We start from the raw sequence: 57,671 nt of genomic DNA on the forward strand, positions 1-57,671 counted from the left end.
TACAAAGCTGTCATTTCTTCCTATTTCTTCATATTTCTCGTCTATTATGTAATCTAAATCATTATCTGTTCCATCATTTTCATTATAAATATTATTTTCTCCATTTTCGACTATGTATTTTGCCTGCCCTGATTCAATATATTCCTTGAATTCTTCCTGCATTTCGTCATTTACACTGCACATCCAATCCTGTAGCATAAAATATTTATAGCATGGGACTATATCCGTCACAATATAATACTCTGATTTGACGTTATATGCCAACACGCTGTTTCTTGATTTTTCAGGAATTAATTTCGTTATTTCTTTTGCATCTTTTTCTATACCTGTTAACTTATTTACGTCATAACTAATCATGGATTTTGTAGAAATAAAAGCACATGATAAATTTAAACTGATTAAAATCAATGTAAATATTCCAAACACTTTATTAATAATCTTATTATTCTGCACCAAATCTGCTGTCATACCACAAGCTACTATATAAACAGGAAACCATATATACATATAATTTAAATTTGGCCTCATTCCTAATTGAACTACAATACCAACAATTGCAGATATCATAAGAGAAAGAGAAACAATTCTCTCTTTCTTATTTGTCACAAAATTTGAAATTGCTATCAACAATGACATTAGTAAATTTAAATTTACAATTAAAATTGTAAACACTCCTGCATTTAATAAAATTCCGTTTGTGTTTAGTGTATATTTTATATTATGTATAATCGTTCCATAAAACATTTCATATATCGCATTCTTTTTTATGTAATAAATTACAAAAGGCACTAGTACCAAAACTGCACCTATTATAAAAGCCACAATATTTTTCAGTATATTGCTCCACTTTTTATTAACAGCTAATAAAACCGTCCCCGTTATAATCATCACACTTATTGGTAAAAAATTAGTCATTCTTATCAATACACAAACCATAAATGTAATTCCATAAAAAAAAGCATATTTAACATTATGTTCTATATCATTATCTATGTCGCATTTAAAATATTTGACTACAAAATACATACTCCATACCAAAAATGGTATACAGTAATCCTCTGTCATATTTCCTGCAAAATATATTCGATTTAATAGTAATGCAATTATTGTAATTATTATTGATTTTCTTTGGTCATTATAGAAAAGGTCAATAATCTTATAACTACCATATAATGTTACTGTAAGAAAAGGTATTTCAATTAAAAGAAATCCTATTTTATTACCAGTCAACATCGCTCCCATCCATTGTATTACAAACATCAATGGTCCCTTATGTTCAAAAAAGTCAATATATGGAACTAATCCCTTTTCAACTAATATTCCCTCTAGCATATAATTAGCTGTATCACTATGACACCATTTATATAAAGGTGATGTATCATATGAAAACAATAGTAAAAAAACAAATGCTACAAAACTAAAAACAATTATTCTATTTACTATATGCATAGTTATATCTTTTTTTTGCTCTCTCATCCCTTCTCACTTTCCCTTTTACATTTATATTCATTAATACAAAATCTCCCGACTCATATCTCTATCCGCAATAGAAAAATATTTGTCGGGAGATTATTATTTTTTATTTACTGAGCATCTTTAATTGAGAAGCTTATTCTTCCCATCTTATCCTTGCCCAAGCATTTACATTTTACATGATCTCCAAGTGTAAGATAATCTTCAACATGTTCAACTCTTTCTTTTGAAATCTTTGAAATGTGAACCATTCCTTCTTTTCCCGGAGCGAACTCGATAAACGCACCAAATTCCTTAATGCTTACAACTGTTCCTTCAAGAATCATTCCTTCTTCGAAATCTGTTGTAATGATCTGTATATATTCAATTGCCTTATCAATCTGTTCTTTGTCAACTCCGCATACAGATACAGCTCCATCATCTGTTATATCAATCTTAACGCCTGTTTCTTCGATTATAGCATTAATTGTTTTACCCTTCTGTCCTACAACATCACCAATCTTAGCCGGATCAATATGAATCTGAACAATCTTAGGAGCGTATGCACCTACTTCTTTTCTAGGTTCTGCAATTGCAGGTTTCATACAATTATCCATAATGAAAAGTCTTGCTTCTCTTGTTCTCTGGATTGCACCTTCTACGATTTCTCTTGTAAGTCCATGAATCTTAATATCCATCTGAATAGCTGTAATACCTTCTGTTGTTCCTGTTACCTTAAAGTCCATATCGCCAAAGAAATCTTCGAGTCCCTGAATATCTGTTAATAATACATAATCATCATCTGTATCTCCAGTAACTAGACCACATGAAATACCAGCTACCATAGCCTTAATTGGAACACCTGCTGCCATAAGCGACATACATGATGAACATGTACTAGCCATTGATGTTGAACCATTTGATTCAAATGTTTCTGAAACTGTTCTGATTGCATATGGGAATTCTTCTTCTGAAGGAAGAACAGGTACTAATGCTTTTTCTGCTAATGCACCATGTCCAATTTCTCTACGTCCCGGTCCTCTTGATGGTTTTGTTTCCCCAACTGAATATGATGGGAAGTTATAGTGATGCATATATCTCTTTACTGTTTCATTTTCATCTAATCCATCAATTTTCTGTGATTCAGATAATGGTGCTAAAGTACAAATGTTACAAATCTGTGTTTGTCCTCTAGTAAACATAGCTGAACCATGAACTCTAGGAATAATATCAACTTCTGCTGCAAGTGGTCTTATCTGATCTAAAGCTCTGCCATCCGGTCTCTTATGATCTTTCAAAATCATTTTACGTACTGTTTTCTTCTGATACTGGTAAAGAGCTTCTCCAAGTACTGCAAGCCATTCTTCATTTTCTGCAAATGCTTCTTCAAGTCTTTCTCTAATCTTGCTTATATTTTCTTCTCTTACCTGTTTAACATCTGTAAATACAGCTTCTTCCATCTCTGCAGGTGGAACAATCTCTTTTATTGCTGCAAATAATTCTTCAGGTATTGTAAAACTTTCATATTCATGTTTTGGCTTACCAACTTCGGCAACAATCTTATTTATAAATTCGATAATCTTCTGGTTAACATCATGAGCCATATAAATAGCTTCAATCATTTTAGCTTCAGGAATAATGTTGGCACCTGCTTCAATCATTATAACTTTTTTACTTGTTGAAGCAACTGTTAACTGTAAATCTCCTTCTTTCCACTGTGACTGTGATGGGTTGATGATAAATTCTCCATCAACCAAACCAACCTGTGTCATTGCACATGGACCATCAAATGGAATATCTGAAATACATGTTGCAATAGCTGAACCTAACATAGCAACAATTTCAGGTCTGCACTGAGGATCAACTGATAATACTAAGTTATTTAATGTAACATCATTTCTATAATCCTTAGGGAATAAAGGTCTCATAGGTCTGTCAATAACTCGTGATGTTAAAACAGAGTTTTCACTTGCCTTACCTTCTCTCTTATTAAATCCTCCAGGTATTTTACCTACTGCATACATTTTTTCTTCGAATTCAACTGAAAGTGGGAAGAAATCGATTCCCTCTCTTGGCTTTTCTGATGCTGTTGCTGTAGATAATACTGTTGTATCTCCATAATGCATTAACGCTGCGCCGTTAGCCTGGGCAGCAACACGTCCAACATCTACTGTAAGTGTTTTACCACCAATTTCAATACTAAAACTCTTGTACATTTTTGTCTCCTTTTCTCTATCTTCGTACCATCTCACTGATACATCTTTCCGACACATATAATGTGTCTTTTGAATGTCTTACATATCCGGCAAACACCGAAACTACTGAAAAACAGACAATTATACATTTAATTATCTGCTTTTCAGTGGTCTCGGATTTCAGTTTGCCTATTGGATATATTAACTAAGCAATCTTTTTTATTATAAACAATACGATACAAAAAAGCAACCAGACATTTACCATGATATGACTCTGTTTCATACTATAAATTGTCTCTTTGCATCAAAAAACTGCATCTTAACAATATGATTATCGTTAAAATGCAGTCTTTAAATAAAACTTATATTACTTTCTAATACCAAGTTTAACAATTAATGCACGGTATCCTTCAAGATCTGTTTTCTTTAAATAGTCAAGTAAACCTCTTCTCTTACCTACCATCTTAAGAAGACCTCTTCTTGAATGATGATCCTTCTGGTTAACTTTTAAATGTTCTGTTAACTCCTGGATTCTTGCTGTTAAAATTGCAATCTGTACTTCAGGTGAACCTGTATCGCCTGGTTTTCTTGCATATTCGTTAATAATTGCTGTTTTCTTTTCCTTTGTTATCATTACGACAACCTCCTTAATTATTTTAATATCGCCATACACTTAAGTAACGGTTGGAGTATCCAATACTTAGCGTAGGTTCGCATACCTTGATATGTTACCACATATCGCAAGATAAGTAAACTAAATATTTGTAAATTATCAAAAATATAAAGAATTTTTTTGTAGGCACACCAGCTATTTTTTAGTTAGTGTGCCTATAATACCTTTTGTTAAAGGCTTAATAGTTACAAAATTTTTATATTTCTATAACATACTAATACCTCTTATTAATCTTCTTTTTTTAATCCAATAATGCATGCTCCTATTCCTACAATAGAAACTATAAACATTGCCATCATTGCTAATAAGATATTTGTAACTGTACCTGTCTTAGGGCTTGTCACATGACTTGCAGTATTTGTTGTATTTCCATCTGTTTCAGTTGTTGTACCACTCTTACTATCTGCACCATTTACAGTTACATTTTTATCAGACTTCTTATTATTCTTTGACTCATCTTCACCAAGAACATTTCCGGATTTATTTTTCTTTGTTGTCTGTGCCTTTTTATTATTCTTTTTGTTATCCTTCTTTGTTGTCTTAGTATTCTTGTCATCTTTCTTTGTCGTATTGTTGTTATTATTTATAACTGTCTGATTATTCTTGTCTTCAGGATTCTTAGTATATACAAATACTATTTCATTTCCTTCTAACTTCATTGTAACACTCTTCTTCTGTTCCTTTGCAGTATATCCGGCAATCTGTTTTGCTGTTTCTTCAACATTTTCTCCGTATGTACTGTTTTTAACTTCAGATGGTGATAATTCCTTACCATTTTCATCAACATACTTAACACTATAATTTAATGTTACTTTTTCGTAATGAGCTGTAAATGTTGTATTTCCTGTTATTTTTTCGTTTGCAGGATTTTCTACTAATGTTTCTTTTCCATCAGCAGTCTTCATTGTCCAGCCTGTAAATTTATAACCTACCTTTGAATTATTTTCAGGAACTTCTGATACTTTTTCGTTATACTTAACATTATCTTCTGTTTTTCCTGTTATTGTTCCATTTCCATCTGTGTTGAAAGTTACTTTGTAGTCTTTCTTAGAGTAGACAAATGTTATTACATTCTGATTTTCATTATCTGTAACATCAATTACAATATCTGCCTTAGTCTTATCCGGTGTATATCCGTATATTTCTTCAGCATTCTCTGTAATCTTTGTACCAAAGTCAACTGCATTAACTCTCTTTTCTGTTAAGAGTTCATTTCCATCTTCGTCTAAATATCTTACAACGTAATCATATTTTAAAGGTGCAAATTTAGCTGTAAATGTTGTCTTTTCTGTAATCTTTTCATTTGCAGGATTCTCTGATGCTACTGTTCCTGACTCTACAGTCTTTTCCCATCCTACAAATTCATATCCTTTATCCGGAGTTGGAGTAGGTACACTTGTTACTTTTTCGTCATGTTTTACTGACTGATTTGTATCACCTGTGATTTCACCGTTGTCTCCGGCTTTGAAAATAACGTTATGCTTATTCTTTTCATATAAGAAAACTATTTCATTTCCACTTTCTTTCATTATGATGCTCTTTGTAAGACTACCATCTACTGCATAAAATGGAACATCCACTGCTGTTTCTGTTACTTCTGAATCAAATAACGCACTTGCACTCTTCATATCTGCAATTTCTTCATTTGTATCTTTATCAAGATACTTAACTGTGTATGAATATGTCTTAGGTGCAAATTTAGCAACAAAACCAACATTTCCTGTTATAACCATTGCTTTAATTTCTTCTTCAGTTAAAATTGTATCCGGTGCTATTTCATTTGCCCAGCCTACAAATTCATATCCTGTGTCAGCTTTTGCTGTAGGAATAGTTGTTATATTTGAACCATGTTCTACAACATCAGTTATTTCGTCTTTTGCATCATTAATTGTACCATGCTTATTTCCTGATTCATCTTTTTCTATATTGAACTTAACGTCATATTTGTTAATTTCATAAACAAATTCAATTACATTGGCATCTTCGTTTTCTGTAATTGTAAGATTCTTTGAATTCTGCTCACCTGCTACCAAATGATATCCAGGAATTTCAATTGCATCTTCAGATACTAAAGAATTGTAGTCTGTTGCTGCTCTTTGAATTGCATCATATCCCGGTATAAGGTTACCATTCTTATCTACATATTTAACAGTATATTTATACTTGTTAGTTGTAAACTGTGCTGTAAATACAGTATCTTCAGTAATAAGTACATCCTTAGGATCTCCTAAGTACTCTTTTTCTGCTCCATTAGCAGTCATCTTCCATCCTGTAAATGTATATCCTGTCTTATTAGTAACCGTTGGTTGATTTCCTGTACTCGTATTTTCATCAATAGAATAATCAGTCTTATCACCTGTTGCTATAGTACCCTTATCAGGGTCAACTACATATTTAACTCCTACTCTAGGAATTGCATTTAATGTTCCATTTGCATCTACATCTGCCTTATCATATACAACATTAATTTTATCTGTTTCTTCATCATACTGAGGATTTGGTCCTGTAATCGTTCCAACAGGAGTTGACTTAAGACCATCCTTAGTCATTGTATGGTTAAATCCACTGATTGTAATTTTATCATCAATATCCATTACAAGCGCTTCATTTCCATCTCCAAATTTCTTTATAAAATTATCATATGCAGCATTCCTTGCTTCAAAGTCTGCTTTACTTAATGTATATGTTTCCTTTACTGTTCCATTTTTATCTGTCACAGTCACTTTTATTCCATCATCGCTTACTTCTACCTGATTTCCAAGTTCAATTCCTGCACTGCTGATACTTAATGCTTCGTTTCCATCAAAATCATCTTTTACTGAAATGTTCTTCATATAACCTGATTTTGCTGTAATTGTATATTCTAATCCAATTTTCTTTTCCTGACTTATAGCTGTATCATTATCAATAGTCTCACCTGTTGTCGGATTCTTGAATGTAACCTGCATTTCGGCTTTAATATCTGCCTTAGGAATAATTGCCACTTCAACTGTTGCTGTTGGAACTTTGATTAACTTATCAGTAACATTTCCATTGTTATCATATCCTTTATCATGACCTGAAATAGATACATCTAAAGTTGAAGTAAGTTTTCCTTCATAATCAGCTTTCTTAGTTAAGCCTTTTACTACTACGGTTTCATTCTTATCCAGAGAAATATTTCCAATTTCATTCTGGAACTCTCTCTTCTTAACATCATCTTTTAAATCTTCTTTACTAATTGTATAAGTCTTCTTTACTTTTCCGTCTCTATCAAGGACTTCTACAATAAGATTATCTTTTACATAAACACCTTTGTCTCCAAAATCAATTCCGTCTTTTCCTACTGTAACGCCCTGGTCTGTATCTTTAAATGTGATATCTTTCATGTCATCACTGCCTGATACTACAGAATAGTTAATTCCAACTTCTTCTCCAACAAGGACTTTGTCTCCATCCTTTAATTCATTTCCTTCTTTATCTGTATATTTAACAGATGGCTTTGCACTTGCCTGTTCAAGATACATATTTGTTTCAATCAAAATATTACTTGCTGTTGTATGACGTTCCATATAGAAGAAATCAAATGTATATGTTTCTCCTTCTTCCAAACCTAATTTTGTCTGTGTATCTTCGTCATTCAAATCAATATTACCTGAAAGTCTACCATGCGCACCACCAATATCCATTGCTAATTTTCCATTAATGAATAAATACACATCATCATCACCTTCAAACTTAAATGAAAGATTCTTAGCTTTAGAATATATAAATTCACAATGTGCTTTCATTGCATAATGGAAGTTATGTCCTTCTAATTCATCTGTCTTACCAAACGGAGCTGTCAAATCAGATGCTTCACCTAACACATCATCATCTAATGGGAAGAAACCATCTCCTTCCGGAGCATTAGTCTCATCTCTATATATATTTTTATTCGCTATATCATATACAACGTTGCTATTGTTAAAACTATATTTTTCATTAACGTAATTTAACTGTATGCTCTTATACGCATCTGTCTTTTTAGTAATATCTCCATTAGTATCTGTCCAGAAAGTATTTAATACATAATATGCATAATCCATACAGTTTTCTATATCTTGTGATGTTGCAGCTTTTTGTCCGGTAACTCTTGTAAATTTGTTTTTACTTACTTCATAAGCTGCATCTAAATCACTATCTGATGCAAGTTTAGCACCCGGCTTCTTTTCAACATTCAAATCATTGAATCTATAATCATTCTGTTCTGCATCAGTTTTATTTGAAGCAATACAGATTTTAACTTTATTAACGCCCTCAGGTATATCAAAAGTATCTCCCTGTTTTAAATTATCTGCCATTACTTCATCTGTACCATTATTTCTTATTTTCAAATCAAAGCTATTATTTTCATTAAATACACTTGATATTTTATAAGTTCTTCCAGGTGTAACCGCATATTCAAGATATGCTTCTGTATTTTCTCCTGCATCACATGTAATTCCACCATATCCTGATACTTTCCATGTACTTCCATCTTCTGCTTTCCATCCCAACTCTGTAAATGGAACATTATATTCATTCGTAATATTTGTGAATTTTCCTATAGCTGTTCCATCTTTATAAAGAGTTGGGTTAACTAATGCTCCCTCTACAGCTGTCGCCTTAACTGTAAGTTTTACATTCTGTGCACTATCTAATACGAAATCACATGAACCACTAACAGTATATTCATTCCCATTTTCAGTAATGATTTTTAACTCTACATCTTTAGTAATTCCCGGATAAGGAGTAAATGTATAATTACCTGCTTCTAATTTCCCAAAATCAAATGTAGCTGTAGCTCCATCTTTTAAAGCAATTAACCAATCTCCCTGCTTTTTCCATACAAGTTCATCTCCTGAATACCAATAACCATATCCGTCTTGAGTTTTGTATGTAAGGTCTCCGAAATTCCATCCTCTTTCCTGAATTGTGAGAGTTTTACCAATTAATTTTTCAGAATCACCTTCTTCAACTATCTGGTTTCTTAGTCTCTTGTATAATTCAGTCTGGTTTCCCGGATTCTGTGTTTCAAGATATTCTTTTAAATCTTTAGCAAGCTGAATTACTGTTTCCTTCTTATATACAGGAGTTCCATCTTCACCCAACTGGGTTTCGACAAGACCTTTTCCTGCATTACCACTAGTATCACTTTCGTCGTACATACTTAATTTTGTACCCAATACATATTCAAATAACATGTCGTCATTCAAATGATCGTATATTACAATCGGCATCTTCATAGTCTGTGGCATTTCATCTGCACTAACCGTAGATTTAGCTAATGAAAATCCATTGCAAAATACACTCGTTGCAGTTAACGTTACTGCTAAAAATGTTGATAGAAATTTTCTCATATGCTTTCCTCCATATTTTGTGTATACAAATTTTTATTTGAGACAAGTTTATTATATACCCTTTTTTTGTATGTTAAAATACGATTTTTGTATAAAAGCGTTATTTTTTCTTGTTATTTATTATCAAAAATTTATCAATTTTATTAACATTTTAAACTTTTTATAAAATAGTTTTTTATAGCAATAAAAATAAGACTGATAACCAAAAACCTTATCTGTTAATAATTATCAGTCTATTTAATCATTATTCTTAAATAGAATTTTTGCAATTATAAAATAATATTTAATATTTTTATTAAATATTATTTTATAATAAATTCGTTTTATTAAATTATATTTTCATTTTTATTCTGTCATTTATATCCATAGTTATTTGTTTTTTAAGTTGTTCTATATCATCAAATTTTCTTTCACCACGCATAAATTCGTAAAATGAAACTTCAATAACTTCTCCATATAAATTGCCATGAAAATTTGCAACATATGTTTCAACCTTTGTAGGATTATTTTCCGAAATCGTCGGATTAATACCTACATTAGTTATTGAACGATAACTTTTTCCATTTATGTTGGTTCTTGTTGCATATACACCATTTGGTGGCAATAGTTTTGTTGCTGCCGGCAAAATATTAGCCGTAGGAAAATTTATCGTTCTTCCGATTTTCTTTCCTTCCTCAACCTTTCCAATAACACTGTATGGATGGTCAAGCATTTCATTTGTTTCTTCTATCCTGCCTTCTATAATACTACTGCGTATTCCTGTACTGCTTATATCTTTGTCATGATATTTTTCTTTTTCAATTACATACAACTCATATCCGTATTTTTCTGTGTTTTTCTTCAGGTAATCAACATTTCCTGCACCCTTATTTCCAAAAGAGAAATCCGGTCCGCACACAATCGCTGTAGCCCCTAATTTTTTTTTCAAAAATTCATTTATAAATTCATCAGGTTCTAATGCCAAAAATTCTTTTGTCATTGGCATACTGCAATAAACATCAATTCCCTGTTTCTCACATAGAAGTCTTTTTTCTTCATCTGTTACAATTGTTTTTACTGTCTGATTATTCAATACATCTTTAGGTTCCGCAGCAAATGTCAGGACAACTTTACGTCTTCCATTTGCCTTTTTAGTCAATTCACTTAATAACTTTTCATGACCCTTATGTAACCCGTCAAATTTTCCAACAGTTACTATTGTATTGCTTAATTTTATCTTGTCTGTTGCCGACATGTTTATCATAATCCTACGACTCCTGTATGTATTTACAAAAATATCTTAACTGGTTTATATATCTGCTTATGTGCATCAAATTCATATATACCGATAAAATCTCCATTTTGTGCATAAACTCTTACTTTTTGTTTATCTTCAAAATTCATTCTTAGCAATGTATTTCCAGCTGTAAACTTGTTTCCATTATATATTAATTTGTCAAATTTTTCTGACACAATACATTTAGAATATTTATCAAGCATTTGATCCACGGGAACGATATAATCTTTTAATCTTCCATCATCTCTTGCCTTTTCTATCTGTTCAAGAGTAATACTTTCTTCAACTTTAAATCTTTCGACTCTTGTTCTTTCCAGTTTATCCATGCATCCATAAACACCAAGTTTATTTCCTATGTCATGACATAAAGTTCTGATATAAGTACCTTTTGAACATGTAACAATCATTTCGACTCTGGGAAGGTCAACATCAGTTATAGTTATATCAACTATCTTACATTGTCTTGCCGGTCTTTCAACTTCTTCGCCTCTTCTTGCTAAATTATAAAGTTTCTGACCATTTATTTTTATAGCCGAAAACATTGGTGGAATCTGTGCATAATCACCTATAAAACTTTTAATTGTTGTAAAGACTTCTGTCTGGTCTAAAGCATTCAATTTATCTTCTTCAGCTTTATTTATTATATTACCTGTACTGTCCTGTGTATCTGTTTCCTGTCCTAGTAACAAAACAGCTTTATACGTTTTATCTTTTTCTGATAAAATATCGCATAATTTTGTTCCCTTTCCAAGACACACCGGCAATACTCCAACGGCATATGGATCTAGAGTTCCCATATGTCCTATCTTTTTCTGTTTCAAAATGCCTCTTAATTTTGCCACTACGTCATGAGACGTATATCCCGGCTCCTTATAGACATTTATTACACCACTTATCATTCATTCCTCCTGTAATGGTAAGTCACATTACTATATTTATGACATTTGCTTTTCAATCTGTTCTGAAATGTTATTGATGATATCGTGTACATCTCCTACAGTATCAAATCCGGCAGCTCTTACATGACCGCCTCCACCAAAATATGATGCTATGACACTTACATCTACTAAATCCTGAGATCTCATACTTACCTTGTATTTCATTTCCCCTATCTGATACATAAATATTGCAACCTCTATTCCTTCAATATTTCTAAGCTGTGCAACTACTGAATCTAAATCCTTTGTCGTTACACCATAAAAATCCATAAGTTTTGTTGTTGCGTATGCAAATATGCATCTATTATCCATAAACCTTACACTTTCAAGCTGAAGTCTTCCTGCAACCTGAGACTGTGCATAAGTTTTTTTATAATATGTTTCTTCAAGAATCTTATTTGCATTAATTCCAAAATCCAACATTTTTCCTGCAACATTCATTGTTTTAGAAGTTGTGCTCTGGAATCTAAACACTCCTGAATCATGGGCAATTCCTGTATACATTGGTTCTGCAATAGATTTATCAAATAAACTTACATCTAACAAATCATATAAAACTTCACATGCCGAACTTGCATTTGGAAGAATATAATTATAATCTGCATATCCTCCATTACTGATGTGATGATCAATACATGCTGTTCGCTTTGCATGTTCAAAAAATTCTTTATTTAAACCTAATCTTTCTAAATCAGCACAATCAAGTGAAAAGAATAAATCGTACTCTGTTCCGTCGTACCCATTTGAATCTATTTTCTCAGAGTTCTTTATAAATAAGAATTTATCTTTAATTTTTTCCAGATATACTTTTACCTGTATATCCGGAAAATTTTTCTCAATGTAATTATAGAGTGTCATGCATGAACCGATGCAATCGCCATCCGGTCTGATATGTCCTGCTATTCCAATAGTTTTTGCATCGCCAATCAGTTCCTTTATAGGTATAGGATTATTCATTGTCATCTGACGTCACCTCATCAATCATTTTTGACATTCTTACGCCATACTCTATAGAATCATCTAAAATAAATGTAATCTGTGGAGTATTTCTTAAATTTACGGTTTTTGCAAGCTGATGTCTGATAAATCCAACTGCACTCTTAAGTCCTGCTAATGTATCAGCCTTTGTTTCTTCATCGCCTAACACACTTACATACGCCTTGCAATATTTAAGATCAGGTGTTACCTCTACATGGGTAACACTTGTCATTATTCCTACTCTTGGGTCCTTGAGTTCTCTGATTATATTACATAATTCTCTTTGAACTTCTCCGTTAATTCTTGTATTTTTTATGCTGTTCTTTCTCATATAATTCCTTTCCGGTTAACTAGTCTTATCTAGGTACCTCAACCATCATGTACGCTTCTACAGCATCTCCTTCAGCAATATCATTGAATTTTTCAAATACAAGACCGCATTCATATCCTGCTTTAACTTCCTTAACATCATCTTTAAATCTCTTAAGCGATGCAAGTGGTCCGTCAAATATCTGCTCTCCATCACGTGTAATTCTAGCTGAGCATCCTCTCTTAAATGAACCATCTAATACATATGAACCTGCGATATTTCCAACACCTGAAGCCTTGAAAATCTGACGAATTTCCGCATGACCGATAACTTTTTCTTCGTAAATTGGTTCAAGCATTCCCTTCATAGCTCTTTCAATATCTTCGATTGCATTGTAAATAACGCTATATAATCTTAAATCAACCTTTTCTCTTGTAGCAATTTCTTCTGCCTGAGCATCAGGTTTTACATTAAATCCAATAATAATTGCATTTGATGCAGAAGCCAAAATAACATCAGATTCATTAATTGCACCTACACCACCATGAATAACTTTAACTTCTACTTCTTCATTTGAAAGTTTTAACATACTCTGTTTTACAGCTTCTACAGAACCCTGTACGTCTGCCTTTATGATGATATTTAATTCCTTAAGGTTACCTGCCTTAATCTGACTGTTAATATCATCAAGAGAAATTCTGTACTTAGTTCCTTCAAGAAGTTTTTCCTTGCTATCTGCAATAAATGTTTCCGCAAATGCTTTTGCTTCATTTGCTGTTTCCTTAGCAACAAATACTTCACCTGCGTTTGGTACTCCGCTCAATCCTAAAATTTCTACTGGAGTTGAAGGTCCTGCTTCTGTAATTCTATTTCCTCTGTCATCTGTCATAGCTCTTACTTTACCGTAATTTGCTCCTGCTGCAATATGATCACCAATATGAAGTGTACCTTTCTGTACAAGTACAGTTGAAACAGGTCCTTTACCTTTATCAAGTTTTGCTTCAATTACGATACCTCTTGCCATACGGTCAGGATTTGCCTTAAGTTCAAGTACATCTGCCTGTAAAAGAACCATTTCTAATAATTCTTCAATTCCTTCTCTTGTATGTGCAGATACAGGAACCATTTCTGTATTTCCACCCCAATCAGCTGCTAATAATTCATATTCAGCTAATTCCTGTTTTACTCTTTCGATATTTGCACCCGGTTTGTCAATCTTATTAATAGCTACAATTATTTCAATTCCGGCTGCTTTTGCATGATTGATAGCTTCAACTGTCTGAGGCATTACACCATCATCTGCAGCTACTACCAAGATTGCAATATCTGTTGACTGAGCGCCACGCATACGCATTGCTGTAAACGCTTCATGTCCCGGAGTATCAAGGAAAGTAATCTTTCTGTCATTAATCTTAACAACAGAAGCACCAATATGCTGTGTAATACCACCTGCTTCACCTGAAATTACATTTGTTTCTCTAATTGCATCAAGAAGAGATGTTTTACCATGATCTACATGACCCATTACACATACAACAGGTGGACGACTTGTCATGTCTGCTTCATTTTCTTCTTCTTCCTTAAGAAGTTCTTCAATCATATCGACCTTAACTTCTTTTTCACACATAATTTCATATTCAAGGGCTATTTCTTCTGCTCCGGCAAAATCAATTTCAGTATTAACTGTAACCATCTTACCTTCTAAGAAAAGTTTCTTAATAATTGTTGATGGCTGCATTTTCATCTTTTCTGCTAATTCACCAATTGTAAGTGCTTCAGGGATTGAAATAACTTTGATTTCTTCTTTCTTTTCTTCCTTCTTCTGAGGTTTCTGTAATACCGGCTTGCTCAAATCAACTCTACGCCCATTCTTGCCTTTTCTTCCGCCATTACCATCTTCGTAATTCTTTCTTCCTCTTTCCTGCTTATCCTGGCGTAACTTGTTTTCTCTCTTATTACGATCTTTGCTCTGGATTATATCTGCAGGTGCACTCTGCTTCTGGTCATCTCTTCTTCTGTCATTTCTTCTGTTGTTGTCATTTCTGTCAAAATCTTTATCCTTATTATAACCATCATTATTTCTATTATTGAAATTGCGGTTATTGCCATTTCTATTATCTCTGTTAAATGACTTTCCATCATTGTTTCTGTTCTGACCATCTCTGTTTCCAAAGTTTCTGTTCTGACCATCTCTGTTATTTCTATTCTGTCCGTCCCTGTTGTTTCTGTTCTGACCATTTCCATTTCCATTTCTATTCTGTCCATCTCTGTTGTTTCTATTCTGGCCATTTCTGTTATTTCTTCTGTCATTGTTTCTGCTCTGTCCACGGCTTTCAGCAATTGCTGCTGCTTTTGCTGCTATCTCAGCTGCTTTTCTTGCTGCTGATTCTGCTGTAGGAGCCGGTCTCTTTGGTTCATTCTTAGCAACCGGTGTAACTACAGATTCAACCTTTTCTTCTTTTGGCTGTACATTATTTTCTACCGGCTTATTTGCACTTTCATTTTTTTCCTGTTCTACAGGTTTTGCTATCTGTTCATTCTCTTTCTTAACTGTTTCTGTTTTTTCAGTTTTCTGAGTGGCTGCATTCTGATTTTCACCTTCAGGTCTTGGACGACGTTTTTTCTCACCATCAGGTCTTGGTCTTCTTGGTCTTTCTTCGCCATCACCTTTAAGGCGAACCATTCCTCTGCTTGTAATAATTCTCTTATGTTTCTTTTCTTCTTTGACTTCTGTTTTTTCTGTAGGTGTCACTTTTTCAGCTGTTTTATCTTCAGATGTCTTGCTCTTGCTAAATTTATCCTTTATGTATTTTACTTCACTGTCATCCACTGAGCTCATTGCTTTTACGTCAATGCCTTTTTCTCCCAATGCTTTTACTATATCTGCACTTTTTATATCTAATTCTTTTGCTAATTCATGTACTCTCATTTTTGCCATTCTATAACCTCCGATTATTTTACTTGATTATCTAACATTTTTATGATTGATTTTGAGAATCCTTCGTCAACTACTGCCAATGACATTCTGGTTTTATTTCCTGTAGCTTTTCCTAAGTCCTGTGTTGTTCCATAATAAAACAACGGTATTTTGTAATATTCACATTTATTTTTAAACTTCTTCTTTGTATTATCCGATGCTTCTACAGAAACAATAACTGCATGGGCTTTATTTCCCTGAATCGCTTTTTCTACTGAGAACTCTCCTGATACAGTCTTGCCGGCTTTAGTTGCTAAACCAATCATAGATATAACCTTATCCATTGATTTCTCCTAACTCAGCCTTTAGCTGTTCATATACTTCTTCCGGAACCTTTGCCTTAAGTGTTCTTTCAAGACCTTTGCTCTTCATAGCTTTTTCAAGGCATTTTACATCCGGGCAAATGTATGCCCCTCTGCCATTTTTTCTACCCGTAGCATCCATAGAAATATTTCCTTCTTTATCACGGATAACACGAATCATATCTTTTTTATTTTTCACTTCATTGCACCCGGTGCATTTTCTTAATGGAACTTTCTTTGTCTGGCTCATATTGACCTCTCTTACTTATTCTTCTGAATCATCCTCACTGTCAGCTTCATTTTCATCGAAGTTTTCTTCTAAAGTATCATCAGCTTCATTTTTTTCTTCATTATATTCTTCTTCATCATAGTATTCGTCGTCATCATAATACTCATCTTCATCATAATATTCGTCATCATCGAATATATACTGAATTCCGGCTTCTTTTGCCTGTGTTTCACTCTTGATATCAATCTTGAATCCTGTAAGTCTTGCTGCAAGTCTTGCATTCTGACCTTCTTTACCGATTGCTAAAGATAACTGATAATCAGGAACGATTACCATAGCTTCTTTTTCGTCAGGATCAGCTAATACTGAAACAACTTTTGCAGGGCTTAATGCATTTTCAATTAAAATTGCAGGATTTTCATCCCAATTTATAATATCAATCTTTTCACCACAAAGTTCATCTACGATTGCATTAACTCTTGCTCCATTTACACCTACACATGCACCTACTGCATCTACATTAGGATTGTTTGAGTAAACTGCCATCTTTGTTCTTGAACCTGCTTCTCTTGAAATACTCTTGATTTCAACTGTTCCGTCCTGGATTTCTGAAACTTCCTGTTCAAATAAACGCTTTACTAATCCCGGATGAGTTCTTGAAACAACGATTCTTGGTCCTTTATTTCCATCTTTAACTTCTGTAATATATAACTTAATTCTGTCTGTTGGTCTGAAATGTTCTCCTGGTACCTGTTCCTTTTCCATTAAAACAGTATCTGTCTTTCCAAGATTTACGCTAATATTCTTTCCATTAATTCTTTGAACAATACCTGTAATAATGTCATTCTGTTTTTCATAGTACTGTTCAAATACACTCTTTCTTTCTTCTTCTCTGATTTTCTGTAAAATACCATTCTTAGCACTCTGTGTTGCAATTCTTCCGAAGTCCTTTGACTGGATTTCTACATTAACCATATCTCCGATTTCGTATGTTCCCTTAATTGCTCTTGCATCTTCTAATGAAATTTCAATTACAGGATCAAATACTTCTTCAACAACTTCCTTCTGTGAATAAATGTGGAAATCTCCTGTTTCTCTGTCAACATTAACAATAACATTGTCAGCTTTATTAAAATTATTCTTATATGCAACTACAAGCGAATTTTCGATTGCTTCAAATAACACTTCTTTACTAATTTCTTTTTCTTTTTCCAGTACATTTAATGATTCAATTAATTCTTTATTCATTTTCCTTTATCCTCCTAATTATCTCTACATACTGTTGTCCTTCATCGGACTGTTTTCTGTTCTATTTGATACAAAGTAATTGTTAGAAATCAAATGTCAATCTTACGAGTGCAACATCAGCTCTGTTAAACACCGTTTCTTCGCCATCTTCTAATTCAACTGTAAAAGTATTCTCTTCTTTGTTGAATTCCTTTAAGATTCCCACAAATTCTTTTTGTTTGTTTATAGCTCTATATAAATGAATTTCAATTTCTTCACCTATACTTCTTACAAAATCCTTATCTTTCTTTAATGGTCTTCCAAGTCCCGGAGAACTTACTTCTAATATATAAGCATCGCTTATAAAATCTTCCTGGTCTAACTTTTCACTGAGTTCTCTGCTTATCGGTTCAATATCATCTATAGATATTCCGCCCGGCTTATCTATAAAAGCTCTCAAATACCAGTTACTGCCTTCTTTTACATACTCTACGTCAACTAATTCGAATCCTCTTTCGTCAACCATTGGCTGAAGTAGTGCTTCTGTCTTTGCTTCGTATTCTTCTCTTCTTGACACGCTTTCTCCTCAACTTTCTACTATTATTATGTCTTTATTTAAGACTTTTTAACAATAACAAAGAGTGGACCTCTGGTCCACTCCTTATCATCTAGTCAATATTTACGTTAAACAGTATAACTCTGCTTTTATTTTGTGTCAAGCAAATGGCGTAAAAATGGCGGTTTAACGACATAAAACCAGCGTAAAAGCAACACAAAACTATCTCATAAAGAAATTTTTAAATGCTTTTTACCACATACTCTTCTTTTTATTTCATGGATTTTGCATAATTTTACAATTTTTACCTATTTAGTAATGTAATTTTTATAATAATCATTTATACTTATACAGGAAAAAATCATTGGAAGGTACATATTATAATGAAAAGGATTTTAAAACACACACTAATTTTATCAATGCTTACATGCACTTTAACATTTTCTACAAATACAAAGGCTTCTGTTGCAGATACTTCTTTAAATGAAAGTACTACAAATGAAGTCACTACAACTTACAACTTATCAGAAACTTCTTTAAGTAACGATACTAAGGCCGTTTCTTTACCTTCAGATAAATCTGATTATATTAAATCTGACTTATCGCCTTTAACTTCTAAGGTCATAGTTCTTGATCCCGGTCATTGCAAAAAGCATATCGGTGCCCGTGGATATGGACTTAAAGAAGAAGATATTGTACTTGATATTTCTAAAGCATGCAAAAACAAATTAGACAATTATGGTGACATTACAGTTTATACGACAAGAACAACCAATAATTGTCTCTCTACCCTCGGACTTGGAGACTGCCTTACAGCAAGAAACAGATATTCAAAAAGACTTAATGCTGATTTTTTAATAAGTCTTCATATCAATGCTAATGAAAATAAAAATAAAACCGGTGCTTTAATGCTTGCAGCATATGACTCCGGTTATAATAAAAGAATTCATTTACAAACTACCTCATTTGGTAAAATTGCCTTAAAGAACTTACATTCCTTAGGATTAAAAAAACGTGGTTTTTGGATGCGAAAATACAAAGGTTTGCATTACAAAAACGGGTCTAGAATGGATTATTATTCTATTGTCAGAAATGGTGTTTTATACAATATTCCAAGTGTTATTATTGAGCACGGATATATCACAAATAAATCTGACTGCAAAAAATATTTTAATACAGTAGCTAAAAGATACCTTCTTGGTAAAAAGGATGCCGATTCCATCATTTCATATTTTGGACTAAATAAAGAAATAATTTCCGGTAAATTTGTAAAAGACGGTAAGGATACATATTATTTAACAGGCGACAACAACATCGTAACCGGTTGGGTTAAATACTCCGGTAAATGGTATTATTTTGACACTGTTACCGGAAAAATGAAAACAGGTTTTTTAACTGTAGATAACAGGAAATTTTACTTAAGCCCTTCTACCGGAGAAATGTGTACAGGTTGGATTACCGTTAAAGGAGCAAAATATCTTGCAACAGGAAATGGGTCTTTAGTAACAAATACATATTTTAATGATGGGATAAAAACTTATAAATTTAACGCTTCCGGCAAGAAGATGTAAGTTTTTCATTTATTCTTTTTATATGCCTATAATGAATTTTATATATTTTTCATTTTTAGAATTATTGTTTTTTTATCGCCTATATTAAAATTATAAATAGTATGGCATATTATGACTTACAGATATTATTAATTATAGATAGTGGATTTTTTTATGGAGTTACTACAATTAAAATATTTTAAAGATGCCGCTGAACTTGAGAATTTTCCTTAATTGCTAAGAAAAATATGGTTCCTCACCCCTCTATAAGTTACGCAGTAAAGAACTTTGAATACTTCGTTCCATAAGTAAAATCTTATCTCATACAAAAAAATCACAGAAATAATTCTGTGATTCTACAAGCAGCCTGTACGGGAATTGAACCCGTGATTCCGCCTTGAGAGGGCGGCGTCTTAACCTCTTGACCAACAGGCCTAAAAAATATTACTGTACTATTATAACAAGAACCGTCAAATTTGCAAGCACTTTTATTATTTACACTTTTATTATTTACACTCTTCTTTTTCCTAACTTTATCTTTAATAATCTTTCATAAAATTATCAAACTTTCTTTTAATTTTGTACACATTCTTCAATTATCATAAAATCATAAAATCGAAACACTCTTAAACAAAATTTTGTTTGTGATACATGTCTGGTTTGACGAAAGTGCATTTGACGCCGTCGGTTCAAATATTTAGTGCATAGGCTGAATGAAACCGCAGGTTTCAAAGTCTGTCTGTGTGCTGAATATTTAGAACTGCTACGAGTGGCAAGCAGCGCGAGCGTTCTTTTGTCGAACCAGACATGTATCACAACAGAAATTTTATAATTGTTTCGCAATTTTAGTTTTTGAATAATTGAGAAAGGGTTGCAGAATATCTGCATAGTATAAATTATATGAACGTTTTAATGTTATTAAAAAATAAATCAGAGGTTTCCTACATATATGACACATTTACATTTGAACAGGGATTAGAAGCTATGAAGGAACATGGTTATACCGCTATTCCGGTTTTATCAAAGGATGAAAAATATGTAGGTTGTGTTAGCGTTAGTGACTTTTTATGGAGTCTTGTTGACTATATGAACAATAAGGTAAAAAGTGAAAAACCTTATTTGGTTAAAGATATAATAAAGAAAAATTATAATCCGGCAGTTCGCGTAGATGTGAAAATGGATGAGCTGTTAAATCGCTCAATGAGCCAGAATTTTATTCCTGTTACAGATGACAGAGATTATTTTATTGGCATCGTAACAAGACAGGACATAATCAGAAGTTTTGTTGGTTCAACACAACCTTCTGAAAGCAATGCATAAAATGACTATTATCTTAAATTTGTGAACACATTTTTCAACTTTTCTTTGTGTTCAAATTTTTTTCATACTTTTTTTTCTTATAAAAGGCTTATAATACAAAAGTATTCGATTCTTCTATGTTATAAGCCTTTTCATTTACATTTCTTTATACTTTTATTCTAACCATCGTTCATCCGGCTACCGGATTTTATTATTGATTAAGCCTTTTTTTTGTGATGGTTGGAAGATTACTGTTATATGAGTTCCCTTTCCTTCGGTACTCTCGAGTTCAAGCTGTGCATTATGTTTTATCAAAATATGCTTAACTATTGCTAGTCCAAGTCCTGTTCCACCTGTTGATTTTGACCTGCTCTTATCAACTCTGTAAAATCTTTCAAATATTCGTTTCTGATTTTCCTTTGAAATTCCTATTCCGGTATCTAGTACCTCAAGATTTACTCTATCTAATATTTTATTAACACGTACAGTGGCACTTCCACCCTCTCTGTTATATCTGATAGCATTACTCAGAAGATTATACACTAATTCTTCCATCATCATCTTATTAGCAGTTATATTACATGGTGTTCCTTCAAATTTTAAATTGACTCCATGATCTTTAGCATTAAATTTAAGCATTTCCACACAATTTTTTGCAATGTCGTATATATTTACTGTTTCCATTGCAACTTTGCTTTCTGACGAATCAAGTTCAGACAATTCTATGATGTCATTTATAAGTGTTAGAAGTCTTTGAGAACTTTTGTGTATTTCTCCTGCAAATCTTATAGTATCTTCCTGTGTTGCCATTCCATTTTCAATTAATTCCGAATATCCTGAAATGGATGTAAGAGGAGTCTTTAATTCATGCGATACGTTCGCTGTAAATTCCTGCCGCACATGAGAATTTTTTACTATATCCTCATGTTGTTTCTTTATTGTATCGATAAAAGGCTGTATCTCTTTATATGTTTTTATATCTTTTATTTCATCAATATTATTAGCAAGTTCTTCTACCGGTTTTACAATACTTTTTGTAATATAATGAGTAATAATTCCAACAGAAAAAAGCATTAATATTATGATTCCTAAAATAAGCGGAAGCACTTTTATAAAAATATTCCACACACTACTAGCTTCTTTTGCAATTCTTAAAACCTGTCCATCATCCAAAAGTACTGCATAATAATATGTGCTCTTATTAAGAGTTGAAGATTTTCTAACATCTGAGCCCTCACCATTTTTGAGCGCCGATTCTATTTCAGGTCTGTCTTTATGATTATCCATTTCAATATCATTTGCTTCATTATCATAAACAACAGTTCCATCTGCATCTATTATTGTTATTCGCAAATCTTCGTTTTTGAGATTTAATTTTTCCTCATTAGACGCATTAAACACCCCTGCACTTCTAAGTACATGGGTGTATGCTTTCATGTCATTTCTCATTTCCTGTACAAACAATTCATAAAATGTTCCTACAGACAAACTCATAGTTAATATAATAGCAATAAATGAAACTATAATAAATTGCATATTTATTTTTTTCTTCATTACATTACTCCATCCTATATCCTACATTTCTTACCGTCTTAATTCTATTTCCTGCCTCTTTAAGTTTGTGTCTTAAAGTTTTTATATGCATGTCTAATGTTCTTGATTCACCTTCGTAATCTGTTCCCCATACGTCTGCCATTATTGTATCTCTATGTAATACAATTCCTGCATTAATCATAAGTAATTTTAATAGTTCAAATTCTTTGTATGTAAGTTCACAAGGCTCATCATTTACATAAACAGCTCTTTTTTCAGTATCCATAAACACATTACCTATAGATATCATTTTTTCTTCCTGCAGATTTCTGCTTCTTCTAAGAAGTGCCTTTACCCTTGATATAAGTTCCATTACTCCAAATGGTTTGGTTATATAATCATCTGCTCCCATATCAAGTCCTTTTACTTTATCTATTTCTGTTGTTTTAGCTGTAACCATGATGATTGGCACTCTCATGGTATCCGGTCTTTTTCTTAATTTTTTTACTATTTCAAGACCATCTTCATCCGGAAGCATCACATCTAACAACACAAGGTCCGGAAGTTTCTCGTACAGCCTTTTGTAAAAATCTCCGGCACATTCAAATCCCTCTACAGCGTAATCTATGTTTTTTAATGCAAACATTTCTATTTCCTGTATGTTTTTATCATCTTCAACAATATATATTAAAGCCATATCTTCCTCCTTGTGTTTATCATAAAACTATTTCTGTCTAATCTGCATACTAATATTATGCTCATTTTTTATTCACATAACATAACTAAAGCATATCATATTCTTAGTTTAAATAGTACTTTTCTTTATATTCCTGATATAATTTTTTAAACTGTGTATCATCATGTTTAACATTATCTAAATATTCATGTGTTCCATATTCATCTTCTCTTACCTGCAACATACATACTGCTACATTTGAGCAATGATCTGCAACTCTTTCGTAATTAGTAATTGTATCTTCGAGAATTAAACCAATATCTATTGTACATTCTCCATTTTGTAATCGTTTAACATGATTTTTCTTTATCTTAGAATTAAGTCTGTCTATTACTTCTTCAAGTGGCTCTACCCTTACAGCCTCATCCAAATTATCTGCCGTAAACACATCTACAGTCATATTCATAATCTCTTTAAGGGCATCTCCATACACCTGAAGTTCCTTTGAGGCAACATATGAGAATTTCAATCCTTTACTGTGCATATCTTCTGCCTTTTTACTTATATTAATCGCATAATCTGCGATTCTTTCAAAATCCCCAATTACATGAAGCATAATTGATACTGTCTGGCTATCATTTAAGGATAACTGCTTACTGCTTAATTTTACTAAATATGTTCCAAGCTGATCCTCATACTGGTCAATTTTATTTTCCAGTTTTACTACATCTTCAGCTGTTTTTTTATCATAATTTTCAAACAGACTCATTGCCTTAAATAAAGCATCTCTTGACAATGAAGCCATTTTCTTTGTAACGCTTACACTTTGTACTACAGCAAATGCAGGTTTTTCAAGAAAACGAGCATCAAGCATTTCTAATGTTTTATCTTCTGCAATATCTTCTGATTCTTTTTCATCTCTTACCGTAAGTGTTGCAAGCTTAACAAGAACCTTACCAAAAGGTAAAAGCAATATTGTTGCACCTACATTAAATAAACTATGAACTATTGCTATTCCTGCTGCATTTGTTGCATCACCTAAAAATGAGAAATGCATAAATCCATTTACAAGGTAAAATACAATCATAAATACTGTAGTTCCAATTACATTAAAATATAAATGTACAAAAGCTGCTCTCTTTGCGTTTTTCTTAGCACCTATACTTGAAATCAATGCTGTAACACATGTTCCTATATTCTGTCCCATTATAATCGGTATTGCAACTCCATATGATACAAATCCCGTAGCACATAATGCCTGTAAAATTCCTACTGATGCCGATGAACTCTGAATCACCGCTGTAAGAACTGCACCTGCCAACATACCAAGTATTGGATTAGAAAACATAGTAAGAATATTTGTAAATTCAGGAACATTCGCCAATGGTTTTACTGCTGCGCTCATTGTTTCCATTCCAAACATTAAAACGGCAAATCCAAGAAGAATTGTTCCAATATCATGTTTCTTTTCACTTTTTGTAAATAATAAAAATACAATACCTATAACAGCTAATATTGGTGAAAATGATGACGGTTTCAACATTTTAATCCAAAAATTATCACTTTGAATTCCTGACAAACTAAGAATCCATGATGTTACCGTTGTTCCTATATTTGCACCCATAATAATTCCAACCGCCTGCGTCAGTTTCATTATTCCCGAGTTAACAAAGCCTACCACCATAACAGTTGTAGCTGATGAACTTTGAATTACTCCTGTTACTGCAGCACCTAAAATAACGCCTTTTATAGGTGTTGATGTAAGTTTTTCCAATATTTTTTCTAATTTTCCACCTGCTGTCTTAGCAAGTCCATCCCCCATAACATTCATTCCATAAAGAAATAACGCTAATCCTCCAATAAGGGACAATACATTGAAAATATCCATAAATTTCCTCCTGTGCTTTTCCTAAAGCCTTACTGCCAATTATATATGTTAAACTACTTAGGCTTTATGTCTTATGTTTTTATTTACATTCTTTTTACATTTGCATTGTATTTTAGTGGTGTAAAGTCAGAGGGATATTTATGTAAAATCTATGTAAAATTTCAATCTTTACGATATAAATATATTGTTCCACCAAATAATCCGCAAAATGTTGTCGGATATCCTATAATAATTGTCATTATCTGCCAGGAAATCTTACCTGTTATAAAAAATGGAACTGTTATAACAGACATTCCAATTAACCATGTCACTACACTTAATACTAAAAACATCTTATATGTACTAATATTTTTTCCCTTTGTAATTTTATCGGCTATTAAATAAATGCTATTCATAATACACTCCATTCCGCCTATTTCATCCTTTGGCTTAAACTGTAATTTAATGTTTTTTATCTTTTTCCTGTAATTGAATAAATTACCCATTCGGATATATTTGTTGCATGGTCGCCTATTCTCTCTAAATATTTTGCTACCATTAATAAATCTGCCATTTGTTCTCCATCTTCATCATCATCTTTTATGGCAACAATCAGGGCTTTTTTTACTTCGTCAAATAATCCATCAACTATATCATCATGATTTATTACCGCTTTAGCTTTCTCAATATCCTTGTTAACATATGACTCTATACTTTGGACAAGCATTATCATTGTTTCTTTTGCCATTTTCTCAATCTTTTCTAATTTACATCTATATGGCTTATCTGCCATCATTATTGTTATTTCTGAAATATCTGCTGCATGGTCACCTATTCTTTCCATATCGGTAACCATTTTTAAAGCTGATGAAACCGTACGTAAATCACTTGCTACCGGTTGCTGGCTTAGTAAAATTTTCATGCACATGTTTTCTATATTCTTTTCCATTTCGTCAATTTCAGCATCATATTCAATCGCTTTCTTTGCTGTTTCAACATCCTGTCTTACTAATGCAGAAATCGCATTCTCTATAGATTTTTCAATCATTGCCCCCATTTCAATCATATTGTTGTTTAAGTTTTCCAACTGTTTCATATATTTATCTCTCATTTTCATCCAACCTCTCTTTCCATTGATAACATTCATATGCCTTGTAGAACATTTGCTCTTTTAATATATATTCGATATATAACGACCAACGTGTTATAAAATCAGCCAAATCTTCCTGTAATGTACTCTTCTGTCTTTTTATTTTTAGGCATTGAGAATAGTTTTTCTGTATTATCATATTCAATTACTTCTCCAAGTAAAAAGAAGGCTGTATTATCTGAAATTCTTGTTGCCTGTTGCATATTATGAGTTACCATAATAATTGTATATTTATCTTTAAGCTCTAATGCTAAATCTTCAATCTTTGATGTAGAAATAGGATCAAGTGCTGATGTAGGTTCATCCATTAAAATAACTTCCGGTTCAACTGCTAATGCCCTTGCAATACATAATCTTTGTTGCTGTCCACCAGATAATCCTAAAGCTGATTTTTTCAATCTGTCTTTTAATTCATCCCAAATTGCAGCCTGTCTCAATGACTTTTCTACTATTTCATCTAATTTACTTTTTGAATGGATTCCATGTGTTCTTGGTCCATAAGCTATATTGTCATACACACTCATTGGGAATGGATTTGGATTCTGAAATACCATTCCTACTCTTTTTCTCAAAAGATTTACATCCATATTTCCATATATATCTTCACCATCTAACTTTATATCACCTGTTATTTTGCATCCTTCAACTAAATCATTCATTCTGTTTAATGTCTTAAGGAAAGTTGATTTTCCGCATCCTGAAGGTCCGATGAATGCTGTAATCTGTTTTTCAGGTATTTCCATATTTACATTTTTTAGGGCATGATATTCGCCATAATATAAATTCAAATTTTTTACATCAAATTTACTACTCATTTCTTTCTCCTTTAAATTCATTCGGAATTCTTTTCATTTTTTTTATTATTATTTAGCTTTATTTTTCTCCGCCACTTGCCTTTTCAAATTTCTTTGCAATAAGTCCTGATGCTCCATTTATAAGAAGTACCATAATTAAAAGTACTACTGCTGTAGCATATGTCTGGTCTGTATGTAATCCTTCTCTTGAAAGGCTGTACATATGAACTGCTAAAGTTCTTCCTGATTCAAATAAACCTCCTGCTACCTTTGTAGCTGCACCTGCCGTATAAATTAAAGCTGCTGTTTCACCTACAATTCTACCTATTGCAAGAATAACTCCTGACAGAATTCCGGGAATGGCTGACGGTAAAACTACCTTAAATACTGTTCTTAACTTTCCTGCTCCAAGTCCGAAACTTCCTTCTCTATATGAATCCGGCACAGACATTAATGCTTCTTCTGTTGTTCTTAATATTACAGGAAGTACCATAATCGCTAATGTACATGCACCTGCCATTAATGAAAGTTTCCATTTAAGAGTTGAAACAAAGAATAATGCTCCAAATAAGCCATATACAATAGAAGGAATTCCTGTTAATGTTTCTGCTGTTATTCGCATAATTCCAACAAGTTTATTTCCTCTTTTTGCATATTCCACAAGATATATTGCTGAAAATATTCCAATTGGTGCTGAAAAAAGAAGTGACAACAATGTCATTGATATAGTATTTATAATCGCCGGCATCATTGATACATTTTCTGAATTATATTCCCATGCGAATAAATCAGGTGTAAGGTTTGGTATACCTTTAATTAATATATAGCAAACTATAAAACCTAAGCATAATGTTGTTGCTAGTGCTGCTAATCCAACTAATAATAACAATATAAAGGAGCCCGGTTTTCTTTTATAACTTTTTAATCTCTGTAAAAAGGAAACTTTATTTATTCCTTTTATTTGTGATAATTTGTCATTATTCATAATCTACTTTACTCCTTTAATATTGATGTTTTTCTTTATTTTTTATAATTGAAAACAGTAGATTGATTATAAGAATAAATACAAACAGAACAACACCTGTTGCTATAAGTGCCTCTCTATGTAATCCCGCAGCATATCCCATTTCCATTACTATATTTGTTGTTAACGTTCTAACACCTTTTAACATACCCTCCGGCATTCTTGGCTGATTTCCTGCAACCATAATTACTGCCATTGTTTCTCCTATTGCTCTTCCTACTCCTAATATAATCGCTGCCAAAATTCCTGATTTTGCTGCCGGAACAACAGTAAGAAAAACACTTCTTTCATGTGTTGCACCAAGTGCCAATGCCCCTTGATAATATTTATCAGGTACGGCCCTTATAGATGACTCTGATACCGAAATAATTGTTGGTAAAATCATCATTCCAAGTAACATGCTTGCTGTTAGCATACTAAGACCATCACCACCAAAATTATCTCTTACTGCCGGTACCAAAACAACCAATCCAAAGAAACCATATATTACCGATGGGATTCCAGCCATGAGTTCAATTCCAGGTTTAAGTATTTTGTACAAAGGCTTCGGACAAAATCTTGCTAAAAATATAGCTGTTAAAAGTCCAATTGGTACACCTATAATCAATGCTCCGGCTGTAACGTATATACTTCCTACAATCATTGGTAAAATACCATATATGTTATTCGTCGGACGCCACTGTGTACCAAATATAAATTTAGTAAATCCAATTTCTTTTATTGCCGGTATTCCATTTGCAAATAAGAATATGCAAATCAAAGCTACCGCTGCAATTGACACACAGGCTGCAATTAAAAATATTATTTCCATAAATACTTCTTTAAATTTCTTCCAACCTTTATTTGCTCCTACATTATTATTTTCCTGCATTTCTTTTCCTCATATATTTCTAAAGCCCGACTTACCAGTTAATACGTTGTCAGCCAGGCTTTAATCTTTTTCTGATTTTTACCAGATTATATCTTTATGTTATTATTTAACATCTGCCCAAGTTGTAACTGCACCTGTAAAAATATCTTTAATCTGATCTACTGTTAAGTCATCAATTGTGTTGTTATTATTAACAATTACTGCAATACCGTCTTTTGCAATTGCTGTTGCCTTAACTCCTTTTTCTTCATCCTTTAAATCTCTTGATGCCATTCCGATATCACATGTTCCTTCAATTGCTGAATTAACACCTGTTGTAGAATCACTTTCCTGAATTTCAATTGATGCATTTGAGTTAACTTTGGCATAAGCTTCTTTTAATTTTTCCATTACAGGAGTTACTGATGAAGAACCGGCTACTACGATGCTTCCTTTTACTTTGGATGATGTAAAACTTCCTGTATTTTCTACTTCGATATAACCATTGTCTGAAATAATTTTCTGTCCATCTTCACTCATAATATAGTTAATGAAATCCTGTGCTACTTCACTTACGCTATCACCTGTTACGATGTTAAATGGTCTTGCAAGTGTATATGTACCTGCATTAATGTTATCTGCTGTAGCTTCAACTCCACCTACTTTAACTGCCTTAACTGTGTCATTTAATGAACCAAGTGAAGCATAACCGATTGCGTAATCATTTCCTGACACCGTTGTCATCATTACTTCTGTGCTGTTTGTAATGCTTGCATCTAATGTTGTGTTATCAACCTTATTTCCATCTGCATCTTTTTCTTCAACACCTGTTAATTCAATGAAAGCTCCTCTTGTACCAGAACCATCTTCTCTTGAAACAACTGAAATATCTTTAGATGTATCAAATCCTGTTTCTGAACTTGCGCTTTTATTTGTTCCTGCATTATCAGAATTCTTTGCGTCTGAATTTGTAGAACCACAACCTGTCATTGTTCCCATAACTAATGCTGCACTAAGTGCTAAAACTGCTAATTTTCTCATTTCTTAATTCCTCCATAATCTGACGATTTATTTCATCGCTCTAATTTACATTTTCTTTTATTTAGTTTAAAAATAATTAACTAAATATGCGCATTTGTTAATTCTTCTTAATCATAAATGCCCAATGTAAAATCCATAACCATCTCTAAGTAAAAAATACGTAAAGTTCGATTGTAACGAGCCACGCAAATAAAAAAAGACCAACGCCACGTTTCAAGCTTGCTTGAAAATTGGTGTTGGTCTTTCTTTATTTATGCGGCGACAGCCGTAACGAAAAAGATGCGTAGCATCTTTGAGTTGCGCTCGTTACAATCGAACTTAATCGAACTTTTCTTTTTTATCCGCGACAGCCGTAACGAAAAAGATGCGTAGCATCTTTGAGTTCGGCTCGTTACAATCGAACTTTCTTATTCTCCGAATACGGCTTTATAATCAGCCTGAAACTTTGCTATTCCCTGATCTGTTAAAGGATGTTTTGTCATTGTCTCAATTACCTTATAAGGAACTGTAGCAATATCAGCTCCTGCTAATGCACAATCCGTAACATGAATTGGATTTCGTACAGATGCAGCTATAATTTCAGTTTCATATCCGTAAATATCAAAAATTTCTGCTATTGTTCTTATTAAATCAATTCCCGGCTGATTAATATCATCAAGTCTTCCTAGGAATGGTGATACATATGATGCACCTGCCTCAGCTGCAAGTATTGCCTGATTTGCTGAAAAAATCAAAGTAACATTTGTTTTAATTCCTTCTTTTGAAAGTACCTTGACAGCCTTCAAGCCCTCGACAGTCATTGGAATCTTTACAACCATATTCGGATGAATTGAAGCTATTTCTCTTCCTTCTGCAATCATACCCTCTGCATCAGTTGTTGTTGCTTTAACTTCACCGCTTATAGGTCCATCTACAATAGTAGTAATTTCTTTAATAACTTCGTTAAAATTTCTTCCCTCTTTAGCAATCAATGATGGGTTTGTAGTTACACCACAAATAACTCCCATATCATTTGCCTTTCTGATATCATCTACGTTTGCTGTGTCAATAAAAAACTTCATAATGTTATTTGTATGAGACTTTTCATATATCTCATACTCTCCTTTCTTCATCCCATTATCCCAAATCTGTTTATTTTCAACCTACAATACGCAAATTAATTATGTTACCATCTTTTATCGACTATTTCATCCACCCATTGTTCAATATCCAATATCTGTTGTACCGTCGGATTATGAATAGTCTGATGATAACTCATACAATATTCAATAATTTCCGTAATTTCCAAAAAACTTATCTGTCGGTTTAAAAACATTGCAACTGCTTTTTCATTTGCTGCATTAAGAACCGTAGGCATAGAACCTCCTATCTTTCCTGCTCTATATGCAAGTGATAAACCTTTAAATTTTTCAAAGTCCGGGTCTTCAAATGTAATTTGGGCTATTTTTCCAAAATCTGCTTTTTCTCCGGCAAGATATCTTCTCTCCGGATAATAAATTGCATATTGAATTGGTAATTTCATATCTGGCAAACCTAATTGGGCCATAACAGCACCATCATTAAACTGAACCATAGAATGAATAATGCTCTGAGGCTGAATTACTATCTGAACATCATCTACATCCACGTCAAATAACCATTTTGCTTCTAATACCTCTAAGCCTTTATTAACCATAGTTGCTGAATCAATTGTAATCTTTGGTCCCATCTTCCAATTAGGATGTTTTAAAGCATCTTCAATGGTAACGTTTTTCATTTTTGATTTTTCCCATGTTCTAAACGGACCGCCTGAAGCTGTTAAAATTATCTTATCAATTTCTTTATGGTTTTCTCCATTTATTGATTGAAAAATTGCACTATGCTCACTATCTACAGGTAATATCTTTACGTTATGTTTCTTTGCTAAATCCATTACCAAATGTCCTGCAGTAACAAGAGTCTCTTTGTTAGCTAATGCAATATCCTTTCCGGCTTTTATACATTCTAAAGTAGGTATTATTCCTATCATTCCCACAAAAGCCGTTACAACTAACTTAGCCTTATCATATGTCGCTGCTTCAATTAATCCATCCATTCCTGTTACTATCTTTACATTCTTATCTGCAACAGAAATCTTTAATTGTTCAGCTGCATCTTCATCATATACACATACAATTTCAGGATCAAATTCTCTAATCTGTTCTTCAAGTTTCTTTATATTTTTCTTAGCTGCAATTGCAACTACTTTTAAATCATTATTAGCTCTTACAATTTCTAATGTCTGAGTTCCCACTGAACCAGTAGACCCCAATATTGAAATATTCTTCATGATACTCCATTCTGTCTCCTTCATTTAAGGAAACATCATTATATATTCTTTCTCTATTATTTCTTAATCTCTTATATTTATCTTTTATTTTATTATTTAAAAGTATAATTTTTGTAAAATTAAGCAAAATCTAAGACAAGAATATCACATTTTTTGTAAAAAATAAAGTAGTTGCCCCTCAAACCAGATGTTAAGTATATAATTTATGCAAAAAGGTAGGGAGTAATAAAAATTATTTAGTATTACTCCCCAAATTATGAAAGACTAGTTATGTCAATGTGGCTATTTCTCTTTTTTAGCTTTAACGATTGCCTCAGCCATTTCATGTACTCTCTGTGCCGGAGATGGTGCATTTAAAATACCTGATGTAGCACCTGTTCCATCTGCTCCAAGTTTTACTACATTATAGCAATCATCTGCTGTGCTTACTCCTGATGCAATCATTACTAATACATTAGGATTAACCTCGTGAAGACCCTTTACTGTTTCAATAGTATATGAGTCATCTGCTACCTTTCCTGTTCCAATCAAATCTGTTGGTTCTGCTAATACTATATCAGGATCCATACATGCAACTGCCTTTGCCTCAACTGTTGAATCTGCACAAACTATTGTAATCATTCCTAATTCTTTTGCTCTTTTAATTGTTGCATATAAATCTGAAACTGTTTTAGGATTTTCAGCATGATTTAAAAATACTGCCTCTGCTCCTGCTTCCTTTAATGATTCAGGAAGTACATGTCCCATTCCTCTTCCAGGAGTCAAAGGATCCATTGATTGAGCACACACAATAAGATTTTCTGTATTTTCCTTTATTAATCTTATGTCAGCATATGGGCATGTAAAATAAATCTGAAGTCCTGTTTCTTTTGCAGTTTTATCTGCTGCCTTTGCTAATTCCAAACTTTTTTCACCATATAAATATGACTTTGGATTAACAATCAAAAAAGGTGATTCTGCTTTTGCCATTTTACTCTCCTCCTATTCTCCTATAACAATAATTTTACATTTTCTTGTTCTTTCTCTTGTTCTGTCAAAATCTACAAAATAAACATATCCCGTAGGTCCTACACCCAATTTTCCATCATCAACTTCCAATGTGGCACTTGAACCAACAAGTGTAGATCTTAAATGGGCATCTCCATTAAATAAGGCTGTTCTATCACCATTTGGTAAATATGTAGCTGCATCAGGCCATGATTCAACAGCTTTATAATGTTCTTCACCAGGATAATTATACTGATCTGCATTTACATGATCAGGTATGATTTTCTTTAATACATCATTCAAATCTTCCTGTAAAAATTCATCTCCTGCTTCATTGTAATCATGTACAAATTCTTCAAAAAATACTGAGCATGTTGTATGTGGTGAAATTGCTACACAAATTCCATTCTTTATTCCACTTTTCTCTATTGCTTCTCTAACCTGTGGTGTAATATTTACATATGTTGGTGTACCACCGTGTGATTTTAACATAATTGTTTCTTTATATACTGCCATCTATACTCTCCTTTTCATAAAATTAAGTAGTAGTTAATTATTTTATTTTCTGAAATACCTTTATTGCACGCTTTACATCCTCTTTAATTGCTTCTGTTGCAACTAATGACATTGAGTCATAGAACAATGGCTTACTATCATCCTGCCAATATTCCTTTGATGCTTTTCCACCTGCTGTATTCATATATGTATAGTAATTAACTTTACAAATTCCATTTTCAATAGCTACAGCATAATCCTCATCTGATACTCCTGAACCACCATGCATAACCAATGGAATGTTTGTTGCTTCTCTAAGTCTTGCAACTCTAGGTAAATCCAATTTTGGTTCAGTCAGATATACTCCGTGTGTCGTACCAAATGCAACTGCAAGGCAATCTACATTTGTCATTTCAACAAACTTCTTTGCTACTTCAGGATCTGTATATATGTTATCTAAGTCTTCATAATCATCAGTGCTATCAGCTCCTGCTCCTTCACCCTGTACGACTTTTGATGTGAAAATATGTCCCAATTCAGCTTCAACACTTGCTCCAACTGCATGTGCAATTTTAACTATTTCTGCTGTTTCTGCTGCATTTTCTTCAAAACTTTTAGCTGATGCATCATACATAACGGATGTAAAGCCTAATTTTAAAGCCTGAACACATCTATCAAAACTTGAACCATGGTCTAAATGTAATGCAACAGGAACTTTCGCCCTTTCAGCATAATACTTCATAACCGGTCCTATCTCTTCTAAATCAATTAAATCATCATGGCTTTGTGCATGCTGTAATATAACAGGTGAATTAAGTTCTTCCGCCGCCTGAATAATTCCTCTGATTGCTTCTAGTGTTGTACCGTTAAAAGCTCCAACTGCCTTATGTTCTACTTTCGCTTCATCAAGTAATTCTTTTAATGTTACCAGCATTACTATCCCTCCTATCAATCCTATGGATTAAATAAAATAATCTATTTTAATTACATTGTTTTCAAATTTACTATATACTAATTAATTTTTAACTAATTTCTTACTGATTTTCTTCTGTTTTTCCAGTTCTTTTTTCTGAGCTAATCTTTCTCTACCTTCTTTTCTTGCTCTGGTAACAACAGAATCCGGATTAACTTTTTCATCTAAATCATAAAAATAATCTACTATTTCATCCTGTTCTTCAAATTCAGATACTCTAATCCAATATCTTCCTTTTAAAATCCCACCTTTATTTATATTCATATATATTGATGTATTTCCTGCAACCATTCTCATTGAGAAATTTGTCATTTCACTTATCTTATAAGTATGTTCCTGTTTGTATGCACGAAAAGTTACACTGTCTTTTCCCAATTCAAATTCATACGGATTACTTAAAGATATAAATTCATTCCACACATTATATACACAAATGATTAATATAAACATCAACAAACCACTAAATCCGGTCATCACCTGCCTGATTAGGCAATAAAGCCCAATCAGGAGTGTGAATAACCCCGGTAAAGTATGTTGAATGAAATAGTGTGATTTATTATACACATAACTTTTCATATATACATTTACCTTTCATTTTTATTTTTCTTCAGCATGAGCTGCTTTAATAATACGCTGTCTGTTTAAGAAAGCTAATGCAAGTGCTACAATTCCCACAACCACTAATGCTATAATGCTTAAGTTACCTGCTCTGTAAATAAGCCATGTAAGTGGGTTTGCACCATCACAAATTGATGAAATCTTTGTAACACCATCATATGTAGCTGCATCTACTGTATGAGCTACAGATGTAGTAACTGCTGCAAGGTCAGTTGAAATATATAAACCACCGATTAATGCAACAATACCTGTTATAATTGCACGGAATCCATTACCACCAACTAATGGTACAATTAATACGAACATATATGGTAATACTGATAAGTCAGTCATTGGAAGTACTGTGTTTCCAGGAAGAATAACTGCAAGGAATACAGCAACCGGTACAAGAATAAGTGATACTGTTAATGTAACAGGATGTCCTACACCTACTGCTGAGTCAAGTCCAATATAAATCTTTCCTCTGTTTGAGAATCTCTTTGAAATAAATCCCTGAGCTGCTTCTGAAATTGGCATAAGACCTTCCATAAGTAATGCAGCCATTTTTGGAATAAGTACTAATGCAGCACCTAAGTAAATACCACATGTTAAAATGTCTTTTAATGGATATCCTGCTAATACTCCGATAACAAGACCTAATACTGTACCAATAATAATTGGTTCACCAAATACACCGAATTTCTTCTGTAATTTTTCAATATTAATATCGATCTTGTTAACTCCCGGAATCTTATCGATAATCCAGTTAACTACGATTGCAAATGGAACAAAGGCTGCTGTAAATCCATGAGGAAGTGAAACGCCCGGCATTCCTAAAACTTCTTCTGCCTTTGGTGCTGTGTAGTCAGCAATTACAAATACTATAATAATATTAATAACAGCTGCTATAATACCATATGCAAGGTTATCTGTTACAATAGCAACTAATGAACCTGTAAATGCGAAATGCCAATAGTTCCAAATATCAACGTCGATTGTCTGAGTTGTATTTGTAAGTAACATAATAATGTTAACAATTAAACCAATTGGAATAATTATAAGACCAATTGTTGTACCCATAGCAATCGCTGCTGCTGCAGGCCAACCTACATCTACAGTTGTAAGTGATAAATGGAATCTGTCGGCCATTTCCTGAACTGCCGGTGCTAAATAAGTACCAATAAGTCCTACTGCAAGGTTAAGTCCAATGAAACCTACACCTACTGTTAATCCACCTCTAAGGGCTTTACCAAACTTTGCTCCTAAAATAACACCAAAAATTGTTAAAATAATTGGCATCATTACGCTTGCACCTAAACCATTAATGTAACTAAAAAAATCAATAATATATTGCATGCTTTTTCTCCCTTCTTAATCTCATTTGAAAATAATTTCAAATATTTTCTTACGTGTTACTTTTTCTACTTTTTCATCTGTTCTTCTACATCACTGAACAATTTGTCAACTCCGATACCTGTCAATAATGGAAGTCCAGGTATTACAGGACAAGGAATGTTTCCACCAACTACTGTTGTAGCAATGGCAAAGTCAGCATTTTTTGCTTTTTCTGCAAGTTCAGATACCTGACACTGTTCAATCTGGTATTTTCCTGCATATCCGTGCTCATTAAGATACTGAGATACCTTCTGGTTTGCAACTGTTGATGTTGCTACTCCTGATCCACATGCGATAACTATTCTTTTCATATCTGTTTCTCCTTTCATATAATTATTTGCCTTTTGGCAATTTATTAAGTTCCTACCCCTCTACAAGAGTGGTCATAACTTCATTAATTTTGTCCATGTCCTGTGCCATAATCTCTTTTAATGTATCTTGATTCTGGCATACGGTTATTAATTTCTGGAGCATATCCATTTGATCTTCTTTATGTTTAATTGAAAGCATAAACAATATTGAAACATCAGTTGTTTCTCCCTCCATTCCCATTACATTAAATGTTACGGGTTTGTCTAAAATTCCAAGACAAATTGCTGCATCATTTACATGTTCAGGATCTGTATGTGGAATTGCCACACTTATTTCTCCAACCGGAAGACCTGTAGGATAAACTTCTTCTCTTTTTAGGATTGCCTCAGGAAAACTATCCTTTACATATCCTTCCTCCTGTAATGCTGAAGCCATCTGTGTTAAAACTTCTTTGTCATTTTCACCTGATAAAGTAACTGCTAAATAATGTTTTTCTTTATTGCTTGTTATCTTTTTCATCTTTCTCTCTCCTTTTACTTTTTTTCAAAACTCTTTATCATATCTAAAACTGATTGTTCATTAGGAAGTTCATCAAACTTCCTGATATTATTTTCGTCTCCAAAAATCATCATCATGTCATATATTGCCTGATTAATGCTTTCAGCATCCTTAATACTCATTCCTATTACATATCTTACCGGATCGTTAAATTCACTTCCGAATTCTATTCCTTTTTTTAGTCTTACAAATGAGGCTGCCTCTTTTATAACTCCCTTACTACTATCAGCATGTGGAAGTGCCATTCCCTTGCATACTACAATATATGCTCCATGTTTTTTTACATTGTTAACCATTTCATCAATATACTGACCTGTTACAGTTCCTGAATCACGGAGTAACTGTCCTGCACATTTTATTGCCTCTTCCCAATCTTTAGCCGGATAATCAAGAACAATTCTATCTGTTGAAAGTAATTGATAAAATGCTCCTTGTATGTCCTTGCCGGTATTCTCATTTATATCTTTTATATTAGGCAATTCCATTTCTTCTTTATTCTGTCCCTTAAGTTCAAATACTTTTTGTTGAATATTCAGTATATCCTTGTCATCTAGCATTGGACTTCTTATGACTACACTCGGTAAAACTGCATCCGGTAAAGGAATTGTTGAAATAATCATCTTAGCTCCCGATTGTTCTATTTCCTTCATATTATGATGTGACGATACACTGACAATTTCTATAATATCATCAAGTATTTTTAACTTTGCCAACATAAATTGAACTGTTCCTCTTCCTGTTGCACAAACAAGTGCTACCGGAATTTTTTTATTTTTATTGTTTTCAACTTTTTCTTTTTCAATTACTGATGCAAAATACAAAACAAGAAATAATACCTCATCTTCCGAAAATTTCTTTCCTATAAATCCTTCCAGTTTTTCTAATTCCTTATGTACAATCTTCAGTATTTCAGGATAATCGTTTATAATTGCTTCTTTGAACGGATTTACTAAAACTTCTCCATTCATAACTCTGTAGACAGCCGATTTCATATGAGCAACCATCAAATCATACAATCCAAAATCAAGATAAAAATCTATTCCTAATTTTCCTGATATCGAATGAATTGCTTCTGCAATCATTACCTTTATATCCAAAGAATTTGCACTGTTTCTTTCACCCTTAAGATATCTCTTTCTTCTCAGGCACTTAGTAAACATAAGTATTTCTTCTTCTGTTATTCTGATGTCATATTTTACTCCTATTTTATTGAGCACCGATTTACTAAATGGATACTTTGAACTAATTTCAATTTCTTCTCTTCCACTCTCTTCAAAAGAAGTAAGATATTTCTCCCGACTCATTCTGTTTACCATTATTACCAATTCAACAATAGCTTCATAAAATGAGTAATCTTCTAATATAACTCCTGTATCTTCCTCTTCCTCTAAAAGAATACTTTTCAAATAATCAAAACTCTGTGCATAATCAACTTGTTTCAAAAGTAGATTCCAATAAATATTAAGCATATATCCGTTTTGATAATATTCTTCACTGTTAATTTCCAATAACTTCAAAATATTCTCACGAATCTGTGATTCTGATGCTTCAATTGTATAACCCACATGAGCTTTGGCTTTTAAATTCATATCCCTGTCTTCAAACCATATTTTCAATTCCTGTAAATCACTTAAAATTGTATTTCTACTTACACCAATTTCTTTTTTTAATTTATCAACAGTTATGTATTCTCTTCCATTAAGAAGTATCAATGCCAAAACAGTGTGTCTTTCATTTTTAGTCATTGTATATGAATAAAAATCATAATTTGTAATAAATTTTTCAAATTCTTTTATATTGATTTGTCTCTTATTTTCTAGCTCTAATTCTCCCTCAGAATTTTCGGAAATAACCGGCAATCCTGCTTTTTGCAAGTCATCATTTATTCCCTTAATATCCAGTCGTATGGAGCGTTCCTGAACATTATATTTTTCTTTAAATTCTGATATGTTCAGTTTTTCATTCCAAATTAATTCGTTTAATATTTTATTGCCTCTTCGGTTCATATTCTCACCTTTTCCCCTTCGACTTAATTTAATTATAATTTGTTTATTTTTATTTTGAAGTCCAACTTTGCACAAATTTTTTTCATCAAATTGTACTATTTATTATTATTATCCAACATTTTTTTGTATTTTTCTACCAAATTCTTTTATTTATCGGTGTTGAAACGTTTCTATTTTTTTCATATTATTTCATTATTTATAAACCTGTAAATATTGATTTTTACACAAAAAAACATGCAGCTATACAAAAATATTTTTGTATAACTACATGCTTAATATTTTACAAATCAAATATAGATAACTGATTTCCTTCAGGCATTCCATCAAGCAAACCTAGGTCTGACATTGTTTCCACAACTGTCTTACTTACTTTTGCCCTTTCTCTCAAATCATCTTTTGAAAGGAATTTTCCATCTTTTGCTGCCGCTTCAAGCATTTCTGCAGCTTTATCTCCCATTCCTTCTATTGCACTAAATGACGGCATTACCTTTCCATCAATAACCTGAAACTCTTTTGCTTTTGCTCTGTAAAGGTCAATTGGTTCAAATTCATATCCTCTTGCATACATTTCCTGTACTACTTTTAAATCCCCAATTGTATCTTCATCTTTTTTACTTGTTTCATTATTCTCTTTCTTACGCATAAGATTGTCCAGATAATACTCGCAACGTTCCTTACCCTGACACATTAGTTCATAGTTAAATGCCTTTGCTCTTATGGCAAAATAAGCTGCATAATATGCCTGTGGGTAATAAACTTTATAATATGCAACTCGAAGAGCCATCATAACGTAAGCTGCTGCATGGGCTTTCGGGAACATGTATTTAATCTTTTTACATGACCATATATACCAATCAGGCACACCATTATCAATCATAATCTGCTCATTTTCAGGAGTAAGTCCCTTACCTTTTCTTACAGCTTCCATTATCTTAAAGCTAATACCCGGGTCAATTCCTTTGTCAATAAGATAAGTCATAATATCATCTCGAGTACAAATTGCTGTTGAAATAGTACATTTGCCCTGTGCAATTAACTCCTGAGCATTTCCAACCCATACGTCCGTACCATGTGACAATCCCGAACACCTAATCAAATCGGCTATTGTTTTTGGCTTTGCATCAACATACATTTGAATAACAAAATCTGTTCCCATTTCAGGAAGACCCAGCGTCCCGATAGGACATCCTCTTATCTGTTCAGATGTTACTCCTAATGCTTCTGGGCTTTCAAATAAAGACATAAGCTTCGGATCATCAAACGGAATCTCTACAGCATTCGTTCCTGTTAACTTTTCAAGTCTTCTAATCATTGTCGGATCATCATGTCCAAGAATATCAAGCTTAAGAAGGTTAGCATCTATGGCATGATATTCAAAATGAGTTGTAAGCGTATCTGTCGTCATATCATTTGCAGGTTTTTGGATTGGTGTAAATTCATATATTTCCTTATCTCTTGGGACAATAACAATACCACCCGGATGCTGTCCTGTACTCTTTCTTATACCGGTACATCCTCTTGCTATTCTGTCGATTTCAACATAACGCTTATGTATATCATGCTCTTCAAAATAATTCTTTACATAACCAAATGCTGTTTTATCAGCTACACCTGTAATGGTTCCTGCTCTGAAAGTATGTCCTTTACCAAACATAACTTCTGTATATGCGTGGGCATTTGCCTGATATTCACCCGAAAAGTTTAAGTCAATATCAGGTTCCTTGTCACCGTTAAATCCAAGGAAAGTTTCAAATGGTGTATCAATTCCATCTTTATGAAGCGGTGCCCCACATCTTGGGCATTTTTTATCCGGCAAATCCCAGCCTACACCACCATTTAATGAACGTATTTCTTCAGAATCAAATTCCGAATACTGACATTTAAGACAGTAATAATGTGGTTTAAGCGGATTTACTTCCGTAATTCCTGACATAGTTGCCGCAAATGATGAACCTACGGAACCTCTTGAACCTACCAGATATCCGTCTTCATTTGATTTTAAAACCAAACGTCTTGCCATTATATACATAACCGCATAGCCGTTACCAATAATAGAATCCAATTCTTTTTCAAGTCTGTCGTGAACTACTTTTGGTACAGGGTCCCCATATATTTCTTTCGCTCTTGCATGACACGAATTTCTAAGTTCCTCTTCTGAATTATCAAGCACCGGTGGACATTTATCCGGATGGATTGGTGAAATATCCTCAATCATATCACTAATCTTTGCCGGATTTGTTATAACAATTTCTTCCGCTAAATCACTGTCAAGATAACTAAATTCATTAAGCATTTCATCAGTTGTTCTTAAATAAAGCGGTGGCTGTTCATCTGCATCTTTAAATCCGTTACCATACTGAATAATTCTTCTGTACATTTCATCTTCAGGATCAAGGAAATGTACGTCACATGTAGCAACCGTAAGTTTTCCGAGTTTCTTTCCAAGTTCAATTATCTTTTTATTTATATTAATTAAATCTTCATTTGAATTGAGAAGTCTCTTATCATCCTTTTCAGGGTCACCTGTCTTAACCATAAACTGGTTATTTCCAAGAGGCTGCACTTCAAAATAATCATAGAAATCAGCTATTCGCATAATTTCCTGCTGACTATGTTCATGTAATATTGCCTGATATAATTCTCCTGCTTCACAGGCACTACCAATAATCAATCCTTCTTTATATTTCAAATAGTCACTTTTATGAATTCTTGGTTTACCATTTGCAAATGTATCTATATGAGAAATAGATATAAGCCTATACAAATTTACTCTTCCTATATTATTTTGCACTAATATGATTGCATGATGCGCTTTTGCCTTCTTCATTGCATTTTCAGACATTTTTCCTGCCTCATTGGCCTTATCTAAGTCATGAATATCTTTTTCTTCAAGCAAATCACACATTCTTAAGAATATATGCGCCGTACATTCGGCATCATCAACAGCTCTATGATGATTTTCCAGCGAAACTCCCAATGCCTTTGCAACATTATCAAGTTTATATCGTCCAAGCCCTATAATAAGGAATCTGGCCATTAATAATGTATCCACAACTGTAAAATCGCATGGTAATCCTAATCTTTTTGCATTTGCTGAAATAAAACTCATATCAAAATCCGCATTATGTGCCACCATAATTGCTCCTTCGCAAAATTCAAGGAACTTTGGAAGTACTTCTTCAATTTCAGGTGCATGAATTACCATATTGTCATTAATACCGGTTAACTTTTCAATTCTAAATGGAATAGGCACTTTAGGATTTACAAATGTACTAAATCTATCCACAATCTGTCCATTTTCAACTTTAACGGCACCTATTTCTATTATTTTATCAAGAGATGGAATAAAACCGGTTGTTTCGATATCAAATACTACATATCTGTCTTTAAGGCTTTGTCCTCTTGGATTTGTTATCATATCCTTCAAATCATCTACAAGATATGCTTCAACACCATATATTACCTTAAAGTCAAATTCTTTTCCCTGCTTTTTACACATACTCTTGATATCGCAATATTCATGCCATGCATCAGGGAAGCCCTGAACAACACCGTGGTCAGTAATTGCAATTGCTTTGTGACCCCAGTCATAAGCCCTTCTGACAATTTTTCTTACATCACTTACACCGTCCATATCGCTCATTTTTGTATGGCAGTGTAATTCAATTCTCTTATCAACTGCTGTGTCATGTCTTATTTCAACAAAATTTGATATAAGCTTCATTCCAAAGATGTGTCCAACATTTACTTCCTTATCATATGGATCATAAGCTGCTCTACCTTTAATTCTTACAAATTTGCCTTTACCTACACGACTTTTAAAATCTGCCAAAACCTCTGTATTATCTAAGAACAATTTAACCATTACACTGTCTGTAAAATCAGTTACAGATAAAGAAACAATAATCTTTCCTTTTCTTGTTTCTCTTTCATCCATATTAAATATCTGTCCCTTAATAACTACTTCACCTGAGTCATCAAATAATTCTGCAATTTTAGTTTCTTCATCAAATTCGAAATCTCTACCATATACGACATCAGGGTTATCCGAGCGGGTTGATTTTACAATCTTAGGTCTTTCAGGTGTTTCCTGTGCCTTTTCTTCCTGTTTTTCAGGCTTATTGCTCTTATTTCTGCTCATTAAGATTTCAACTTCATTTCTAAGTTTCTTTTCTTTCTGTTCTTTAAATTTGTCCTTTTGTGCTTCAACTTTCTTAATTACAACTTTTAGCGGAATATTAAAACGAATATTGTAAATATTCTCAATTGTATTTTTTATGACATTCATACGTTCCTCTGTCATAAGATGCGTTTCAAGTTCCATCTCTAAAGCTGAATCGGACAAGAACTGAAATTGTGCCTTTTTATACATTGTCGCTATCAGCGCACTTTTTTGGGAAAGTTCTGTATAAATACTATCCTTATATATGTCAAATAAATTTTTTGGAGTATATTGTTGTGATAAACTGTAATGCTCCATTATCTGAACGGATATTTTTTTTCCCATCTTTAATTGTCTGCATAATTCATTTTCTACAGATAAAATAGCAGGCTTATTAATAAGCCTGCTGCTTTCTATATAAATACGCAATTTTGTTCTGTCTCTGTTAGCAGTAATTCTTGTAACTTCAACCTGTTCAAATATTTCTGTTAATTCACTATTAAGTTTTACATCTGGAAATACTTCAAAAAAAGTTTTTCTTTCCATATATTACTCACTCCAATTTTTCAATTCGTATTCTAATGCTTTAAGTAATTCTTCTTCAGGAACCTTTTTAATTATTTCACCTTTTTTCATAAGGATACCGACACCATTTCCGCCTGCTATTCCCAAATCTGCTTCTTTAGCTTCTCCCGGTCCGTTTACAACACATCCCATAACAGCTACTTTAATATCAAGATTCTGGTATTTTTCCACTAATTTTTCTACTTTTGTTGCAAGTCCTATTAAGTCAATCTGTGTTCTTCCACAAGTAGGGCATGAAACTACAGAAATTCCTCCCTGCTTTAATCCTAAAGTCTTTAAAATTAAATTAGCACTTCTTATCTCTTCAACAGGATCTCCTGTAAGAGAAACTCTTATAGTATCTCCTATTCCCTGACTCAAAATAAGTCCTAATCCAATTGCAGACTTAATGTTTCCTGATGTAACTGTTCCTGATTCAGTTATACCAACATGTAATGGATATTTAGTTTTATCAGCAATCAGTTCATGAGCTTTTACACACATTAAAACATCTGATGATTTAATGCTTATAACAAGATTATCATAGCCTAAATCTTCTATTATTTTAACTTTATCAAGTGCACTCTCCACAATTCCTTCTGCTGTCACTCTTCCATATTTTTCTAATATATGTTTTTCTAATGAGCCGCTGTTAACACCGACACGGATAGGGATATTTCTTTCCTTAGCCACATCTACTACAGCTTTAACTCTATCTAAGCTGCCGATGTTTCCCGGATTAATTCTTATCTTATCTGCACCATTTTCCATTGCTGCTATTGCAAGTCTATAATCAAAATGAATATCTGCAACTAATGGAATGGATATTTGTTTTTTTATTTCCTTCAAAGCCTTAGCAGCTTCCATTGTTGGAACTGCACATCTTATAATATCGCATCCTGCAACAGTTAACTCTTTAATCTGCTTTACAGTTGCCTCTACATCTTCTGTTTTAGTATTCGTCATTGACTGAATAAGGATTGGATTTCCTCCTCCAATTACCTTATCACCTATTTTTATCACTTTTGTACAATCTCTATACATATTCAGACTCCTAATTTTTATTGCAAATCAGATGCATTTTACAAATTTATAAAAAATTTCATTCACATTACTTGCAGTTACTTACAATAGTTTTCTAACATCGTTAAAGATTAAGAATAGCATTAATACCATCAATAATGCAAATCCAATGAAATGTACCATTCCTTCCTTATCTCTTGATACAGGTTTTCCCTTAATAACTTCAATAATGCAAAATACAAGCCTTCCACCATCTAATGCCGGCAAAGGTAAAAGATTCATCACACCTAAGTTTGCACTCAACATTATAGCCATATTGATGAGACTTAAAAGTGCCATGTATGCACCTTCTGATTTACTTGCTTTATAAGTATCACCAATTGCACTTACAATTCCCACCGGTCCTGATACTTCATTTGCTGAAACCTTTCCGGTAACGAGCATCTTTAAACTCTTTAATACTGTATTAATCTGGTATTTTACTTCTACAAAACTATATTTTAAAGTTCTTCCAAATGACATTCTCTTTCTTGCAAGATTGTACTCAAAACCTTTTGAATAAACCGTCTGATACTGAGGTGTCATCTTAAGTTCCTTAGTCTTTCCATTTCTATTAACCGTTATCGTAACTGTATTATCACCAAATGGATTTTCTTCAATATATTTCTGTAACTCATCACCTGATTTAATTTCTGTTCCATCAACAGCAACCACTACATCTCCCGGCTGAGCTCCTGCTTCATCCATTGCACTGCCGGCTGTTACATTTCCTATAGTCGCCTCTGTATCACCGGCATTATATGACATACCAACCATATATTTCTTTACTTCTTCTGGCTTATAAGAAATTCTCTGTTTTTTTCCATCTCTTATGAATGTAAGTTTTACATTATCCGAACCTAAAGGATTAACAAAATCTTCTAAATACAATTCTCTACCGATACTTACTCCTGTACCATTATATTTAGTAATTATATCTCCTTTTCTAAGCCCTGCTTCATAAGCAGGTGATGACTTATCCACTGCCGTTACATAAGATTTATCTGTTCCAATTGCTGCTATAACAATGACTGATAAAACAAATGCAAGAATAAAGTTAAAGAAAGGTCCTGCAAAAACTACTGCCATTCTTGCCCACACCGACTTTGAATTAAATGAACCTTCTACAACTGTATCTTCATCTTCTCCTAACATGGCACATGAGCCACCAAATGGAAGACATTTAATTGAATACTTTGTTCCACCTTTTTCAAAACTACAAATTCTTGGTCCCATTCCAATGGAGAATTCATTTACTACTATTCCATTTTTCTTTGCTACAATGAAATGTCCAAATTCATGTATTAATACTAATACGCTGAAAATTATTAATGCTATTATAATACTGATAATATTTGACATACTGTCATTCCCACCTATTCTACAATTATTTTTATTTTACCTGCACCATAAAATTATCATAAATGATATTTTATCTAATGTATATGTTGTAATTGTTAACATTTAAGTTTTTTCATATTAAAATTTTAGAAGAAATTTATTAAGAGCCATACTATAGGTGCAACAAATATTACGCTGTCAAACCTATCCATTATGCCACCATGTCCCGGTATAAGTGTACCATAATCCTTAATATCATGATTTCTCTTTATTGCTGATGCAGCTAAATCTCCTGTCATTGCAATAAGACTTCCTGCTGCACATACGATTGGATATGCTATTCTAGGGTCTAAATATCTCATTTCTATATTATTCTGAAATACTGTTGCATATATAAATCCTAATACAGCTGCTCCAAGTATTCCACCTATAGCACCTTCTATAGATTTCTTCGGGCTTAGCACCGGTGCCATTTTATGTTTTCCAAATGCTACACCAAATACATACGCACATGTATCACTTCCCCATGAGCATAAGAATATCAACCATACATTATATGCACCATTATTACCCATTCTTACCAAATAAACAAAAGATAACATAACTGCTACATATATTGTTCCAAAAATTGCTGCCATTACCTGTTCAGTCTTGCATTTTGGAAATTCAAAAACATAAATAGCCATGCATGCAATAAGTAATGCAACTATTAAAAATGGAACATATGTCATCATATCAAAACGAAGCATTGCATAATAAATAATTACTGCAATATATGATAATATTCCGGTAGCATATTTTTCAATACCAAACACTCTGTTCATTTCATATAAACCAATTAAGGAAACAATTCCAACTGTAACAAGTAAAATATCATTTCCTAAAATAATGGTTATAAGTGCAATTATCACCAAAATTATTCCGCTAAAAAGTCTTTCATAAAAAGATTTATTCATAAATTTACTGATTACCATCTTTAGTTCTCCTCAACTTTTCCAAATCTTCTGTCTCTTTCATTATACTTTGCTATAGCTTTTTTTAATTCCTCTTTATTAAAATCAGGCCATAAAACATCTGTAAAATAAAATTCTGTATATGCAAGCTGCCATAAAAGATAATTTGACAATCTTAACTCTCCACTTGTTCTGATTAATAAATCAGGGTCAGGAATATCGTGAGTATCTAAAAAACCGTTAAACATATCTTCTGTAATATCTTCCGGAGCAATTTTGCCTTCAGCACATTCTCTAGATATTTTTCTGATTCCTCTTACAATTTCATCTCTTGCTCCATAATTAAGTGCAATGATAAATGTAATACCTGTATTATTTTTTGAACACTCTTCTAATTCTTCTATTTTTTCAACAATCTCAGGTTCTAATCTGCTTCTTTCACCTATAACTCTTACTCTCATATTGTTGCTGTTTGCTCTTTTAATACAGTCTTTTAAATAATTTTTGAGAAGTTTCATTAAAGCTGCAACTTCATCATCAGGTCTGTTCCAGTTTTCTGTTGAAAATGCATATACAGTCAAATACTTAACGCCTAAATCATATGCGTCTTCTATTATTTTTTCTACTGTCTTTGCTCCTGCCACATGTCCTGCATTTCTAGGTAAAAATCTCTTTTTTGCCCATCTTCCATTGCCATCCATAATAATGGCAATATGATTAGGTATATTCATTCCTGTTAAATCTATACTCTCTGCCATACTTCCTCCGGTTTCTGTATACATTCTAAAATGGCTTTTGCACAGAATCAATTTTTATTCTTTGCAAAAGCCACTTATTAATACGAAATTGTTTTTGCTGAGGATTTATTAACATTTCTATTATACTGTTAATATTTCCTTTGATTTTTCTTCTACTGCTGCATCAATCTTTGCAACATATTTATCTGTAGATTTCTGAACATCATCCTGATATTCCTTAATTTCATCTTCTGAAATTCCATCTTCTTTTCCTTTTTTCTTAATTGCATCCATTGCATCTCTTCTAATATTTCTAACTGCAACTTTTGCATTTTCACCTTTTTTCTTAACATCCTTTACAAGTTCTTTTCTTCTTTCTTCTGTTAATTCAGGGAAAACAAGTCTAATCATCTTTCCATCATTAGTTGGTGTTAATCCTAAATCAGACATTAAAAGTGCTTTTTCAATATCTTTCAAAATAGATGCTTCCCAAGGCTGAATTACAATCATTCTTGCTTCAGGCACTGATATATTGCCAACCTGCTGAAGTGGTGTTGGTGAACCGTAATAATCAACTGTAATCTTATCTAAAATATGTGGATTAGCACGTCCAGCTCTAATAGATGTGTATTCACCATATAAATTGTCTAATGACTTTTCCATCTTATCTTCATATGTCATAATTAATTCTTCCATGTTAAAACTCCTTCATTCTATAAATTATTCTACTGTAATTTTTGTTCCTATTTTCTCGCCTGTTGCTGCCTTAATAATGCTATTTTCTTCATTCAATCCGAATAAAAGCATTGGCATTTTATTTTCCATTGCCAAAACACTTGCTGCAAGATCAATTACTCCAAGTCTGTCATCTACAATCTTACTTATTGGTAATTCATCATATTTCTTAGCATCCGGGTTAACAGCAGGATCACTATCATACACACCGTCAATTGCTTTAGCTCCTAAAATACAATCTGCTTCAATTTCAATGGCTCTTAAAACCATTGTCATATCTGTTGAAAAATATGGATGACCTGTTCCTCCGGCGAAGAAACAAACCTTACCTGCCTTTAATCCATTAACAGCTTCATCCTTTGAAAATAATTTAGTCCATGTTCCGCATGTAAATGGTGTAAATACATCTGTGTCCATTCCTTCTGTTCTGAATATTTCTGACACATACATACAGTTCATAATTGTGGCAAGCATACCGATTCCATCTGCCTTAGGTCTGTCAATCTTTTCGCTTGTACGACCTCTCCAGAAATTCCCTCCACCTATAACTATTCCAACTTCTATATTCTTATCTACAAGTTGCTTAACCTGCTTAGCAACTGCAACACAAGTTGCCTCATCAAATCCGGTTTTCTTATTGCCGGCTAAAGCTTCACCGCTAAGTTTAAGTAACACTCTCTTCATTGTTTATTCCTCTTTTTTTTATTATTATTTCGTATGTTTATCTGTATCATTCCACAAAATGGGCGCACTAATACAAAATCTGTAACTAGAATACCATAGTTAGTAAAAAAATTCAATTATACCTTTGTTGTAAAACGCCTAAAAGGCAGACTGAATCATCAAAATTCAGACTGCCTTTTATTTTTCATTTTATTATTTTATAATTTCTAAAATATTTATCCAATATTTCTATTTATTATTCTGTTTCTTTTTTTCATCAAAATAATCTTTTGTTTCTTTTGCAACTATACCACTTAATACAAACAATGCAATAATATTTGGAATGGCCATAAGTCCATTAAATATATCTGCAATTGTCCATACTGCCTTAACAGTCATATATGGTCCGATAAATACTGCTAAAATGTATAACCATCTATAAACCTTTACAGCAGTTTTACTTTTATTTGATAAATATTCCAAACATCTTTCACCATAGTAATCCCATCCAAGAATAGTTGTGAATGCAAAGAATACTAAACATACCATTAATATGAATGCTGAAACTTCTGCTGGGAGAAAACTTAATCCTTTCTGGAAAGCATATGTCGTAACCTGAACACCTTCAAGTCCAACAACTTTGTATGCACCCATCATTACAATTGAAAGACCTGTTAATGTACAAACAATAATTGTATCTATGAAAGTACCTGTCATTGTTACAAGTCCCTGACGAACAGGATCTTTTGTCTTTGCTGCAGCTGCTGCGATAGGTGCTGAACCAAGACCTGCTTCATTTGAGAAAATACCTCTTGCTATACCCTTTTGCATTGAAATTGCTATAGATGCAAATACACCACCTGCTACTGCTTTTGCACCAAATGCATATTCAACTATTGTCACTATTGCTCCAGGTAATTTTGTAATATTAGTTACGATTAAAACTAATACTGCAACAATATATAAAACAGCCATAAATGGTACAATTACCTGTGATACATTAGCAATTCTCTTAATACCACCAATTACAACCAATCCTACACAGATAGCTAAAACAAAAGCTGTGATTACAATAGCAATTGAATAATCATTTCCTAAAATACTAACTGTATCTTCTTTGTTAGGATCAAAAAAAGACTGAACTGCTGATGCGATTCCGTTAACCTGTGTAAATGTTCCGATACCAAATAAACCTACACATGCTCCAAAGAATGCAAATATTTTCGCAAGCCATTTCCATTTATGTCCCATACCATTTTCTATGTAATAGAATGGTCCACCAAGTACATGACCTTCTTCATCAATCGTTCTATAGCGTACTGCTAAAAATCCTTCTGAATATTTTGTTGCCATTCCAAAGAAAGCAGCTACCCACATCCAGAATAACGCTCCGGGACCACCTACTGCTGTTCCAAGTGCTGTACATCCAATAGCTGTTGCTACACCTACAATGTTACCTGTACCAATTGTTGCTGATAATGCTGTACATAGTGCTCCAAAACTACTAACTTCCCCGTGTCCTTCTTCTTCGTTCTTAAACATATACTTAAGTGCCTTAGGCAAATGCACTATCTGTAATAGTCTTAACCGAAAAGTAAGGTAGATGCCTGCTGCAAGAATCAACACAATAAGTGGGATTCCCCAAACTAAATCATCTACCTTAACTAAAAAATCTGTAAAATTGCTCATAATATTCCTCCTGTCCTTTTGCCTGAGAGATTAGTGATGCTTCTAAAAGTTTAAATATCACCTTACACCTTCGGCGTCTGTATAACTGTTTACCTCAGCTATCAGAACTCTCCAGTTGTCACCCTTAATCTTATCTTTTGTGACACTATCATATTTATTTTAGTAAGGTAAAGCGATAAAATCAAGCACTTTTTTTATAACTTTTTATGTCATTTCGTTTTTTCTATGATTTTCCCGACCCATCTTTATTATTTTATATGTAATTTAACTTACCTGATAACTTTATATATATCTAAGTTAAATAAAATATTTAATTCATTGATATCCTGTATAAATTGCTTTTTAATACTACTTCCAATTTCTATCTTTTTATCAAATTCCTTGATTTCAATTATTCCTTCATCACTAATATTTACTATATGAGCTGCATTTACTATACCATTTCTGCTACACCGTACAAAATCTTTACAACCTAATCGCTCTATAATACTGTCACATGTTTTATACCCTATGTTTGTAACCGTATCATTACTATATATCTTAACCTGTCTGTTGCTGTTTTCTATATATTTTATTTCGGATTTATTAAAAAAATAAATAACACCATTGTGCTTAAATTTAACTTTGTCACTCTTTCTTTTTACAAATTTATAATTATTTAGTTTCTTCAATATTTCTTTTAGTCCTTCCATGTCATATGGTTTTTTCATAAAAGCATAGCATCTGACAATTTCATATGCTTGAAAAATAAGTTTCTCATTATCAGCCATAATAACAACCGGAATAAATCTATACGCCCTCTGTTTTCTTACATCTTTCGCAAATTCAAAACTATCGTTATTTGAATTTATTTCAATAATAAACAAATCAACATCATTATTAATTATAACTGAATTTGCCTCTTTTTGCGTTTTAACTGATAATATACAAATATCACTATTTACTTCATTTACCACCATACTTACTTTTTTCAGGCTTTCATCACTTACCCAAATTAAAATCTTTTTCATTCATTTCTCCTATACATAAAAACACAACATCATATTCATTCTACGAATAATGACATTGTGTTATATATATTTCTTCTTTCGTATTTTATAAATTATTCCCTATAATTTATAACTAAGCAAAACCTTCTCCACATAAACACATTTAAAATATTTTGCTAAATATATTAACTTTTTCGTACTATCCTTATTTTAATTATCACATATTTTATTCTTATATTTTTTTATTCTCTGTTCAAAACCTTCTTCAGCCTGATATTTCTTTATTCTCTGTTCAAAACCTTCTTCAGCCTGATATTTCTTTATTCTCTGTTCAAAACCTTCCAATTCATTTCTAAGTAATACATCTACATCCAAACATTTATCCATATCACTTTGTACATTTCCACATATAATAAAACTTGCTGAAATATCAAATTTATTTTCTAATTCATATAGTATTTCAATCGGAATGTTTACCTTTCCAACCTCTATTCTTCTATAAGCTTCCGTATTCATATGTAATTCTTTTGCCAACTGTGCCTGTGACATTTGTAACCATTCTCTTACAATTCGCAATCTTTTCTTACTTTCAGTCTGTATATTCGTCACTCATACCTCCTATTTGTAATTAGGATTTTACATTTATTTCCAATTTTACTTTTTTATGACAATTTTCACTAGTGTATATTTTGTTTGGTACTATGCACTTTTGTTTGGTTACAAATCAAAGACCTAACTTTATATTCCTATTTTGTTGTGTAATTTGATAAGAACATTTATTTTGCCACTTTTTAATCAAATTTTTTTACATAATAGGATTTCTATGAAATTTTCTATATTAAAAAATCCCTTTCAGGCATCTTCCATGCCTAAAAAGGATTCCTATTATTCATTGTATAAAATATTCATATATTTTTAATACAATAAAGCTATACAATTATGCCTAAGGTAAAAGCCCTGACTTTAATGCTCATACAGGCTTAGACCTTTTACCTCTGACATCATACGATATGTTTAATTTTTAATTATTTTACGTTAAATGCTCTGTTTCCAGGATATACAGCACTTGTTCCAAGTTCTTCTTCGATTCTTAAAAGCTGATTATATTTAGCAACACGTTCACTTCTGCTAGGAGCACCTGTCTTAATCTGACATGTATTAAGTGCAACTGCAAGGTCAGCAATTGTAGTGTCTGCTGTTTCACCTGAACGATGTGATGAAATAGCTGTGTAGCCTGCTTTATGAGCCATCTTAATTGCTTCTAATGTTTCTGAAACCGAACCAATCTGATTTAATTTGATAAGGATTGCATTACCAGCTCCCATCTCAATACCTTTTGCAAGTCTTTCAGTATTAGTAACAAATAAGTCATCACCTACTAACTGAACTTTGTCACCAAGTCTGTCTGTAAGCTTCTTCCAACCTTCCCAGTCTTCTTCATCAAGACCGTCTTCAATTGAAATGATAGGATATTTTTCACATAACTTAGCCCAATGTTCAATAAGTTCTTCTGCAGTGTATTCTGTTCCTGCCTTTGGAAGTTTATAATATCCTTTTCCTTTTTCGCTCTTCCATTCTGATGATGCCGCATCCATTGCAATCTTGAAATCTTTACCAGGTTCATATCCTGCTTTCTTTACAGCTTCAAGGATAGTTTCAATAGCTTCTTCATCAGATTTAAGTGCAGGTGCAAATCCGCCTTCATCACCAACTGATGTTGCTAATCCTTTTTCTTTTAAAATTCCTGCTAAAGCGTGGAAAACTTCAGAACACCATCTTAAACATTCCTTAAATGATGGTGCTCCAACAGGCATAATCATAAATTCCTGTACATCTAATCCCGATGATAAAGCATGGCATCCACCATTTACAATATTCATCATAGGTACAGGTAATCTGTTTCCTGAAATTCCGCCTAAGAATCTATAAAGAGGAATATCTAAGGCAATTGAAGCTGCCCTTGCTGTTGCAATCGATACTGCAAGAATAGCATTTGCCCCTAATTTTGTTTTTCCTTTTGTACCGTCTGCATCAATCATAGCCTTATCTACAGCATAAATATCTGATGCATCCATTCCTGTAATTGTATCATTTATAATTGTATTAATATTTTCTACGGCTTTCTGTACACCTTTTCCTAAATATCTATTTTTATCACCATCTCTAAGTTCTAATGCTTCAAACTCACCTGTTGATGCTCCACTTGGTGCCGTTCCTCTTCCAATTGTACCATCTGCTAAATATACTTCTGCTTCTACTGTTGGATTTCCTCTTGAATCCAATATTTCTCTTCCAATTATTTTTTCAATCTGCAAATAATTCACTATCCGCATCTCCTTTCTGTTGACTAGGACTCTATACCGAAAGGTAGCTATCCTTTCGGTTAGTATTTCTAAAAGAGTCCAAATGATTTATTTGTTGAAGTTAGTTATTTCTAACTATAATCATACTATACTAACTCAATGATAATTTCAAGTAATTTTTGACTTTAACAAGAATTTATTTTTGCTTTCTATTCTTCTCTCCCAAATAATTGCAAAAAAAATCCGCCCCTGATGATATTTCTATCAGTGACAGATTTTTTTCTTTATCATATATAATGTTAACACCCAAACATTAACTTTACATTTTTTAGTCGAACATTTATAATCATCCTCGACTTAAGTATTAAATATTTGTTTACATATATTTTTTGAAAATAAAATTTAAAATATATGAGTTTAAATACGCCAACAAAGCAAATCCGGCAAATAGCATAATATAAATAATACTTACGGCATCTTTACCTAAAAATATAATTAAAATAACCGGAAGTAACGTTATACAAAGTATCAATAAAGTCCATGGAAAATGCCCGATACCCATAAGCAATGCATTTTTCAAAGTAATTTTAATTGTATTTTCAAAAGTACTTTGCAATGCCATTGCGTAAAGAAACACAAACAGTATTGCAAGCGCAAATCCAAGAAACAGTCCTTTCAATGCTGTAACTACTATCCCTTCCTTTAAACTATTCACTATGTATAAATCAAGTGTAGGAATTATTGACAACATCAATAAAATCAGCCACATTGCAGTTGACTGTTTAAAATTTTCTTTAAATAACTTAAAATAAGTTCTTACTATGTATCCTTCTCTATTATCTGCCATCTTCTTAGTAACACCAAAAAGTGCCGTCGTCGATGCTCCAATAGTAAATATTGGCAACGAACAAAGTACAAACAATAAATTCAAAATTACCAAATCAGCTATTGCTGAAACTATTTCATAAAATTTGCCATCAATTCCAAACACCTATAGTTCTCCTTAAATTTCTTTTACAGAATCTCTCTCAAGCAATTCTGCTTCAAAGATTAATTGTTTCTTTTCGTTATTTCCATTTATCTGTTCCATTAATAAATCTATTGATGATTTTACCATTTGTTCACAAGGCTGTTTCATTGTTGATAATGACGGTTGAAAATACTTTGACATTTCAATTCCATCAAACCCTAAAACAGAGTAATCATCAGGTATTGATTTACCCTCTTCAGATATTGCCTTGTATGCTCCAAAAGCTGTTAAATCTGATATTGCATATAATGCAGTAAATTCTTCTTTTGACTTTAACAATTCTTTTGTTACTTCATATCCATTTGCTACTGTATATTCAGGAATATCATCTTTCATGTATCTGATTAAGTTATCATTTATGTCTATGCCATTATCTTTTAATGCTCTCATATAGCCTCTTAATCTAAGTCCACCTACAGCCTGGTCATTATTTTTTCCTGAAATCATTGCTATTTTTTTGTGCCCTTTTTTGCACAAATAATCAACCGCCCTATAACTTTCTTTCTCATCGTCTATAGATACTGACGAGCAGTTTCTCTTTGGTGCCATCATATTTACTGCTACAGTGCATAATACATATGGAACACCTATTTCCTCTAATCTTGTATCCAAATAATCCATTTGACCTCCAAGAAAAATAAGTCCCTTTAATCTTTTTTCTTTTGCTAACTGAACTGCAACACTAACATCATCCTGATCTTCACCTACTGCATGTAACAGAAATGTATATTCTAATTTTTTCAATTCTTCTTCAAATATTTTTAACATTCCCTGAAAGAACTGGTTATCAATTCCCTTTATAAGTAATGCTATTGTATTTGAGTCTGTCATTTTTAAATTTCTCGCACTATTGTTAGGAACATAATTACATTCTTTTATAACTTTTAAAATTCTCTTCCTGGTTTCCTGATTAATACCTGGGTCATCATTAATTGCTCGAGAGACAGTGCTAATTCCAACTCCACATATTTTTGCTATGTCTTTAATAGTTAAATTTGCCATGTCTTTCCCCTTTCATTCTACATTTACTAAATTTTTCACGGTTTAGTATTTTATCACAAACATTCTGTTTATGCAAAAAGCTACGAAAAGAATATATCCATCGTAGCTTTTATATGCTATGTTAATCTCTGCCATAAAGAACTGTTAATTCTTTAATTGCATTTGTTAACTTTTTAGTAATCTGAGTAGATTTCATGCGCCACATCCAATTATTTCCTAACGTAGACGGAGTATTCATTCTTGCTTTGTTATCTAAATGCAGATAATCCTGCATAGGAATAATACATGTATTAGCAGTAGATGCCTGTGCCATTCTTATTATTTCATCCACAAGTTTTGTTTTGTTCTCTACCGTTCTTCCTATGTATTTCTGAATCATTTCTATCTCTTCTGATTCAATGCTGTCTAGCCATCCTTTTAAGGTTTCATTATCGTGAGTTCCTGTATAAACCACACAATTTTTATCATAATTATACGGTAAATAATCCTTAGGTCCTGATGAATCTCTGCTATCAAAAGCAAATTCTAAAACTTTCATATTTGGAAAACCTGA

General features: G+C 32.7%; 48 protein-coding genes, 1 tRNA gene and 1 riboswitch (2 of these 50 running past the window's edge). Of the genes, 2 read left to right on the plus strand and 47 right to left on the minus strand.

The window, feature by feature from the left end:
* From DWX29_RS07680 to rimP, 13 genes are all read right to left on the minus strand, one after another.
* Positions 1–1,476: the 5' portion of a hypothetical protein gene (locus DWX29_RS07680; RefSeq protein ID WP_022088492.1), read on the minus strand. The gene continues 18 nt to the left of window position 1, outside the view; the window shows 1,476 of its 1,494 coding nt (coding positions 1–1,476); the start codon lies at positions 1,474–1,476; its stop codon lies off the left edge, out of view.
* Between the two features lie 107 nt (positions 1,477–1,583).
* Positions 1,584–3,668, minus strand: a complete 2,085-nt coding sequence (locus DWX29_RS07685; protein WP_022088491.1) for a polyribonucleotide nucleotidyltransferase — start codon at positions 3,666–3,668, stop codon at positions 1,584–1,586.
* A 346-nt stretch (positions 3,669–4,014) separates the two neighbouring features.
* Positions 4,015–4,281 (minus strand): 30S ribosomal protein S15, encoded by a 267-nt coding sequence (gene rpsO, locus DWX29_RS07690; RefSeq protein WP_022088490.1) that lies wholly within the window; start codon positions 4,279–4,281, stop codon positions 4,015–4,017.
* Positions 4,282–4,547: 266 nt separating this feature from the next.
* Positions 4,548–9,680 (minus strand): fibro-slime domain-containing protein, encoded by a 5,133-nt coding sequence (locus DWX29_RS07695; protein WP_118565551.1) that lies wholly within the window; start codon positions 9,678–9,680, stop codon positions 4,548–4,550.
* 331 nt (positions 9,681–10,011) lie between these two features.
* A complete protein-coding gene (locus DWX29_RS07700; protein ID WP_118565552.1) occupies positions 10,012–10,923 on the minus strand; it encodes a bifunctional riboflavin kinase/FAD synthetase in 912 nt (303 codons plus the stop codon).
* Positions 10,924–10,946: 23 nt separating this feature from the next.
* On the minus strand, positions 10,947–11,855 hold the full coding sequence (gene truB / locus DWX29_RS07705) for a tRNA pseudouridine(55) synthase TruB (protein ID WP_117909818.1): 909 nt from the start codon (positions 11,853–11,855) through the stop codon (positions 10,947–10,949).
* 36 nt (positions 11,856–11,891) lie between these two features.
* Complete coding sequence (locus tag DWX29_RS07710; RefSeq protein ID WP_313958655.1) at positions 11,892–12,857, minus strand: bifunctional oligoribonuclease/PAP phosphatase NrnA; 966 nt, start codon at positions 12,855–12,857, stop codon at positions 11,892–11,894.
* Positions 12,844–13,203: a 30S ribosome-binding factor RbfA gene (gene rbfA, locus DWX29_RS07715; RefSeq protein WP_022088486.1), complete on the minus strand. Its 360-nt coding sequence runs from the start codon at positions 13,201–13,203 to the stop codon at positions 12,844–12,846. The genes DWX29_RS07710 and rbfA overlap by 14 nt, the downstream gene beginning before the upstream one ends.
* A gap of 25 nt (positions 13,204–13,228) precedes the next feature.
* Entirely contained in the window at positions 13,229–16,120 is a 2,892-nt protein-coding gene (gene infB, locus DWX29_RS07720; RefSeq protein ID WP_022088485.1) for a translation initiation factor IF-2, read from the minus strand.
* A gap of 14 nt (positions 16,121–16,134) precedes the next feature.
* Positions 16,135–16,443 (minus strand): ribosomal L7Ae/L30e/S12e/Gadd45 family protein, encoded by a 309-nt coding sequence (locus DWX29_RS07725; protein WP_022088484.1) that lies wholly within the window; start codon positions 16,441–16,443, stop codon positions 16,135–16,137.
* Complete coding sequence (locus tag DWX29_RS07730) at positions 16,436–16,711, minus strand: YlxR family protein (protein WP_022088483.1); 276 nt, start codon at positions 16,709–16,711, stop codon at positions 16,436–16,438. Before DWX29_RS07730 ends, DWX29_RS07725 begins: the two co-directional genes overlap by 8 nt.
* Positions 16,712–16,726: 15 nt before the next feature.
* Complete coding sequence (nusA, locus tag DWX29_RS07735) at positions 16,727–17,938, minus strand: transcription termination factor NusA (RefSeq protein WP_022088482.1); 1,212 nt, start codon at positions 17,936–17,938, stop codon at positions 16,727–16,729.
* 82 nt (positions 17,939–18,020) lie between these two features.
* Complete coding sequence (gene rimP, locus DWX29_RS07740; RefSeq protein WP_022088481.1) at positions 18,021–18,494, minus strand: ribosome maturation factor RimP; 474 nt, start codon at positions 18,492–18,494, stop codon at positions 18,021–18,023.
* Positions 18,495–18,856: 362 nt separating this feature from the next.
* Here rimP and DWX29_RS07745 point away from each other — a divergent pair, with 362 nt between their 5' ends.
* Entirely contained in the window at positions 18,857–20,044 is a 1,188-nt protein-coding gene (locus DWX29_RS07745; protein ID WP_118565553.1) for an N-acetylmuramoyl-L-alanine amidase, read from the plus strand.
* A gap of 342 nt (positions 20,045–20,386) precedes the next feature.
* On the opposite strand, the gene DWX29_RS07750 is transcribed toward DWX29_RS07745, so the two are convergent.
* Positions 20,387–20,458 (minus strand) — tRNA-Glu (locus DWX29_RS07750).
* A 477-nt stretch (positions 20,459–20,935) separates the two neighbouring features.
* Between DWX29_RS07750 and DWX29_RS07755 the strand changes: the two genes are divergently transcribed.
* On the plus strand, positions 20,936–21,343 hold the full coding sequence (locus DWX29_RS07755; protein ID WP_243053245.1) for a CBS domain-containing protein: 408 nt from the start codon (positions 20,936–20,938) through the stop codon (positions 21,341–21,343).
* Between the two features lie 177 nt (positions 21,344–21,520).
* Here the strand turns inward: DWX29_RS07755 and DWX29_RS07760 are convergent, their stop codons facing one another.
* The 33 genes from DWX29_RS07760 to malQ all read right to left on the minus strand — a co-directional run.
* Positions 21,521–22,876, minus strand: a complete 1,356-nt coding sequence (locus tag DWX29_RS07760; RefSeq protein ID WP_118565554.1) for an ATP-binding protein — start codon at positions 22,874–22,876, stop codon at positions 21,521–21,523.
* 4 nt (positions 22,877–22,880) lie between these two features.
* Positions 22,881–23,552, minus strand: a complete 672-nt coding sequence (locus tag DWX29_RS07765) for a response regulator transcription factor (protein WP_022088477.1) — start codon at positions 23,550–23,552, stop codon at positions 22,881–22,883.
* Positions 23,553–23,655: 103 nt separating this feature from the next.
* The gene (locus DWX29_RS07770) at positions 23,656–25,419 is read right to left on the minus strand and encodes a Na/Pi cotransporter family protein (RefSeq protein WP_118565555.1); all 1,764 of its coding nucleotides are present in this window, start codon (positions 25,417–25,419) and stop codon (positions 23,656–23,658) included.
* 161 nt (positions 25,420–25,580) lie between these two features.
* On the minus strand, positions 25,581–25,814 hold the full coding sequence (locus tag DWX29_RS07775) for a hypothetical protein (protein WP_147365045.1): 234 nt from the start codon (positions 25,812–25,814) through the stop codon (positions 25,581–25,583).
* A 56-nt stretch (positions 25,815–25,870) separates the two neighbouring features.
* On the minus strand, positions 25,871–26,509 hold the full coding sequence (phoU, locus tag DWX29_RS07780; RefSeq protein WP_022088474.1) for a phosphate signaling complex protein PhoU: 639 nt from the start codon (positions 26,507–26,509) through the stop codon (positions 25,871–25,873).
* 101 nt (positions 26,510–26,610) lie between these two features.
* The gene (gene pstB, locus DWX29_RS07785) at positions 26,611–27,363 is read right to left on the minus strand and encodes a phosphate ABC transporter ATP-binding protein PstB (RefSeq protein ID WP_022088473.1); all 753 of its coding nucleotides are present in this window, start codon (positions 27,361–27,363) and stop codon (positions 26,611–26,613) included.
* 58 nt (positions 27,364–27,421) lie between these two features.
* Positions 27,422–28,327: a phosphate ABC transporter permease PstA gene (pstA, locus tag DWX29_RS07790; protein ID WP_022088472.1), complete on the minus strand. Its 906-nt coding sequence runs from the start codon at positions 28,325–28,327 to the stop codon at positions 27,422–27,424.
* Between the two features lie 16 nt (positions 28,328–28,343).
* Positions 28,344–29,237, minus strand: a complete 894-nt coding sequence (gene pstC, locus DWX29_RS07795) for a phosphate ABC transporter permease subunit PstC (RefSeq protein ID WP_118565557.1) — start codon at positions 29,235–29,237, stop codon at positions 28,344–28,346.
* Between the two features lie 102 nt (positions 29,238–29,339).
* On the minus strand, positions 29,340–30,257 hold the full coding sequence (locus tag DWX29_RS07800; protein WP_022088470.1) for a substrate-binding domain-containing protein: 918 nt from the start codon (positions 30,255–30,257) through the stop codon (positions 29,340–29,342).
* A 407-nt stretch (positions 30,258–30,664) separates the two neighbouring features.
* Entirely contained in the window at positions 30,665–31,318 is a 654-nt protein-coding gene (fsa, locus tag DWX29_RS07805; protein WP_117909857.1) for a fructose-6-phosphate aldolase, read from the minus strand.
* Positions 31,319–31,422: 104 nt separating this feature from the next.
* A complete protein-coding gene (locus DWX29_RS07810; protein ID WP_117909806.1) occupies positions 31,423–32,565 on the minus strand; it encodes a 1-deoxy-D-xylulose-5-phosphate reductoisomerase in 1,143 nt (380 codons plus the stop codon).
* 282 nt (positions 32,566–32,847) lie between these two features.
* Complete coding sequence (locus DWX29_RS07815) at positions 32,848–33,534, minus strand: triose-phosphate isomerase (protein ID WP_117909805.1); 687 nt, start codon at positions 33,532–33,534, stop codon at positions 32,848–32,850.
* 12 nt (positions 33,535–33,546) lie between these two features.
* The gene (locus DWX29_RS07820; RefSeq protein WP_117909804.1) at positions 33,547–34,068 is read right to left on the minus strand and encodes a YjbQ family protein; all 522 of its coding nucleotides are present in this window, start codon (positions 34,066–34,068) and stop codon (positions 33,547–33,549) included.
* A 37-nt stretch (positions 34,069–34,105) separates the two neighbouring features.
* Entirely contained in the window at positions 34,106–34,981 is an 876-nt protein-coding gene (locus tag DWX29_RS07825) for a class II fructose-bisphosphate aldolase (protein ID WP_117909803.1), read from the minus strand.
* An 81-nt stretch (positions 34,982–35,062) separates the two neighbouring features.
* The gene (locus tag DWX29_RS07830; RefSeq protein ID WP_243003028.1) at positions 35,063–35,470 is read right to left on the minus strand and encodes a hypothetical protein; all 408 of its coding nucleotides are present in this window, start codon (positions 35,468–35,470) and stop codon (positions 35,063–35,065) included.
* 147 nt (positions 35,471–35,617) lie between these two features.
* Positions 35,618–36,973: a PTS transporter subunit IIC gene (locus DWX29_RS07835; RefSeq protein ID WP_117909801.1), complete on the minus strand. Its 1,356-nt coding sequence runs from the start codon at positions 36,971–36,973 to the stop codon at positions 35,618–35,620.
* Positions 36,974–37,038: 65 nt separating this feature from the next.
* Positions 37,039–37,323 carry a PTS sugar transporter subunit IIB gene (locus DWX29_RS07840; protein WP_117909800.1) on the minus strand — a complete coding sequence of 95 codons (285 nt, stop codon included), beginning with the start codon at positions 37,321–37,323 and terminating at the stop codon, positions 37,039–37,041.
* Between the two features lie 52 nt (positions 37,324–37,375).
* Positions 37,376–37,843 (minus strand): PTS sugar transporter subunit IIA, encoded by a 468-nt coding sequence (locus tag DWX29_RS07845; RefSeq protein ID WP_117909799.1) that lies wholly within the window; start codon positions 37,841–37,843, stop codon positions 37,376–37,378.
* Between the two features lie 14 nt (positions 37,844–37,857).
* Complete coding sequence (locus DWX29_RS07850; protein ID WP_118565558.1) at positions 37,858–39,888, minus strand: BglG family transcription antiterminator; 2,031 nt, start codon at positions 39,886–39,888, stop codon at positions 37,858–37,860.
* Between the two features lie 280 nt (positions 39,889–40,168).
* The gene (locus DWX29_RS07855) at positions 40,169–44,596 is read right to left on the minus strand and encodes a PolC-type DNA polymerase III (protein ID WP_118565559.1); all 4,428 of its coding nucleotides are present in this window, start codon (positions 44,594–44,596) and stop codon (positions 40,169–40,171) included.
* 3 nt (positions 44,597–44,599) lie between these two features.
* Positions 44,600–45,658: a flavodoxin-dependent (E)-4-hydroxy-3-methylbut-2-enyl-diphosphate synthase gene (gene ispG, locus DWX29_RS07860; RefSeq protein ID WP_118565560.1), complete on the minus strand. Its 1,059-nt coding sequence runs from the start codon at positions 45,656–45,658 to the stop codon at positions 44,600–44,602.
* A gap of 81 nt (positions 45,659–45,739) precedes the next feature.
* Entirely contained in the window at positions 45,740–47,038 is a 1,299-nt protein-coding gene (gene rseP / locus DWX29_RS07865; protein ID WP_118565561.1) for an RIP metalloprotease RseP, read from the minus strand.
* A 125-nt stretch (positions 47,039–47,163) separates the two neighbouring features.
* Positions 47,164–47,991, minus strand: coding sequence for a phosphatidate cytidylyltransferase (locus tag DWX29_RS07870; protein WP_118565562.1), 828 nt, complete (start codon positions 47,989–47,991; stop codon positions 47,164–47,166).
* Between the two features lie 2 nt (positions 47,992–47,993).
* On the minus strand, positions 47,994–48,728 hold the full coding sequence (locus DWX29_RS07875) for an isoprenyl transferase (RefSeq protein ID WP_022088464.1): 735 nt from the start codon (positions 48,726–48,728) through the stop codon (positions 47,994–47,996).
* Positions 48,729–48,848: 120 nt separating this feature from the next.
* On the minus strand, positions 48,849–49,403 hold the full coding sequence (gene frr, locus DWX29_RS07880) for a ribosome recycling factor (protein WP_118565563.1): 555 nt from the start codon (positions 49,401–49,403) through the stop codon (positions 48,849–48,851).
* A 24-nt stretch (positions 49,404–49,427) separates the two neighbouring features.
* Positions 49,428–50,126: a UMP kinase gene (pyrH, locus tag DWX29_RS07885; protein ID WP_118565564.1), complete on the minus strand. Its 699-nt coding sequence runs from the start codon at positions 50,124–50,126 to the stop codon at positions 49,428–49,430.
* A 228-nt stretch (positions 50,127–50,354) separates the two neighbouring features.
* Positions 50,355–51,794, minus strand: coding sequence for a sodium:alanine symporter family protein (locus DWX29_RS07890; RefSeq protein ID WP_022088461.1), 1,440 nt, complete (start codon positions 51,792–51,794; stop codon positions 50,355–50,357).
* A riboswitch (glycine riboswitch) is annotated at positions 51,795–51,919 on the minus strand. It lies immediately after the preceding gene.
* Positions 51,920–52,063: 144 nt separating this feature from the next.
* The gene (locus DWX29_RS07895) at positions 52,064–52,804 is read right to left on the minus strand and encodes a LytTR family transcriptional regulator DNA-binding domain-containing protein (RefSeq protein WP_118565565.1); all 741 of its coding nucleotides are present in this window, start codon (positions 52,802–52,804) and stop codon (positions 52,064–52,066) included.
* 189 nt (positions 52,805–52,993) lie between these two features.
* The gene (locus DWX29_RS07900) at positions 52,994–53,392 is read right to left on the minus strand and encodes a helix-turn-helix transcriptional regulator (RefSeq protein ID WP_118565566.1); all 399 of its coding nucleotides are present in this window, start codon (positions 53,390–53,392) and stop codon (positions 52,994–52,996) included.
* 416 nt (positions 53,393–53,808) lie between these two features.
* Positions 53,809–55,107: a phosphopyruvate hydratase gene (gene eno / locus DWX29_RS07905; RefSeq protein WP_118565567.1), complete on the minus strand. Its 1,299-nt coding sequence runs from the start codon at positions 55,105–55,107 to the stop codon at positions 53,809–53,811.
* Between the two features lie 355 nt (positions 55,108–55,462).
* Positions 55,463–56,077 (minus strand): YesL family protein, encoded by a 615-nt coding sequence (locus DWX29_RS07910; protein ID WP_118565568.1) that lies wholly within the window; start codon positions 56,075–56,077, stop codon positions 55,463–55,465.
* Between the two features lie 12 nt (positions 56,078–56,089).
* On the minus strand, positions 56,090–57,118 hold the full coding sequence (locus DWX29_RS07915) for a LacI family DNA-binding transcriptional regulator (protein WP_118565569.1): 1,029 nt from the start codon (positions 57,116–57,118) through the stop codon (positions 56,090–56,092).
* A gap of 121 nt (positions 57,119–57,239) precedes the next feature.
* Positions 57,240–57,671: the 3' end of a 4-alpha-glucanotransferase gene (malQ, locus tag DWX29_RS07920; RefSeq protein WP_118565570.1), read on the minus strand. 1,059 nt of this gene lie beyond the right edge of the window; 432 of the gene's 1,491 nt are visible here — the last part of the coding sequence; its start codon lies beyond the right edge, outside the window — the gene reads right to left on this strand; it ends in the stop codon at positions 57,240–57,242.

It is taken from the genome of Eubacterium sp. AF19-12LB, assembly GCF_003479125.1.
In the GTDB taxonomy this organism is placed as follows: Bacteria; Bacillota; Clostridia; order Lachnospirales; family Lachnospiraceae; genus Eubacterium_U; species Eubacterium_U album.

What these genes read in the sequence shown, in the direction of transcription:
- DWX29_RS07685 (WP_022088491.1), bottom strand. Translation starts at nt 3,668, where the DNA reads ATGTACAAGAGTTTTAGTATTGAAATTGGTGGTAAAACACTTACAGTA.
- rpsO (WP_022088490.1), bottom strand. Translation starts at nt 4,281, where the DNA reads ATGATAACAAAGGAAAAGAAAACAGCAATTATTAACGAATATGCAAGA.
- DWX29_RS07695 (WP_118565551.1), bottom strand. Translation starts at nt 9,680, where the DNA reads ATGAGAAAATTTCTATCAACATTTTTAGCAGTAACGTTAACTGCAACG.
- DWX29_RS07700 (WP_118565552.1), bottom strand. Translation starts at nt 10,923, where the DNA reads ATGATAAACATGTCGGCAACAGACAAGATAAAATTAAGCAATACAATA.
- truB (WP_117909818.1), bottom strand. Translation starts at nt 11,855, where the DNA reads ATGATAAGTGGTGTAATAAATGTCTATAAGGAGCCGGGATATACGTCT.
- DWX29_RS07710 (WP_313958655.1), bottom strand. Translation starts at nt 12,857, where the DNA reads ATGACAATGAATAATCCTATACCTATAAAGGAACTGATTGGCGATGCA.
- rbfA (WP_022088486.1), bottom strand. Translation starts at nt 13,203, where the DNA reads ATGAGAAAGAACAGCATAAAAAATACAAGAATTAACGGAGAAGTTCAA.
- infB (WP_022088485.1), bottom strand. Translation starts at nt 16,120, where the DNA reads ATGGCAAAAATGAGAGTACATGAATTAGCAAAAGAATTAGATATAAAA.
- DWX29_RS07725 (WP_022088484.1), bottom strand. Translation starts at nt 16,443, where the DNA reads ATGGATAAGGTTATATCTATGATTGGTTTAGCAACTAAAGCCGGCAAG.
- DWX29_RS07730 (WP_022088483.1), bottom strand. Translation starts at nt 16,711, where the DNA reads ATGAGCCAGACAAAGAAAGTTCCATTAAGAAAATGCACCGGGTGCAAT.
- nusA (WP_022088482.1), bottom strand. Translation starts at nt 17,938, where the DNA reads ATGAATAAAGAATTAATTGAATCATTAAATGTACTGGAAAAAGAAAAA.
- DWX29_RS07745 (WP_118565553.1), top strand. Translation starts at nt 18,857, where the DNA reads ATGAAAAGGATTTTAAAACACACACTAATTTTATCAATGCTTACATGC.
- DWX29_RS07755 (WP_243053245.1), top strand. Translation starts at nt 20,936, where the DNA reads ATGTTATTAAAAAATAAATCAGAGGTTTCCTACATATATGACACATTT.
- DWX29_RS07760 (WP_118565554.1), bottom strand. Translation starts at nt 22,876, where the DNA reads ATGAAGAAAAAAATAAATATGCAATTTATTATAGTTTCATTTATTGCT.
- DWX29_RS07765 (WP_022088477.1), bottom strand. Translation starts at nt 23,552, where the DNA reads ATGGCTTTAATATATATTGTTGAAGATGATAAAAACATACAGGAAATA.
- DWX29_RS07770 (WP_118565555.1), bottom strand. Translation starts at nt 25,419, where the DNA reads ATGGATATTTTCAATGTATTGTCCCTTATTGGAGGATTAGCGTTATTT.
- DWX29_RS07775 (WP_147365045.1), bottom strand. Translation starts at nt 25,814, where the DNA reads ATGAATAGCATTTATTTAATAGCCGATAAAATTACAAAGGGAAAAAAT.
- phoU (WP_022088474.1), bottom strand. Translation starts at nt 26,509, where the DNA reads ATGAGAGATAAATATATGAAACAGTTGGAAAACTTAAACAACAATATG.
- pstB (WP_022088473.1), bottom strand. Translation starts at nt 27,363, where the DNA reads ATGAGTAGTAAATTTGATGTAAAAAATTTGAATTTATATTATGGCGAA.
- pstA (WP_022088472.1), bottom strand. Translation starts at nt 28,327, where the DNA reads ATGAATAATGACAAATTATCACAAATAAAAGGAATAAATAAAGTTTCC.
- pstC (WP_118565557.1), bottom strand. Translation starts at nt 29,237, where the DNA reads ATGCAGGAAAATAATAATGTAGGAGCAAATAAAGGTTGGAAGAAATTT.
- DWX29_RS07800 (WP_022088470.1), bottom strand. Translation starts at nt 30,257, where the DNA reads ATGAGAAAATTAGCAGTTTTAGCACTTAGTGCAGCATTAGTTATGGGA.
- fsa (WP_117909857.1), bottom strand. Translation starts at nt 31,318, where the DNA reads ATGAAGTTTTTTATTGACACAGCAAACGTAGATGATATCAGAAAGGCA.
- DWX29_RS07810 (WP_117909806.1), bottom strand. Translation starts at nt 32,565, where the DNA reads ATGAAGAATATTTCAATATTGGGGTCTACTGGTTCAGTGGGAACTCAG.
- DWX29_RS07815 (WP_117909805.1), bottom strand. Translation starts at nt 33,534, where the DNA reads ATGGCAAAAGCAGAATCACCTTTTTTGATTGTTAATCCAAAGTCATAT.
- DWX29_RS07820 (WP_117909804.1), bottom strand. Translation starts at nt 34,068, where the DNA reads ATGGCAGTATATAAAGAAACAATTATGTTAAAATCACACGGTGGTACA.
- DWX29_RS07825 (WP_117909803.1), bottom strand. Translation starts at nt 34,981, where the DNA reads ATGCTGGTAACATTAAAAGAATTACTTGATGAAGCGAAAGTAGAACAT.
- DWX29_RS07830 (WP_243003028.1), bottom strand. Translation starts at nt 35,470, where the DNA reads ATGTTTATATTAATCATTTGTGTATATAATGTGTGGAATGAATTTATA.
- DWX29_RS07835 (WP_117909801.1), bottom strand. Translation starts at nt 36,973, where the DNA reads ATGCAATATATTATTGATTTTTTTAGTTACATTAATGGTTTAGGTGCA.
- DWX29_RS07840 (WP_117909800.1), bottom strand. Translation starts at nt 37,323, where the DNA reads ATGAAAAGAATAGTTATCGCATGTGGATCAGGAGTAGCAACATCAACA.
- DWX29_RS07845 (WP_117909799.1), bottom strand. Translation starts at nt 37,843, where the DNA reads ATGAAAAAGATAACAAGCAATAAAGAAAAACATTATTTAGCAGTTACT.
- DWX29_RS07850 (WP_118565558.1), bottom strand. Translation starts at nt 39,888, where the DNA reads ATGAACCGAAGAGGCAATAAAATATTAAACGAATTAATTTGGAATGAA.
- DWX29_RS07855 (WP_118565559.1), bottom strand. Translation starts at nt 44,596, where the DNA reads ATGGAAAGAAAAACTTTTTTTGAAGTATTTCCAGATGTAAAACTTAAT.
- ispG (WP_118565560.1), bottom strand. Translation starts at nt 45,658, where the DNA reads ATGTATAGAGATTGTACAAAAGTGATAAAAATAGGTGATAAGGTAATT.
- rseP (WP_118565561.1), bottom strand. Translation starts at nt 47,038, where the DNA reads ATGTCAAATATTATCAGTATTATAATAGCATTAATAATTTTCAGCGTA.
- DWX29_RS07870 (WP_118565562.1), bottom strand. Translation starts at nt 47,991, where the DNA reads ATGGTAATCAGTAAATTTATGAATAAATCTTTTTATGAAAGACTTTTT.
- DWX29_RS07875 (WP_022088464.1), bottom strand. Translation starts at nt 48,728, where the DNA reads ATGGCAGAGAGTATAGATTTAACAGGAATGAATATACCTAATCATATT.
- frr (WP_118565563.1), bottom strand. Translation starts at nt 49,403, where the DNA reads ATGGAAGAATTAATTATGACATATGAAGATAAGATGGAAAAGTCATTA.
- pyrH (WP_118565564.1), bottom strand. Translation starts at nt 50,126, where the DNA reads ATGAAGAGAGTGTTACTTAAACTTAGCGGTGAAGCTTTAGCCGGCAAT.
- DWX29_RS07890 (WP_022088461.1), bottom strand. Translation starts at nt 51,794, where the DNA reads ATGAGCAATTTTACAGATTTTTTAGTTAAGGTAGATGATTTAGTTTGG.
- DWX29_RS07895 (WP_118565565.1), bottom strand. Translation starts at nt 52,804, where the DNA reads ATGAAAAAGATTTTAATTTGGGTAAGTGATGAAAGCCTGAAAAAAGTA.
- DWX29_RS07915 (WP_118565569.1), bottom strand. Translation starts at nt 57,118, where the DNA reads ATGGCAAATTTAACTATTAAAGACATAGCAAAAATATGTGGAGTTGGA.